At 67.1% G+C, this 56446-nt stretch carries 54 protein-coding genes (2 of these 54 running past the window's edge); 26 read left to right on the plus strand and 28 right to left on the minus strand.

The features are described from left to right. A protein-coding gene (locus RDCOP1_RS09030; protein WP_072699801.1) for a serine/threonine-protein kinase crosses the window boundary here: on the minus strand, positions 1–1991 show its 5' portion. The gene continues 1492 nt to the left of window position 1, outside the view; the window shows 1991 of its 3483 coding nt (coding positions 1–1991); its start codon is at positions 1989–1991; its stop codon lies off the left edge, out of view. A gap of 161 nt (positions 1992–2152) precedes the next feature. On the opposite strand from RDCOP1_RS09030, the gene RDCOP1_RS21755 reads away from it, so the two are divergent. The 7 genes from RDCOP1_RS21755 (at position 2153) to RDCOP1_RS09065 (ending at position 10794) form a co-directional block, all read left to right on the plus strand. Next, positions 2153–2509: a hypothetical protein gene (locus RDCOP1_RS21755; protein ID WP_072699802.1), complete on the plus strand. Its 357-nt coding sequence runs from the start codon at positions 2153–2155 to the stop codon at positions 2507–2509. Then, positions 2503–3630 (plus strand): class I SAM-dependent methyltransferase, encoded by a 1128-nt coding sequence (locus RDCOP1_RS09040; protein ID WP_072699803.1) that lies wholly within the window; start codon positions 2503–2505, stop codon positions 3628–3630. The genes RDCOP1_RS21755 and RDCOP1_RS09040 overlap by 7 nt, the downstream gene beginning before the upstream one ends. 117 nt (positions 3631–3747) lie before the next feature. Beyond that, complete coding sequence (locus RDCOP1_RS09045; RefSeq protein ID WP_072699804.1) at positions 3748–4599, plus strand: Bax inhibitor-1/YccA family protein; 852 nt, start codon at positions 3748–3750, stop codon at positions 4597–4599. A gap of 109 nt (positions 4600–4708) precedes the next feature. After that, positions 4709–6094: a cystathionine beta-synthase gene (locus tag RDCOP1_RS09050; RefSeq protein WP_072699805.1), complete on the plus strand. Its 1386-nt coding sequence runs from the start codon at positions 4709–4711 to the stop codon at positions 6092–6094. Positions 6095–6108: 14 nt separating this feature from the next. Next, positions 6109–7260, plus strand: a complete 1152-nt coding sequence (locus RDCOP1_RS09055; protein WP_072699806.1) for a cystathionine gamma-synthase — start codon at positions 6109–6111, stop codon at positions 7258–7260. Positions 7261–7368: 108 nt separating this feature from the next. Then, positions 7369–9279, plus strand: coding sequence for a YecA family protein (locus RDCOP1_RS09060; RefSeq protein WP_231922985.1), 1911 nt, complete (start codon positions 7369–7371; stop codon positions 9277–9279). A gap of 150 nt (positions 9280–9429) precedes the next feature. Next, on the plus strand, positions 9430–10794 hold the full coding sequence (locus tag RDCOP1_RS09065; protein WP_072700353.1) for a C40 family peptidase: 1365 nt from the start codon (positions 9430–9432) through the stop codon (positions 10792–10794). A gap of 70 nt (positions 10795–10864) precedes the next feature. Here the strand turns inward: RDCOP1_RS09065 and greA are convergent, their stop codons facing one another. After that, entirely contained in the window at positions 10865–11359 is a 495-nt protein-coding gene (gene greA / locus RDCOP1_RS09070) for a transcription elongation factor GreA (protein ID WP_072700355.1), read from the minus strand. 225 nt (positions 11360–11584) lie between these two features. Beyond that, positions 11585–12013 carry a DUF4307 domain-containing protein gene (locus RDCOP1_RS09075; RefSeq protein WP_072699807.1) on the minus strand — a complete coding sequence of 143 codons (429 nt, stop codon included), beginning with the start codon at positions 12011–12013 and terminating at the stop codon, positions 11585–11587. Between the two features lie 181 nt (positions 12014–12194). On the opposite strand from RDCOP1_RS09075, the gene mca reads away from it, so the two are divergent. From mca to RDCOP1_RS09090, 3 genes are read left to right on the plus strand one after another with little or no spacing between them, the layout of a single operon-like run. Beyond that, positions 12195–13055 (plus strand): mycothiol conjugate amidase Mca, encoded by an 861-nt coding sequence (gene mca / locus RDCOP1_RS09080; RefSeq protein ID WP_072699808.1) that lies wholly within the window; start codon positions 12195–12197, stop codon positions 13053–13055. Continuing rightward, complete coding sequence (locus tag RDCOP1_RS21170) at positions 13052–13417, plus strand: hypothetical protein (RefSeq protein ID WP_084722523.1); 366 nt, start codon at positions 13052–13054, stop codon at positions 13415–13417. The genes mca and RDCOP1_RS21170 overlap by 4 nt, the downstream gene beginning before the upstream one ends. Before the next feature lie 34 nt (positions 13418–13451). Next, positions 13452–15446 carry a thioredoxin domain-containing protein gene (locus RDCOP1_RS09090; protein WP_072699809.1) on the plus strand — a complete coding sequence of 665 codons (1995 nt, stop codon included), beginning with the start codon at positions 13452–13454 and terminating at the stop codon, positions 15444–15446. Positions 15447–15456: 10 nt separating this feature from the next. Here RDCOP1_RS09090 and RDCOP1_RS09095 read toward each other — a convergent pair whose 3' ends face one another. Next, on the minus strand, positions 15457–16152 hold the full coding sequence (locus RDCOP1_RS09095; RefSeq protein ID WP_231922984.1) for a TetR/AcrR family transcriptional regulator: 696 nt from the start codon (positions 16150–16152) through the stop codon (positions 15457–15459). 141 nt (positions 16153–16293) lie between these two features. On the opposite strand from RDCOP1_RS09095, the gene RDCOP1_RS09100 reads away from it, so the two are divergent. After that, entirely contained in the window at positions 16294–18378 is a 2085-nt protein-coding gene (locus RDCOP1_RS09100) for a hypothetical protein (protein WP_072699811.1), read from the plus strand. Between the two features lie 48 nt (positions 18379–18426). Here the strand turns inward: RDCOP1_RS09100 and RDCOP1_RS09105 are convergent, their stop codons facing one another. Both RDCOP1_RS09105 and trhA read right to left on the minus strand, forming a co-directional pair. Continuing rightward, complete coding sequence (locus RDCOP1_RS09105) at positions 18427–19356, minus strand: mechanosensitive ion channel family protein (protein ID WP_371836813.1); 930 nt, start codon at positions 19354–19356, stop codon at positions 18427–18429. A 74-nt stretch (positions 19357–19430) separates the two neighbouring features. Further along, positions 19431–20102 carry a PAQR family membrane homeostasis protein TrhA gene (gene trhA, locus RDCOP1_RS09110; protein WP_072700357.1) on the minus strand — a complete coding sequence of 224 codons (672 nt, stop codon included), beginning with the start codon at positions 20100–20102 and terminating at the stop codon, positions 19431–19433. A gap of 160 nt (positions 20103–20262) precedes the next feature. Between trhA and RDCOP1_RS09115 the strand changes: the two genes are divergently transcribed. After that, positions 20263–21030, plus strand: a complete 768-nt coding sequence (locus RDCOP1_RS09115; protein ID WP_072699813.1) for an isoprenyl transferase — start codon at positions 20263–20265, stop codon at positions 21028–21030. Between the two features lie 18 nt (positions 21031–21048). On the opposite strand, the gene coaA is transcribed toward RDCOP1_RS09115, so the two are convergent. Then, positions 21049–21981, minus strand: coding sequence for a type I pantothenate kinase (gene coaA, locus RDCOP1_RS09120; RefSeq protein WP_072699814.1), 933 nt, complete (start codon positions 21979–21981; stop codon positions 21049–21051). A 175-nt stretch (positions 21982–22156) separates the two neighbouring features. Here coaA and RDCOP1_RS09125 point away from each other — a divergent pair, with 175 nt between their 5' ends. From RDCOP1_RS09125 to phoH2, 3 genes are all read left to right on the plus strand, one after another. After that, positions 22157–23347, plus strand: a complete 1191-nt coding sequence (locus RDCOP1_RS09125) for a DUF885 domain-containing protein (protein ID WP_072699815.1) — start codon at positions 22157–22159, stop codon at positions 23345–23347. Positions 23348–23441: 94 nt separating this feature from the next. Continuing rightward, complete coding sequence (glyA, locus tag RDCOP1_RS09130) at positions 23442–24737, plus strand: serine hydroxymethyltransferase (protein WP_072699816.1); 1296 nt, start codon at positions 23442–23444, stop codon at positions 24735–24737. Between the two features lie 249 nt (positions 24738–24986). Then, on the plus strand, positions 24987–26348 hold the full coding sequence (gene phoH2 / locus RDCOP1_RS09135; protein WP_174555791.1) for an RNA 5'-3' helicase PhoH2: 1362 nt from the start codon (positions 24987–24989) through the stop codon (positions 26346–26348). A 78-nt stretch (positions 26349–26426) separates the two neighbouring features. On the opposite strand, the gene RDCOP1_RS09140 is transcribed toward phoH2, so the two are convergent. From RDCOP1_RS09140 to RDCOP1_RS09150, 3 genes are read right to left on the minus strand one after another with little or no spacing between them, the layout of a single operon-like run. Then, on the minus strand, positions 26427–26837 hold the full coding sequence (locus RDCOP1_RS09140) for a carboxymuconolactone decarboxylase family protein (protein WP_072699817.1): 411 nt from the start codon (positions 26835–26837) through the stop codon (positions 26427–26429). Between the two features lie 51 nt (positions 26838–26888). Further along, a complete protein-coding gene (locus RDCOP1_RS09145; protein WP_072699818.1) occupies positions 26889–27332 on the minus strand; it encodes a limonene-1,2-epoxide hydrolase family protein in 444 nt (147 codons plus the stop codon). Next, positions 27329–28960, minus strand: coding sequence for a serine hydrolase (locus RDCOP1_RS09150; protein ID WP_072699819.1), 1632 nt, complete (start codon positions 28958–28960; stop codon positions 27329–27331). Before RDCOP1_RS09150 ends, RDCOP1_RS09145 begins: the two co-directional genes overlap by 4 nt. Positions 28961–29148: 188 nt before the next feature. On the opposite strand from RDCOP1_RS09150, the gene RDCOP1_RS09155 reads away from it, so the two are divergent. Then, a complete protein-coding gene (locus RDCOP1_RS09155) occupies positions 29149–29748 on the plus strand; it encodes an LGFP repeat-containing protein (RefSeq protein ID WP_072699820.1) in 600 nt (199 codons plus the stop codon). 21 nt (positions 29749–29769) lie between these two features. Here the strand turns inward: RDCOP1_RS09155 and RDCOP1_RS09160 are convergent, their stop codons facing one another. Both RDCOP1_RS09160 and glpX read right to left on the minus strand, forming a co-directional pair. Next, a complete protein-coding gene (locus tag RDCOP1_RS09160) occupies positions 29770–31188 on the minus strand; it encodes a class II fumarate hydratase (RefSeq protein WP_072699821.1) in 1419 nt (472 codons plus the stop codon). Positions 31189–31272: 84 nt separating this feature from the next. Continuing rightward, the gene (gene glpX, locus RDCOP1_RS09165) at positions 31273–32310 is read right to left on the minus strand and encodes a class II fructose-bisphosphatase (protein WP_072699822.1); all 1038 of its coding nucleotides are present in this window, start codon (positions 32308–32310) and stop codon (positions 31273–31275) included. A 183-nt stretch (positions 32311–32493) separates the two neighbouring features. Between glpX and RDCOP1_RS09170 the strand changes: the two genes are divergently transcribed. Next, a complete protein-coding gene (locus RDCOP1_RS09170) occupies positions 32494–33063 on the plus strand; it encodes a DUF4245 domain-containing protein (RefSeq protein ID WP_072699823.1) in 570 nt (189 codons plus the stop codon). 14 nt (positions 33064–33077) lie between these two features. Here the strand turns inward: RDCOP1_RS09170 and RDCOP1_RS09175 are convergent, their stop codons facing one another. From RDCOP1_RS09175 to RDCOP1_RS09185, 3 genes are read right to left on the minus strand one after another with little or no spacing between them, the layout of a single operon-like run. Then, a complete protein-coding gene (locus RDCOP1_RS09175; protein ID WP_072699824.1) occupies positions 33078–33365 on the minus strand; it encodes an exodeoxyribonuclease VII small subunit in 288 nt (95 codons plus the stop codon). Beyond that, complete coding sequence (gene xseA / locus RDCOP1_RS09180) at positions 33362–34609, minus strand: exodeoxyribonuclease VII large subunit (protein WP_072699825.1); 1248 nt, start codon at positions 34607–34609, stop codon at positions 33362–33364. Before xseA ends, RDCOP1_RS09175 begins: the two co-directional genes overlap by 4 nt. Beyond that, entirely contained in the window at positions 34606–35328 is a 723-nt protein-coding gene (locus RDCOP1_RS09185) for a lipid droplet-associated protein (protein ID WP_072699826.1), read from the minus strand. Before RDCOP1_RS09185 ends, xseA begins: the two co-directional genes overlap by 4 nt. A gap of 78 nt (positions 35329–35406) precedes the next feature. Between RDCOP1_RS09185 and RDCOP1_RS09190 the strand changes: the two genes are divergently transcribed. Beyond that, positions 35407–36405, plus strand: coding sequence for a 4-hydroxy-3-methylbut-2-enyl diphosphate reductase (locus RDCOP1_RS09190; RefSeq protein WP_072699827.1), 999 nt, complete (start codon positions 35407–35409; stop codon positions 36403–36405). A gap of 7 nt (positions 36406–36412) precedes the next feature. Here the strand turns inward: RDCOP1_RS09190 and RDCOP1_RS09195 are convergent, their stop codons facing one another. Together RDCOP1_RS09195 and RDCOP1_RS09200 are read right to left on the minus strand one after the other, a co-directional pair. Further along, positions 36413–37324 (minus strand): DUF6542 domain-containing protein, encoded by a 912-nt coding sequence (locus tag RDCOP1_RS09195; RefSeq protein ID WP_072699828.1) that lies wholly within the window; start codon positions 37322–37324, stop codon positions 36413–36415. A 24-nt stretch (positions 37325–37348) separates the two neighbouring features. Further along, complete coding sequence (locus RDCOP1_RS09200) at positions 37349–38512, minus strand: DNA recombination protein RmuC (protein ID WP_072700361.1); 1164 nt, start codon at positions 38510–38512, stop codon at positions 37349–37351. 78 nt (positions 38513–38590) lie between these two features. Here RDCOP1_RS09200 and RDCOP1_RS09205 point away from each other — a divergent pair, with 78 nt between their 5' ends. Continuing rightward, positions 38591–39775, plus strand: coding sequence for an exonuclease SbcCD subunit D (locus RDCOP1_RS09205; RefSeq protein WP_072699829.1), 1185 nt, complete (start codon positions 38591–38593; stop codon positions 39773–39775). Further along, positions 39772–42750 (plus strand): AAA family ATPase, encoded by a 2979-nt coding sequence (locus tag RDCOP1_RS09210; RefSeq protein WP_072699830.1) that lies wholly within the window; start codon positions 39772–39774, stop codon positions 42748–42750. The genes RDCOP1_RS09205 and RDCOP1_RS09210 overlap by 4 nt, the downstream gene beginning before the upstream one ends. A 21-nt stretch (positions 42751–42771) precedes the next feature. Here RDCOP1_RS09210 and RDCOP1_RS09215 read toward each other — a convergent pair whose 3' ends face one another. Further along, positions 42772–43905, minus strand: a complete 1134-nt coding sequence (locus tag RDCOP1_RS09215) for an AI-2E family transporter (RefSeq protein ID WP_231923042.1) — start codon at positions 43903–43905, stop codon at positions 42772–42774. Positions 43906–44136: 231 nt separating this feature from the next. Here RDCOP1_RS09215 and RDCOP1_RS09220 point away from each other — a divergent pair, with 231 nt between their 5' ends. Beyond that, positions 44137–44607 carry a hypothetical protein gene (locus RDCOP1_RS09220; RefSeq protein ID WP_307718192.1) on the plus strand — a complete coding sequence of 157 codons (471 nt, stop codon included), beginning with the start codon at positions 44137–44139 and terminating at the stop codon, positions 44605–44607. A 36-nt stretch (positions 44608–44643) separates the two neighbouring features. Continuing rightward, entirely contained in the window at positions 44644–45723 is a 1080-nt protein-coding gene (gene ychF / locus RDCOP1_RS09225; protein ID WP_072699833.1) for a redox-regulated ATPase YchF, read from the plus strand. 111 nt (positions 45724–45834) lie between these two features. Here the strand turns inward: ychF and RDCOP1_RS09230 are convergent, their stop codons facing one another. The 3 genes from RDCOP1_RS09230 to RDCOP1_RS22040 all read right to left on the minus strand — a co-directional run bounded on the left by RDCOP1_RS09230 (position 45835) and on the right by RDCOP1_RS22040 (position 48044). Next, a complete protein-coding gene (locus tag RDCOP1_RS09230; RefSeq protein ID WP_169848865.1) occupies positions 45835–46095 on the minus strand; it encodes a hypothetical protein in 261 nt (86 codons plus the stop codon). A gap of 117 nt (positions 46096–46212) precedes the next feature. Further along, positions 46213–46482 carry a hypothetical protein gene (locus tag RDCOP1_RS09235; protein ID WP_072699835.1) on the minus strand — a complete coding sequence of 90 codons (270 nt, stop codon included), beginning with the start codon at positions 46480–46482 and terminating at the stop codon, positions 46213–46215. Continuing rightward, the gene (locus tag RDCOP1_RS22040) at positions 46476–48044 is read right to left on the minus strand and encodes an alpha/beta fold hydrolase (protein WP_084722525.1); all 1569 of its coding nucleotides are present in this window, start codon (positions 48042–48044) and stop codon (positions 46476–46478) included. The genes RDCOP1_RS09235 and RDCOP1_RS22040 overlap by 7 nt, the downstream gene beginning before the upstream one ends. A 455-nt stretch (positions 48045–48499) precedes the next feature. Between RDCOP1_RS22040 and RDCOP1_RS09245 the strand changes: the two genes are divergently transcribed. Further along, complete coding sequence (locus RDCOP1_RS09245; RefSeq protein WP_072699837.1) at positions 48500–48853, plus strand: DUF1801 domain-containing protein; 354 nt, start codon at positions 48500–48502, stop codon at positions 48851–48853. A gap of 383 nt (positions 48854–49236) precedes the next feature. Here RDCOP1_RS09245 and RDCOP1_RS09250 read toward each other — a convergent pair whose 3' ends face one another. The 3 genes from RDCOP1_RS09250 to RDCOP1_RS09260 all read right to left on the minus strand — a co-directional run bounded on the left by RDCOP1_RS09250 (position 49237) and on the right by RDCOP1_RS09260 (position 52067). Beyond that, complete coding sequence (locus tag RDCOP1_RS09250) at positions 49237–49833, minus strand: YdhK family protein (protein WP_072699838.1); 597 nt, start codon at positions 49831–49833, stop codon at positions 49237–49239. Between the two features lie 429 nt (positions 49834–50262). After that, entirely contained in the window at positions 50263–51216 is a 954-nt protein-coding gene (locus tag RDCOP1_RS09255) for a pseudouridine synthase (RefSeq protein WP_072700363.1), read from the minus strand. A 62-nt stretch (positions 51217–51278) separates the two neighbouring features. Then, a complete protein-coding gene (locus RDCOP1_RS09260) occupies positions 51279–52067 on the minus strand; it encodes an alpha/beta fold hydrolase (protein WP_072699839.1) in 789 nt (262 codons plus the stop codon). A 205-nt stretch (positions 52068–52272) separates the two neighbouring features. On the opposite strand from RDCOP1_RS09260, the gene RDCOP1_RS09265 reads away from it, so the two are divergent. Further along, positions 52273–53538 (plus strand): alpha/beta hydrolase, encoded by a 1266-nt coding sequence (locus RDCOP1_RS09265; RefSeq protein ID WP_072699840.1) that lies wholly within the window; start codon positions 52273–52275, stop codon positions 53536–53538. Positions 53539–53671: 133 nt separating this feature from the next. Here the strand turns inward: RDCOP1_RS09265 and RDCOP1_RS09270 are convergent, their stop codons facing one another. Both RDCOP1_RS09270 and RDCOP1_RS09275 read right to left on the minus strand, forming a co-directional pair. After that, positions 53672–53944, minus strand: coding sequence for a hypothetical protein (locus RDCOP1_RS09270; RefSeq protein ID WP_072699841.1), 273 nt, complete (start codon positions 53942–53944; stop codon positions 53672–53674). A gap of 49 nt (positions 53945–53993) precedes the next feature. Next, the gene (locus RDCOP1_RS09275) at positions 53994–54890 is read right to left on the minus strand and encodes an Rv1352/Rv1906c domain-containing protein (RefSeq protein WP_143152188.1); all 897 of its coding nucleotides are present in this window, start codon (positions 54888–54890) and stop codon (positions 53994–53996) included. 88 nt (positions 54891–54978) lie between these two features. On the opposite strand from RDCOP1_RS09275, the gene RDCOP1_RS22005 reads away from it, so the two are divergent. Continuing rightward, positions 54979–55182, plus strand: coding sequence for a malate:quinone oxidoreductase (locus RDCOP1_RS22005; protein ID WP_363742071.1), 204 nt, complete (start codon positions 54979–54981; stop codon positions 55180–55182). A gap of 34 nt (positions 55183–55216) precedes the next feature. After that, positions 55217–55471 carry a malate:quinone oxidoreductase gene (locus RDCOP1_RS21305; RefSeq protein WP_371836814.1) on the plus strand — a complete coding sequence of 85 codons (255 nt, stop codon included), beginning with the start codon at positions 55217–55219 and terminating at the stop codon, positions 55469–55471. Between the two features lie 12 nt (positions 55472–55483). Here the strand turns inward: RDCOP1_RS21305 and RDCOP1_RS09290 are convergent, their stop codons facing one another. Continuing rightward, positions 55484–56008, minus strand: coding sequence for a CarD family transcriptional regulator (locus tag RDCOP1_RS09290; RefSeq protein WP_072700365.1), 525 nt, complete (start codon positions 56006–56008; stop codon positions 55484–55486). Between the two features lie 221 nt (positions 56009–56229). Further along, a protein-coding gene (locus tag RDCOP1_RS09295; RefSeq protein WP_072700367.1) for a TetR/AcrR family transcriptional regulator crosses the window boundary here: on the minus strand, positions 56230–56446 show its end. The gene runs 338 nt beyond the window's last position; 217 of the gene's 555 nt are visible here — the last part of the coding sequence; its start codon lies off the right edge, out of view; the stop codon is at positions 56230–56232.

Consider the following 56446-nt stretch of genomic DNA (forward strand, 5'->3'; position numbering starts at 1 on the left):
TGCAAGAACTCGCGGAACATGTGGTGGAATCGGAACCAGATGCGTTCGTCGTCCACGTGCCGCAGGAACAGGTCGCGCTGCTCGGCCTCCTCGAGCATCGCCTGGCTCCGTGGCTCGCCGGTCAGCGCGGTTGCGAGACCGGCGCAAACGGATTGCGCGACGGAGATCGCGGTGAGGAACTCGTACATCTCCGGCTCGAGGGTGGAGAGGACGTTGTCCGCGAGGTATTCCCCGATCGCGTGGTGGCGACCGGTCAGATTCTCGATGAGAGCCGAAGGATCGTCGCTGTCCCGCAACGACAACGACGCGAGTTGGAGGGCGGCGGCCCAGCCCTCGGTGGTGTTGTTCAATTCCCGCACATCGTCTGCGGTGAGGTTCAACCCTCCCACGTCGCGGAGAAATTTCTCTGATTCCTCCTCATCGAAACGCAGTGCTGCCGAATCTATTTCGAGAAGTTCGTCGCGCACCCGCAAACGGCTTAGCGGTAGGCCCGACCGGCGCCGGCTGGTGACGACCACCTGGAGGTTTTGTGGTCCCTGCTCGAGCAGGAAGTCCAGAGCAGCAGCAGTTTCCCGCGAGGTGACCCGATGCCAGTCGTCCACCACGAGCGTCATCGGCTCACCGGTCCGGTATATCTCGTCGATCAGGCTGCTCAGGACGTAACGGGTCGCGTCGTCACCGTGCGACTGCAGAATCTGCTCGAGGTCGCGGGCGAGCGCCGGGCGGACCTGCTTGACCGCTTCGATGAGGTGCGCCAGAAACCACAGGACCTTGTTGTCGTCACTGTCCACCGTCAGCCAGGCAACCGGAATGCCCTCGGCGGTGAGTACATCCCGCCACTGGGCCGCGAGGGTCGACTTCCCGAAACCGGTGGGGGCGTGGATTGCGGTGAGCCGCCGCCGCTGTCCTGTGCGCAGCAGACGGAGCAAGCGGGTGCGAGCGACCAGCGGTCGGGTGGCCGCCGGAGGACGGAAGCGGGTTGTCGGGGCAGCGGACGGTGACGTCACACCCGTAGCGGAGGGGGTCGGCTTCCGTGAATCCGTGCCCGGCGTATCGGTGGGTTCGGGAGGTGGCGCCCCGGGAAGCGCCATGTCGGCCACTTTCAAGCCGTGGCTCCACTCGATCCGGCGGAGCATCTCCCCGAAGTCCGCCGCCGTCGCCGGCCGATCCCCGGGATCCGGTGCCATGCCCAGTTCGAGGGCGGTGCAGACGTCGTCGGGAATCCCGGAGCCGCGCAGGTCCGGGACGGGCTCGGACGTGATGCGCACGAACTGTGCGACAACCCGCTCGCCCTCCTTGCGCTCGAACGCTGCGTGCCCGGTGATCGCGCAGAACAAAGTGGCGGCGAGCCCGTACACATCGGAGGCAGGTGTCGGCTGCTCCCCACGCAGGATCTCCGGTGCGGTGAATGCAGGCGATCCGGTGATCATGCCGGACGACGTGCAGAAGCCGTCGCCGACACGTGCGATTCCGAAATCGGTGAGCTGCGGTTCGCCGTACTCGGTGACGAGAATGTTGCCCGGCTTGATGTCGCGGTGCAGGACGTCGGCACGATGTGCCGTCTCGAGTGCCCCGGCGACCTTGACGCCGATCCGTATCGCCTCCGGCCACGGCAGAGCACCGTGTCGACGGATCCGCGTCTCCAGCGAATCGTGGGGGTGATAGTGCATCACCAGGTACGGCTGACTCTCGTCGATCGTTCCGGCCTGCAACACGTTGACGATGTTGGGATGCCCCGAAAGCCGTCCCATCGCGCGCTGCTCCCGCAGGAATCGCTCGAGGTTGTCGGGATCGAGGGTCGTACGCAGGACCTTCACCGCGACCGTCCGGTCCAGTGATTCCTGACGGCAGCGGTACACGATCCCGAAACCGCCCCGGCCGATCTCCCGGGCGTCGGTGAATCCTGCCTCGGCAAGAGCCTGCACGACAGCTGCGTCGTCGACCCTCGGCGCCGGAGCGCGCTGGGTCGAGATCGCTTCGTTCTCGTGCATCGTTTCGATCACCTCGCACGGCCGTTTTCTCAGGGTAGTCCCGGAATGTGCAGTCCCGGCGCGGATCGTCTGCGAGCCCTCGTCTACCGTGATCCGACCGGACGCTGGCAACGGCGCCAACGGCCCGGCTCAACGACACTGCTATCAGAAGTGGGACATACATGAAGAAGACTGTCGCGGCGCTGTTCGGCGCTGGTGTGGTCCTGTTCGCGGGGGCGTGCGGATCCTCGGATGGAACCGCCTCGGCCGACGAGACCACCACGACCACGACCACCACGAGTGCGTCGTCTTCCGCACAGGGCGGGGCAGGGGTCCAGCTCGGCAACAGCTACGAGGACAACTGCGAGGCTCTCCTGCCGTACCTGGACGAGCTCGAAGGATGGGGCCAGGACCGCGTGCAGGCTGCGCAGGCTGTCGCGGATGCACAGCAGCAGCTTCCGCAGTGGCAGGAACTGGACGCAGGGCAGCAGGCAGACACGCTCCGCGCCATCGAGAACGCCGGCAAGGGCGAGTGCTGACAGACCCGCTGTTCGACAGGTTGCGGCGCTTCCCGGATGTGGAAGCGCCCAATCTGTTCGCTGTCGATGCCGCGGACCGGCTGATCCTCGACGAGGCCCACACCGCCCTCGAGACGGCTCCGCGTGGCACCGTCGTCGTCATCGACGACCAGTACGGTGCGTTGACCCTCGGCACGGCGGTTCGATACGACGCCTCAGGCCTGCGTGTCCACCAGGACTCGATCGTGGCCGAGCGCGCACTCGCCGCCAACGCCTCCCGCGAGAACCTCGCGGACAGATTCACCACGCACGCGCTCGACGACCGGTTGCTCCGAGGTGCTCGCGTCGTGCTCCTGCGACTGCCACGCTCGCTCAGCGCCCTCACCGAGATCACCGAGACTATCGCCGCCCACGCCGATCCCGACGTCGCAGTCTTCGCCGGCGGCAGGGACAAGCACATCACCGTGGCCATGAACGACGTGCTGGCGCGGTCTTTCGCCGACGTCCGGGCATCGCGGGGGAGACAGAAGTCGCGCGTGGTGATCGCACGCGACCCGAAACCGGGCCCGAGCACCTATCCGGTCCGGGAAACGCTCGCCGAACTGGATCTCGTCGTCGTCGCGCACGGCGCCGCGTTCGCAGGCCCCAAGCTCGACATCGGCACCCGCTTCCTGCTCGAGTTCCTGCCGCGGGTCGCACCTGCCGCGTCGGTCGCCGTGGACCTCGGATGCGGCACCGGAATCCTCTCGGCAATGCTCGCCCGTAAGCATCCCGGACTGCAAGTGATCGCCACCGACCAGTCGTCCGCCGCGGTGGCGTCGGCCGCGGCGACAGCCTCCGCGAACGGTCTCGCCGATCGCGTCGAGGTGCTGCGCGACGACGTCGCCGGGTCGCTGCCCGATGCCTCCGTCGATCTCGTCGTGTGCAATCCGCCGTTCCACATCGGCGCGGCCGTCCATACGGGTGCCGCCGAGAAGATGTTCGCGTCCGCCGGCCGCATCCTCCGTCCCGGAGGAGAGATGTGGACGGTCTACAACTCGCATCTCCGCTACCGTCCGATCTTGAATCGCGTGGTCGGCGCCACGACCGTCGAGGGTCGCAACCCGAAGTTCACGGTGACTCGGTCCGTACGAAACCGGTAGAGTCCACTTTGTCCGGGGCCCGCTCCGAGCAGACCCCGACGGTCATCCGGAGGTGGGAACTTTCGCCCCGGCCGACGCGTTGAGCGGACAGAAGCGACCACCAGAAGGGAGTGCCCGGTGCGCACCACCAGTAACCCGGTGTTCCGCAACCTGCCCAAGCAAGAGGGCGGCGGATACGCCAGTTTCGGCTCTGCGACGGCAGGTGCCACGCAAGCCACCCAGCAATTCGGCCAGCCGCAGTACTCACCTACGGATCCGTGGGCACGCCCCACCACCGAGCGGTCGATGACCATCGACGACGTCGTCACGAAGACCGGCATCACGCTCGGCGTGCTCGCCGTGTCGGCGCTGATCTCCTACGTCCTGGTCACCATGAACACCGGCCTGGCCGCTCCCTTCGTCATCGGCGGCGGTCTCATCGGGCTCGTCCTGGTTCTCGTGGCCACCTTCGGTCGCAAGATGGACAACCCGGCGATCGTGCTCGGGTACGCGATCGCGGAGGGCTTCTTCCTCGGTGCGCTGTCGTTCATGTTCACCGATATCACCTTCGGCGGTACCGGCGGTTCGACACTGATCGCGCAGGCCGTCCTCGGCACCTTCGGTGTCTTCTTCGGCATGCTCGTCGTCTACCGCACCGGTGCGATCCGCGTCACCCCGCGGCTGACCAGGATGATCGTCGGTGCGCTCGTCGGTGTGCTGATCCTCGCGCTCGGCAATATCATCGCCGGCTTCTTCATCGACGGTGGCCTCGGCCTGCGCGACGGTGGCCCGCTCGCCATCATCTTCAGCCTCGTGTGCATCGGCATCGCCGCGTTCAGCTTCCTGCTGGACTTCGACTCCGCCGACCAGTTGATCCGCGCCCAGGCGCCGGAGAAGGCCGCGTGGGGAGTCGCCCTCGGCCTCACCGTCACCCTGGTCTGGCTCTACGTCGAGATCCTGCGTCTGCTGAGCTACTTCCAGAACGACTAGGTGTAACCACGCACGAAGGCCCCGGGCGAATCCGCCTGGGGCCTTCGTCGTCGCCAGGGCATCCCGACCGTCTCCGCGGTACCGGACCGGCACGTGGGACCATGGGTGTATGCGCATTGCGGATTCGGTCGTCGACCTCATCGGAAACACCCCACTCGTCAAAATCAACTCCGTGGTGAAACCGGGGTCCGGACTGGTGGCTGCGAAAGTCGAGTACCTCAACCCGGGCGGTAGCTCCAAGGACCGCATCGCGGTGAAGATGATCGACGCTGCCGAAGCCTCCGGCGAGTTGAAGCCCGGCGGCACCATCGTCGAACCCACCTCCGGTAACACCGGTATCGGTCTTGCACTCGTCGCCCAGCAGCGCGGATACAAGTGCGTGTTCGTGTGCCCCGACAAGGTCGGTGAAGAGAAGCGCAACGTGCTCCGTGCCTACGGCGCCGAAGTTGTCGTGTGCCCGACCGCCGTACCGCCGGAGCACCCCGACAGCTACTACAACGTCTCCGATCGGCTCGCTGCCGAACTTCCCGGAGGCTGGAAGCCCAATCAGTACTCCAACCCCGCCGGCCCCGAAAGCCACTACGAGAGCACCGGCCCCGAGATCTGGGCCGACACCGACGGAAAGATCACGCACTTCGTCGCAGGCGTCGGCACCGGCGGCACCATTTCCGGTACCGGGCGCTACCTCAAAGAGGTCTCCGGCGGCAAGGTCAAGGTCGTCGGTGTCGACCCCGAGGGTTCGGTGTACTCGGGTGGAACCGGGCGCCCCTACCTCGTCGAAGGCGTGGGCGAGGACTTCTGGCCCAGCGCGTACGACGCATCCATCCCCGACGAGATCATTGCCGTCTCCGACGCCGACGCGTTCGAGATGACCCGTCGGCTCGCCCGGGAAGAGGGGCTGCTCGTCGGCGGTTCGTGCGGCATGGCGATGGTGGCCGCGCTGCAGGTCGCAGAGCGTGAAGGCCCCGACGCCGTAGTGGTCGTGCTGCTGCCCGACGGCGGCCGCGGCTACCTGGCGAAGGTCTTCAACGACAAGTGGATGGCCAGCTACGGATTCCTGCGCGCGCCGCTCGACGGCAAGCCCGACGACTCCACCGTCGGCGACGTGTTGCGGGGCAAGTCCGGTGACCTGCCCGACCTCGTGCACACCCACCCGTCCGAGACGGTGCGCGACGCGATCGAGATCCTCCGCGAGTACGGCGTCTCCCAGATGCCGGTCGTCGGTGCGGAGCCGCCCGTCACCGCCGGTGAGGTCGCCGGGTCGGTCAGCGAGCGGGAACTGCTCAGCGCCGTCTTCGAAGGTCGCGCGAACCTTGCCGATCCGGTCGAGAAGCACATGAGCGCCCCGCTGCCCAACATCGGCGTCGGTGAGTCCGTTGCGGACGCGACGAAGGCGTTCGGCGACACCGACGCGCTCATGGTCATCGACGACGGTAAGCCCGTCGGCGTGATCACGCGGCACGACCTCCTCGGATTCATCTCCCAAGGCCGATAGGACACAGATACTTCATGACCGATCAGAATCAGCACGGTTTCGCCACCCGCGCCATCCACGCCGGTTTCGAACCCGACCCGCAGACCGGTGCCGTCAACGTCCCGATCTACGCGTCGTCCACGTTCGCGCAGGACGGCGTCGGCGAGATGCGCAGCGGTTTCGAGTACGCGCGCACCGGCAACCCCACCCGCCGCCCTCTCGAAGCGAATCTTGCGGCGCTCGAAAGTGGTACGTACGGCCGGGCTTTCGGTTCGGGTATGGCGGCCACCGACTGCCTCCTCCGTTCGGTGCTGCGCCCCGGCGACCATCTCGTGATCCCGAACGACGCATACGGCGGCACGTTCCGTCTGATCGACAAGGTGTTCACGCAGTGGGGCATCGAATACACCCCGGTCTCGGTCAACGACGCCGACGGCGTCCGTGCGGCGCTGCGGCCCGAGACCAAGCTCGTGTGGCTCGAGACCCCGACCAACCCGCTGCTCAACATCGGTGACATCGCGGCGCTGGCCGACGTCGCGCACGAAGGCGGCGCCAAGCTCGTCGTCGACAACACGTTCGCGTCGCCGTATCTGCAGCAGCCGCTCACGCTCGGCGCCGACGTGGTGCTGCACTCGACGACCAAGTACATCGGTGGTCACTCGGATGTGGTCGGCGGCGCACTGGTCACCGACGACGAGGAACTCGACGCCGCCTTCGCATTCCTGCAGAACGGTGCGGGCGCGGTGCCGGGCCCCTTCGACGCCTTCCTTACGTTGCGGGGCATCAAGACGCTCGCGGTCCGCATGGAGCGGCACTGCGACAACGCCGAGAAGATCGTCGAACTGCTGTCGGGACACAAGGCCGTCACCAAGGTGCTCTACCCGGGTCTGGACGACCACCCGGGCCACGAGTACGCGGCGAAGCAGATGCGCCGGTTCGGCGGCATGATCTCCGTACGCCTCGCCGGCGGCCGCGAGGCAGCGCTCGACTTCTGCAAGCGCACCGAGATCTTCACGCTCGCCGAGTCCCTCGGTGGTGTGGAGTCGCTCATCGAGCATCCGGGCGCGATGACGCACGCGTCGACCGCCGGTTCGGCGCTCGAGGTCCCCGACGATCTGGTCCGCCTGTCGGTCGGTATCGAAGACGCCGCAGACCTGCTCGCCGACGTCGAACAAGCCCTGGGCTGACCATCGCCCACGGGTAGTCACCACCACGAAAGGCGTCCCTCGGGGCGCCTTTCGTCGTCGGTGACGAGGTGGTGCCGAGCTGCTCGGGAACCCCGTACGATCACGAACGTGACCGACAGCGCAGCCCCCGAAGACGCCCTGATGGAAGCCGCTCTCGAGGTACTGAGGATGAACGGTCCCCTAGCCACCGAGGAGCTCGCCGACCACTTGGAAGAGGAGGGCCTGGGCTCGGCCGACACCCTCGTCCGGGATCTCGAGGACCTGCCTCCGCACCCACTGGTGCTGTCGTTGCCGGACGGCCGGTTCGCGGCACTCGACGCTCTCTTCGAGGGCCGGATCTTCACTCACCGGCTTTCCGCCGACGAGATCGCCCGTGACCTGATCGCCGTCGACGACGTCGAACCACTCTTGCTGCTCATCTCCGACGAGGACGACTTCGAACTGGTGGCGGTCGACGAACAACACGACCGTCTCGCCGAGCGCGGCGTGACCGACGACGATCCGCTGCCGCCGGAAGTGCTGCTGTTTCCCCGCGGCACGTTCGCCGGCCGGACCCCGGGCGACCTGGTGGCGCTCACCGCCGGAAGCGGAAGGCTCTCGCTCGTCAGGGTCGACGACGACCCGACGCCCGTCCCGCTCTTGCTCGACGTGCTCGGACGCCGCAGCGCCGAGGGCGACGCCGCGAGTCTCGACGACGAACTTCTCCAACTGCTGGCCGACACCCCGTCGGCTTTCACCGAACCCGCTCCGCCGCTGACCGAGGCGATCGCGGCCGCCGGACTCGAGCGATCGGGCGATCTCGTCGCTCCCGAGGGGTTCGACTTCGAGGGGTACATCAGCAGGACCATGTTCGACGATTACGCCGACCAACTCGGTATCCCCGTCGACGCGGTTCCAGGTGTCGCGCTGTTCGCCTCGTTGGTCGATGCGATCGACTCCGGCGACGACGAAGACCTCGAAGAGCGCTTCGCGCAAGGCAAATCGGGATTGTTCGCCGTTCTCTCCGACCCGGAGATCGCCGAGATCGTCCTGGACGAGCTGATCGGCGAGGATTTCGCGCCCACGTCCATCGAGGAAGCGGCGCTGTGGTTGCTCGACCACGCGCCCCGGCGGACAGTTGCAGCGGCGTACTGGTTCGCGGCGCGCGGGGCCGAGGCGGACGGGCGCATCGAGGAGGCGGAGCGACTCTACGAGAGGTCCGCGGACGAGGGCGGAGCGTTCGACCTCGCGCTGTTCGACCTGGCGCGCTACGCCTCCGATCGCGGCGACGCGGTCCGCGGGATGTCGCTGCTCGGCCGGATCCCGGGTGGGGACGAGCACCCGCTCTACGACGTGTTGCAGCGCTTTCAGCCCGTCGAGCGGCCGGGTCTGGGGCGAAACGATCGCTGCTGGTGCGGGTCGGGCCGAAAGTACAAGGTGTGCCACCTCGGTAAGGCAGACCACCCGATCGAAGAACGCGCGGAGTGGCTGTACCTCAAGGCGACGATGCACGCGCTCGACCCGGCGTGGGCCGACGAGCGGGTCGCGCTGGCGGAGGCGCGTTCCGGTTACGGCGACGACGACGCGGTGGCCGACGCTGTGAACGACCCGTTGGTCGACGACGTGCTGCTGCACGAGGCGGGTGCTTTCGCCGATTTTCTCGAGCGGAGGGGCGTGCTCCTACCCGAGGACGAGGCGGAGCTGGCGCGACTGTGGAGTGGTGTCGCCAGGTCGGTGTTCGAGGTGCGGGACGTCCGGGCGGGGGAGGGCCTGACGCTGCGAGATGTCCGGAGCGACACCGTGTCCGACGTCGGTTCGCCGACGATCACCGGCGACCTTCCGGTCGGAACGTTGCTGTGTGCGCGCGTGCTGCCCGCGGGAGATCTCAACCTGATGCCGGGTGGCGCGGAGGTCGTCACGGCAGAACAACGAGAGGTGCTGCTCGAGTTGCTCGGCGGCGAACAAGTCGACCCGGTGGATCTCGTGGAGGCCCTCACGAGTGCTGATGCCGCCGACTTCTTCGCTTCGATCGACGAGTAGCTGTCTCCCCATAGGTCACAGCCATCTCACCAGCCCCAAAACTGAAACCTGTTCTCGAATATATGTGATATGAAGTAGCAGTATTCGTACCGGTGACCGGGGTCACAAGTACGGTGAATGTGTTCGGTCATCGGGATGTGGGGGTTGTGGATGTCAGTCGACCCGTCTGCGGTCATCGTGGCGGTGGCCACGGCAGCGAGCGCCATCGTCCAGGGAGCCGACGTGCCGGTGGAGGTAAAGGACCAGGCCACCCAGGTGATCGAGTCCTTCCAGGCGACGGCCCCGGCGACCGATACGGGTGTGCAGGACCTCGTGGCAGCTCTGCCCGAGTCCATGCAGCAAAGCGCGGAACAAGCCGTCGCCGACGCCACGCAGTCGGTCGCGGAGATGATCGAGCCGCATATCCCGGCCGAGGCCGCCGCGTTACTCGAACCCGCACCGCCGGAACTCGCGCCGCAACCGCCGGCCGCGCGCCCGACACCTTTCGGAATCGTTCCGCCGGTACCGCCCGTCGCACCGACACCTGCACCGGGTCCGGGCACGGGGTCCGCTGTCCCCGGCGGCACAGGTGGAGGCGGAGGGGTCGCGCTGCCGCCGATGCCCGCAATCCTCCCCGGCACGACCCTTGCTCCGATCGGGGCGATCGCAGTGTTCGCACCGTGGCTGAAGAAGGCCGGAGCGCTCTGCGACGGCGTGACCGCACCCGTGCTCGCCGCCCTGTACTCGGCCGAGAACGGCTTCCGTTACGGGCCCACCGCGCCCGTCTCGCCGGTCGGCGCCAAAGGGCCAGGTCAGTTCATGCCCGGCACCTGGGACGAGTACGGCAAGGACGTCGACGGCGACGGCAGGGCCGACGTTCTCGGCATCGCCGATCCCGTGATGGCGTCGGGCAACCTGCTCTGCGACAACTACAAGCTCATCGACGACTGGAAACGCCGCGGCCTCGTCGAAGGCGACACCCTCGATCTCACCCTCGCCGCGTACAACGCGGGCGTCGGAGCCGTGCGCCGATCCGGCGGAATGCCTTCCGGCCACCCTGATTACGAGAATCAGACCAAGCCGTACGTCGCCAAGATCCGCGCGTCCGAACCGGTGTTCGCGCGCATGCTCTCGCCGTTCCTGGGGCTCGGGCTCGGCGGCGCCGGCGATGTCGGTAATCGCATCGTCGACCTCGCCTTCAAGTTCCTCGGCCTTCCGTACGTGTGGGGCGGCGGCAACATCAACGGCCCCTCCGGCGGCGGATTCGACTGCTCGGGTCTGACCTCACATGCGGTGTTCGCGGCGACGGGCATCACGCTCCCACGCACCTCCGAGACCCAGTGGCGGGTCGGCACCGAGATTCCGCTCCAGCTCGCACGGCCGGGCGACCTGCTGTTCGGGAACTGGCAGGCCGGCGGACCGGGGCACGTCGCGATCTACATCGGCGGAGGACAGATGGTGCACGCCCCCACGACAGGTGACGTCGTCCGGGTCGGAGCGGTGTTCCCCGACATGAAGGCACGTCGCATCATCTGATAGTCCGCCCGAACGAGAAGAAGGGCCACGCCGGATGTCCGGCGTGGCCCTTCTTTCTGCGATTCGGAGATCAGCCCTGGTACGGCTCCGCGCTGACGAGCGTCACCTTCATGGTGTTGCCGTTGGGCAGCGTGTACTCGCGGGTCTCGCCGACCTTCGCCGAGATCAGTGCGCCACCGATGGGCGAGCCGGGGGAGTAGGTCTCGAGGTCGCCGTTGCGGGCGCCTTCTTCACGCGTCGCGATCAGGAACGTTTCCGTGTCGGTCTCGTCACCGTCGTAGTAGACGGTGACGACCGAACCGGGGAGTGCGACACCGGACTGGGTCGGTGCCACCCCCACCTTGGCGGCGCTGAGCAACTCCTGGAGCTGACGAATGCGGGCCTCTTGCTGGCCTTGCTCTTCGCGCGCCGCGTGGTACCCGCCGTTCTCCTTGAGGTCACCTTCTTCGCGACGCTCGTTGATCTCGGCCGCGATGACGGGACGATTGGCGATGAGCTGGTCAAGTTCGGCCTTGAGTCGGTCGTACGACTCCTGGGTCAGCCAGGTCACCTGGGTCTCGGTCATCTCGATCACTTCCTTCAGGTTGGAGCCCCCGGCTCCGTGGACAAGTCGTGCACGTGCAACGACTACGAGCACGACCCCCGCAATCCCCCCTGGTATGCAGGTGAGCAGGGCCGCACTGTGCTTCTATGCAGCAATACACGGCCCCAATGGGTGGAACCGTGTATCCGGCTATTCTAGCACCATCGCGCTCGGGTGCCGGGAAAACCGCTGCTTAGAGTATGAAACTCAGGGCGCGCGGAGATAGTCCGGAGCGTCCGTGCTGCACCCGTATTCGTCGGCCATTCCCGGTCGCTGTGTGGTGGTGATCCGCGACGTGAGGACTACGGAGGCCGAATCGGACGCGGGGATCAGCACCTCGCGCCGGCCGGTTTCGCTGCCGTCCTTCGAGCGGGCGCGGATCACACAGACCGCGTCCTGCGCAGGATCCTCGCGGGTGACTTTGAGCTGAACCTCGATCGTGTGGTCGTCGACGACATCGAATGCCACGATCTCCGACTCGATCGGCGGCGTGTTGTTCTGGAACAACACGAACGCGAGGAACAGGCCGGCTACGAGACCGGCCGCGGTGTACCCCCAGCGTCTGCCGCGCATCGACCCCTTCTTCGAGGGGTAACGATCGGAGGGGTAGCGGTCGGTCGTGGTGGTGTTGCTCATCACTTTGCCTTCGAGCCCGTGCAGGCGGGCGGGCGGTGCCGCGGGGTCACGGCTGACGGAGGGATTATCAGGTGGAACTATAGGGGAAGGACCCGAACGGCCCGCGAGGCGGGCACCGATGAGGTCACGACCATGCACACGAACGTGAGGTGGAGGAAAATACGTGAGCGGACTACGGCTCATGGCCGTGCATGCCCATCCCGATGACGAGTCGAGCAAGGGTGCGGCCACGATGGCGCGTTACGCGGCCGAAGGGAACGAGGTCCTCGTCGTCACGCTCACAGGCGGCGAACGCGGCGACATCCTCAACCCGGCGATGGACGTGGCAGGCGTCCGCGACCGCATGAGCGAGGTGCGGCGCGAGGAAATGGCCGAGGCGGCCCGCATTCTCGGGGTGAAGCAACTCTGGCTCGGTTTCGTCGACTCCGGGTTGCCGGAGGGCGATCCCAAGCCGCCCGTACCCGAAGGGAGCTTCGCTGCCATCCCGCTCGACGAGCCGGTGCGCAGGCTCGTCCGGGTGATCCGGGAGTTCCGGCCCCACGTCATGACCACCTACGACGAGAACGGTGGTTACCCCCATCCGGATCACATCCGGTGCCACGAAGTGTCGGTGGCCGCATTCGACGCGGCAGCCGACCCGGAGTTCCACCCCGAACTCGGCGCGCCGTGGGAAGTGTCCAAGCTGTACTACTCGCACGGCTTCATCCGTAAGCGCATCGAGTTGTTCCGCGACGAGTACGTACGCCGGGGCGAGAAGTTCCCGATGGACGAGTGGCTGAACCGGTGGAGGACCGAGCAGGGCGACCTGATGGCCCGGGTGACCACCCAGATAACCTGTGGTGACTACTTCCCGCAGCGTGACGATGCGCTGCGGGCGCACGCCACGCAGATCGATCCCAATGGATCGTTCTTCGCGGTGCCGTTGGATATTCAGCAGAAGGTGTGGCCGACGGAGGAGTTCGAATTGGCCAAGACCCGCGTATCCACGCAGATTCCCGAGACGGATCTGTTCGCGGGCATCGAGGACGGACAGGTGAAATGACGGTAGGCACGCTGGCGGTCGAGGTCCTTGCACAGGACCCCACCGGACCCGAGTTCGGTAAGGCGTCGCCGTTCGGTCTCGCTCTGGTGATCGTGCTGCTGGTTGCGACGGCTCTGCTGATCTGGAACATGAACAAGCGTCTGGGCAATCTGCCCGAGACCTTCGAACCGGAACATCCAGAGCCGGACCAGTTGGCGGACGACGGAACGCTGCCGGGCGTGGTGGTGCCCGCAAGCGACGGCGACGGGTCGCCCGCGGCGACCGCAACCGGGGCATCCACGACGGGCGCCGACACCGTGAAGCCCGGTGCGGCAGAGTCGCCGGCGGACCCGGAGCGCACGCCGCCAGCCACGTCGAACTGACGTCGCGGCCCGCGCTTCGACGTAACGTGGGGGAATGGCGAATCTCCTTGCGGATTCACTGAGCCCCTACCTCCGGCAGCACGCCGGCAATCCGGTCCACTGGCACGAGTGGGGCGACGCGGCGCTGGCTGAAGCGCGCGAGCGTGATGTGCCGATACTGCTGTCCATCGGCTATGCCGCGTGCCACTGGTGTCACGTCATGGCGCACGAGTCGTTCGAGGACGATGCCACCGCGGCCGTCATGAACGAGAATTTCGTGTGCATCAAGGTCGATCGGGAGGAACGTCCCGATCTCGACGCGATCTACATGAACGCGACCGTCGCGACGACCGGTCAGGGCGGGTGGCCGATGACGTGCTTTCTCACTCCCGACGGTGCGCCGTTCTACTGCGGCACCTACTACCCGAACACGCCGCGCGGCGGGGTGCCGTCGTTCCAGCAGTTGCTTCACGCGATCGCCGAGACCTGGGACCGCCGTCGCGACGACGTGGGCGAGGCCGCGGCCGCCATCGTCGCAGAACTGCAGCGCAGCAGCGGTGGCCTTCCTGCCGGTACGAACAAGGTCGACGCCGCGTTGCTCGACGCGGCCGTGACGGCCGTCGCCCGTGACGAAGACCGTGAACACGGGGGATTCGGCGGGGCACCGAAGTTTCCGCCGTCGAATCTGCTCGAAGGCCTCCTGCGCGGATACGAGCGCATCCGCCGGGAGGACGTGCTGGGTCTCGTATCCCGCACCGCGGAAGCGATGGCACGCGGCGGAATCTACGACCAGCTCGGCGGCGGTTTCGCCCGCTACAGCGTCGATGCGGGCTGGGTGATTCCGCATTTCGAGAAGATGCTCTACGACAATGCCTTGCTGCTGCGGGCATACGCCCATCTCGCGCGGATCACCGGTACACCGTTCTTCCGGCGCGTGGCGGAAGAGACCGCCGGCTTCCTCCTGCGCGACCTGCGGACTGCGGAGGGATGCTTCGCGTCGGCACTCGACGCCGATACCGATGGCGTGGAGGGTCTTACCTACGCGTGGGCACCCGCGCAGCTGACGGAGATCCTCGGTCCCGACGACGGGGCGTGGGCTGCGCGGGTCTTTTCCATGACCGGCGAAGGAACCTTCGAATCCGGTACGTCCGTGCTGCAACTGCGGGAAGATCCCGACGACCCCGAGCGATTCGCGCGCGTGCGAGAACGACTGTTCCTGTCGAGGCAGAGTCGGCCGCAACCCGACCGGGACGACAAGGTGGTCACCGCGTGGAACGGCTTCGCCGTCACTGCGCTAGCGGAGGCAGGGGTGGCGTTCGACGTCCCCGAGTGGATCGACGTCGCCGCGACGTGCGCCCGGGCGTTGCTCGACCGGCACCTCGTGGGCGACCGTCTGCGACGGGCTTCGCTCGGCGGGGTGGTGGGTGAACCGGCGGGAGTGCTCGAGGACTACGGAGCATTGGTCACCGCCCTGGTGGCTGTGCACCAGGCGACCGGCGACGCGGCCTGGCTCGCCCCGGCGGTCCGCCTCGCCGACACTGCGCTCGGCGCGTTCGCCGACCCCGACAGCCCCGGAAGCTGGTTCGACACCGCGGACGACGCGACGAAACTCGTTGCACGACCGCGTGATCCGTTGGACGGCGCCACGCCGTCGGGTGCCTCGCTGATTGCGGAGGCTCTGCTGTCGCTCGCGGCGCTCGACGAGGGTGACGGGCGGTATGCCACTGCGGCGCATGCGTCTCTCGCTGCCGCGTCGATCCTGCTGGAGCGGGCGCCGCGGTCGGCCGGCCACTGGCTGGCCGTGGCCGAGGCCGCCGTTCGGGGTCCGGTTCAGATTGCGGTCGCCGGTGGCGGTGACCTTCTGCGGGCCGCGCGCCATATCGCTCCCGGCGGATCGATCGTCGTGGGTGGCGACCCCGGATCGTCGCCGCTGCTGGTGGACCGGCCGCTCGTCGACGGAATACCGACCGCCTACGTGTGCCGTGGTTTCGTGTGCGATCGTCCGGTCACCTCGGTGCCCGATCTGCTCGAGGTGCTGGCGGGGTCGTGAACGGGGTACGTCACGCCCAGGTCGACTCGGCGCGCGAGCTGAGGAAGTCGCCCGCGCTGGTGACGGGTGCCGCGAGCATGCCCGCGCACGCGTCGACGAGGAAATAGGCGAAGCCCGTCCAGTCCGGTTCGACGTGCTCGCGGTCGACGCGTTCTTCGTATTCGGCGCACGCGTCGATCACCATGTGTCCCAGCAGCCACGACCGGCCGCTGATGACCGTTTCGGGGAGATCCGCCACGCTGGCGCGTGCCCGCTCGATGAGCTCGGCAATGTCACGGTCCGTGGTGGTGCTCGCGGCGACGGTCTCGATCATCGAGGGCACCGTGCGCAGCTGGCGCAGAAAACGTGCGCGCCAGCTCGGGACGGGCAGCGACGCCAACTGGTCGGTGAGGGGAACGACGAGGCAGCTCAGCAGGTCTCGTAGATCCGGCTCGGGCCCGAGCATCTCGATCAACTCCCGGCGGCGGCGGTGCGCGTCGTCGGAATAGCGCATCATTGTCGCGCGTACGAGGGCGTCGCGGCTGCCGAAGTGATAGTTGACGGCGGAATGGTTGGCGTTGCCGGCGTGCTCGGCGATCCGCCGGTTCGACACCGCGTCCACGCCGAACGTGGCGAAGAGTTCTTCGGCCGAATCGAGCAGTGCTCGTCTTGCCTGGTCGCCGTATGTGCCCACGGTCGGGTCTGCCGCCTCTCTGTCTCGGGTCACCCGGTGTGACCGTCGCCGAGGGGACGAATATCACCACCGCTCGGTTTGATGACTTTAAGACATGCAGCGTAACTTATTGAGTCAGTCGGCGTATTTCTGGTTTCGGGAATCTCGCCGAGCCGGATACCGAGGAGATTCCACTTGACCGACACAATCGCGTCCGACACGAGCAGCTCACCGGGAAGTGACGCCGCCGAGGCCGACCTCGCGCGCGCCCGCAAGGAACACATCGGGCGCTACGTCGCGATGATCCTGCTGCCCTTCGTGATGGTCGCCATGATGATCACGGGTTACCTCGCGGCCATGCACTCACCGGCCCCCAACAACATGCCGATCGCGGTGGCCGGAGCGTCGCAACAGGCCGGGGAGTTCGCCCGGGCTCTCGAGGCGGCCGATCCCGACGCCGTGGACGTCCGGGTCGTCTCGGACGACGCCGCTGCGCGTGACCTCGTGCTCGCCCGCGAGGTCTCCGGTGCGGTGTCGCTGGGAGCCGACGGCACGGCGACCGTGTACACGGCAGGCGCAGCCGGTGCCTCGCAGTCGTCCATGGTCGGCGGTCTGCTCGCACCACCGGTGCTGGGACAGGGCCTCGATCTGGTGGTCGAGGATCTCGCTCCGCTGCCTGCACACGACACCGCCGGACTGGCGGCGATGTTCATGGCCACCGCACTGATGCTCGCGGGCTACATGCCGCTCAGCGTCATGCTGTCGAACTCTCCGGAACTCCTGCGGATCCGGCGTGTGGTCCCGTTACTGGCGGGATGGTCCGCCCTCATCGCCTTCCTGGTGTGGCTCGTGGCCGGCCCGGTTCTCGGTGCGGTCGAGGGCCACACTGCCGCGGTCCTGGGCATTTCCTGGCTGTCGGTCTTCGCGGTCGGCGCGGTGCAGTTGTTCCTCACCCGAATCCTCGGGCCGATGGCGGTGATCGTCGGCATGTTGTTCCTGATGGTCCTCGGCGTTCCGGCGTCCAACATGGGTATGTCCGTACATGCGCTGCCGGGGCTGTATGCGACTCTGCACGGTTTCCTGCCGACCGCGGCCACCGGTGAAGCGCTGCGTTCGGTCCTGTACTTCGGCGGCGACGGCCTCGGCGGTCACTTGCTGGTACTCGCGGTCGGAGCGGTGCTCGCGCTTGCCGCGACCGTGGGTGTCGACGCCCTGAAGCGTCGCCGCAATCCCGACGCCGGTGACCCCGAGATCACGTTGCCGTCGCTGACGGCGGGACCGCGTCCCGCGAGCAACCGCGTCCGGTACGTGACGCTGGCGTTCTTCCCGCTGGGCATGGTCGTGATGATGCTCTCGTTCATGCTCGGTGCGATGTATCAGCCGGCTCCGCGCGACATGCCCGTCACCGTGGTGGCCGCGACCACCGAGCAGGCGGAGCAGGTGATCGCCGGGCTGGAAGAGAACATGACCGGTCTCTTCGCCCTGGAGGCATCCGACTCCCTGGACGAGGCACGCGCCGCCGTCCAGGACCGGACGGCTGTCGCCGCGTACGTCCTGCCGTCCGCGACGTCACCCACCGCGACCCTCGTCACCAACGAAGCCGCGGGTGTGAGCCAGCAGCAGGTCGTGTCGACGGTCTTCGGTCAGGTGGCTGCCGGTTCGCAGATGCCGCTCACCGTCGAGAACCTCACGCCGCTGCCGGGCGCCGACTCCATGGGAACGGTCACGCTCTACGTCGCGATGGGCTGGATCATGTCCGGGTTCATGCTCGTCGTGGTTGCGGGCAGCGCACAGCCCGCCGCGATGCGGCTGCGTCGGTTCCTGCCCATCGCCGCCGGATGGTCGGTATTCATGTCGGCTGTCATCTGGGTCATCGCCGATCCGATCGTGGGGGCCGTCGACGGCCACTTCTGGCCGCTGTTCGGCACGGGAATCGTCGCGATCTTCTCGACTGCGCTGTTCACCGCCGTTCCGGCGCGACTGTTCGGGTTGCTGGCGGTGCTCCCGGCGGTAGCCATCCTCATGTTCCTGGGTGTCCCCGCGTCCAACGGTGCGCTGTCGGTGTACATGACTCCGGAGATCTTCACGACGCTGCACGCCGTACTGCCGATGCCGGCCGCCGTGGAGTCCGTCCGGTCGATTCTCTACTTCGGCGGCGACGCGGTCGGAAGCCACCTCGTGACCTTCGCGATCTGGGGGGCGGCTTCGCTCGCGTGCGTCGTCGTGATCGACGCCGTGCGGGCGCGGTCGGCAGCCCGGAAGCAGGCTGTCGAGGCCTGAACACCGGTTCTTCCACCCGGCCGGCGATGCGCACCCGCGCGTCGCCGGTCAGGGGGTTGCGGGGGCCAGTAACACTGTCGGCGAACCGATTTCGTCCTGCTCGAACGCCTCGAGTACGGCACGGGTGAGCGAGCGACGCACACCCCACTGCTTGCCGGCCCGCACGCGCACCGTCAGACGCAGGGTCACTGCGCCGGCGATCACGGAATTGACGCCGAGCAACTCGGGCTTGTCGAGCACGTCGGGTGCGATGTCGTCGCCTTCCACGCGGTCGAGCACCGCACGCAACGCCACCTGGCAGGCTCGGTGCACGTTGGCGGTCGGAGCGATCGGAATGTCGACGACGGCGACCGCGTGCCCCTGGCTCATGTTGCCGACCCTGAGGATTTCGCCGTTGCGGCAGAACCACAGGGTCCCGTCGATGTCGCGGATGGTCGTCACCCGAAGTCCCACCGATTCGACCGTGCCCACGGCGTCGCCGACGTCCACCACGTCACCCACGCCGTACTGGTCTTCGAGAAGCATGAACATTCCCGAGATGAAGTCGCGGACGAGATTCTGGGCGCCGAAACCGAGCGCTACACCGGCGATCCCGGCCGACGCGATGAACGGCGCGACATTGAATCCCAGGCTGTCGAGGGTCTGCAACACGGCCCAGACCAGCACGATGATCGACACGCCCGATTTGAAGACCGATCCGATCGTCTGTGCGCGCTGCGCGCGACGTTCGCGTGCGGTCGGGTCGCCGGGGGGCTTGCCGGCCCGTTGCTGAAGCGGCTTGAGGATGGAGCGCCGGGGTCCCTTGGAAGGATCGCGGGGCTTGGTCATCCGGTCTATGAGGCGGTGCAGCACGAACCGCAGCACGATCGCCGCGAGGATGTAGCCGGCGATCGCAAGTGGACGCTCGATGAGCCACTCACGGTTGGTCTCGGTCAGTTCGAAGGCCAGGTTCTGGGTCGGCAGATTCGACATAGACATCGTTGGCGAGTGTACAAATCTGTGACCAGTGGGGCAGATGGTGTGAGATGTGACACTCGAGCGTTTCGGGGGGCTCAGCCGAACACGACGAGCCAGACCGCGACCGCATGGCACAGCGCGGCGAGCACTGTGGCGGCATGGAAGAACTCGTGATAACCGAACGTCGAGGGCCATGGGTCCGGCCACTTGGTGGCATACAGGATGGCACCGGCGCTGTAGAGCAGCCCACCCGCCAGCAGGAGCAGCATCGGTGCCATGCCCGCTTCGGCGACGAGATCGCCCGCGACGGGCACGATGGCCCATCCGAGAAGTAGGTAGAGGGGAACGCCGACCCATCGGGGCGCGGTCGGCCAGAGCATCTTCAGTGCCACTCCCGCGACGGCCCCTGCCCACACCACGATGAGGAGTGTTCTGCCGGTGGCGGGCGGAAGTGCCAGCATGGCGAAGGGTGTGTAGCTCCCTGCGATGAAGACGAAGATCATGGAGTGGTCGGCGCGCTTCATCCACATGCGGGCGTGGGGATTCCTCCAGTGAACCCGGTGGTAGAGCGCGCTCACCCCGAAGACGCCGCAGACCGTCAGGCTGTAGATCGCGGTGGGTAGGCCTGCGCCGGGACGATCGGCGAAGAACACAGCTCCGAGCACAAGCGCTACGCCCGCGACGGCGGAGACGCCGAACGCCCAGAGGTGGATCCACCCGCGCATACGGGGTTTGACCGGCAGTTCCTCGATCCCGAAAGCCGTCATGAACACGCCCCACCTTCTGTACTCGTTGGTAACCTACGGACCCGTAGGTCGAGTTTCGACGACACGATACCCCGGCCGGGCGTCCATGGAACGGCAGTGTGACCACCGCCGCGAGCTGCCCTGTGGGTGGGCGTAATGTGACCCACGTGGTGATGACGGGGTGAGCGCTCGAGGCGTGTTGTACCGACTCTACGAGCGCCGGTTGCTCAGGCAACTCGAAGGCGCCCAGCGTCCGTGCCATGTCGCGGTGATGTGCGACGGCAACCGTCGCTGGGCCCGGGAGAACGGGTTCACCGACGTCAGTCACGGGCACCGCGAGGGCGCGAAGAAGATCGCCGAACTGCTCGGCTGGTGCGACGCCGCCGGGATCGACACCGCGACGATCTACCTGCTCTCGACCGAGAATCTGCGCCGCGACCCGGAGGAACTCGACGTCCTGCTCGAGATCATCGCCGACGTCGTCGAGGAGATCTCGGCGCCGGGCCAGAACTGGAGCGTGAAGATCGTCGGCGCACCCGATCTGCTGCCCGAGGATCATGCGAAGCGGTTGCGCGACGCGGCCGCGAGCACCGCCGGACGCACCGGGACGCACGTCAACGTGGCCGTCGGGTACGGCGGCCGGCAGGAGATCGTCGACGCGGTCCAGTCCTTGCTCCGCGACAAGAACGCCGAGGGCCTCACCGGTACCGACCTCATCGAATCGGTGACCGTCGATGCCGTCGACGATCACCTCTATACCTCCGGGCAGCCCGATCCCGATCTCGTCATCCGGACCTCGGGGGAGCAGAGGTTGTCGGGCTTCCTCTTGTGGCAGAGCGCGTACTCCGAGATCTGGTTCACCGAGGCGTACTGGCCGGAGTTCCGGCGCGTCGACTTCCTCCGTGCGCTGCGTGACTACGCGGCACGGCACCGGCGCTTCGGGATCTGAGTCTGCGCGAGCAGAGGCTCACAGCTTCCGGAGTCGAAGCCGGTTGATCGAGTGATCGGAGTCCTTGCGCAGCACGAGGGTCGCGCGCGGGCGGGTGGGCAGAATGTTCTCCACCAGATTCGGCAGGTTGATCGAGTGCCAGATCTCCTTCGCGGCGCTGATCGCGTCGCGGTCGTTGAAGTTCGAGTAGTGGTGGAAGTGCGCTTTCGGATCGGCGAACGACGTCTTCCGGAGCGCGAGAAAGCGCTCCACGTACCACTGTTCGATGTCCTCGATACGGGCGTCGACGTAGATCGAGAAATCGAAGAGGTCCGAAACCATCAGTCGCGGACCGGTCTGCAGCACGTTGAGGCCCTCGATGATGAGGATGTCCGGTTGCCGCACGATGTGGTATCGGCCCGGGATGATGTCGTACGAGGTGTGTGAATAGATCGGCGCCGTGACTTCTTCGGCGCCCGATTTGACCTCTGTGACGAAGCGGAGGAGCTTCCGTCTGTCGTAACTTTCGGGGAACCCCTTGCGATGCATGATGTTTCGTCGCATGAGTTCCCTCGACGGGTACAGGAACCCGTCGGTGGTCACCAGATCCACCCGCGGATGGTGTTCCCACCGCGCGAGGAGGGCCTGCAGCACACGAGCCGTGGTGGACTTGCCGACCGCGACCGATCCTGCGACACCGATCACGAACGGCACCTGCTGGTCCGGGTGCTTCTCCCCGAGGAACGTGGCGGTCGCGGCGAACAGTCGCTGCCGCGCGGCGACCTGCAGGTGGATCAGTCGCGCAAGCGGCAGATACACCTCTGCGACCTCGGCGAGGTCGATCTGCTCGCCGAGCCCCCGGAGACCGATCAGTTCGTCCTCGGTGAGGACGAGCGGCGTCGACTTCCGCAGGGTGCGCCACTGCTTCCGGTCGAACTCGATGTAGGGGCTGGGTTCGCTCAGACGAGCCATCGGCACTGTCCCTCGACCCCGGGCGATTCGTCAGCACATCCCACGGTGAGGGGGCGGCGATGCATGTCCATGGAACGAATTGTGCTCGCAGACACAGCGCGATGCCTCGTCGGGGTCCCCGTGGTGCGGTGCAGGGCGGACCCAGGGGCGCGGCGAAGGGCTAAGGTGGCACGTTATGCGAGCGGACGACTTCGTCACCGAATACCTGCTTCTCGGGTTGTCTTTCGACCGCCTCGAGGAGGGCTTCGTCGATGCGTACACCGGAGATCCGGAATTGCGCCGGCGGATCGAGAACGCACCCAGACCTGAACCCCGTGACCTATCGCACACGGCACGTCGTCTGCGGGAGGAACTTCCGTCGGCGTCGTTGTCCGACGAACGCACGCGCTTCCTCGACGTGCATCTGCGCGCGATGGAGTGCTCCGCGCGCAAGTTCGCAGGTGAGGAGATCGGATTCGTCGACGAAGTCGAGGCCTACTTCGACGTGCGCATCGCGCCCGGAAGCGAGGACGACTATCTCGACGCGCACCGGCGTCTCGACGCGCTGCTGCCCGGGGCGGGGCCGCTGGCCGAACGAATGCAGGCGCACCGCAAGTCCGAAGTGATCCCGGCAGACCGGCTCGCAGAGTGTGTCGAGGCATTCTCGGGCGCGCTGCGCGAGAAGGTGCGCGCGGTATATCCGCTTCCGGACACCGAACGAGTCGAGTACGAGGTCGTGGGCGACAAGCCGTGGTCGGGATTCAACTACTACCTCGGCGACTACCGGTCGAGAGTTGCGATCAACTCCGACCTCGAGCAGCACATGGCGCACCTGCCGCACTTGATCGCCCACGAGTCGTACCCGGGGCACCACACCGAGCACTGCCGCAAGGAGGCCGGACTCGTCGCAGCCGGCCAGGCCGAGCAGACGCTCTTCCTTGTCAACACGCCTCAGTGCCTGATGGCGGAAGGCCTCGCCGACCTCGCGCTCGACGCCATCGTCGGACCGGGCTGGGGCAAGTGGGCGCAGGACATCTACGCCGATCTCGGACTGCGGTTCGACGGGGAACTCGCGGAACAACTGAGCGAAGCGTCGGCCGGTCTGCTGTCGGTGCGGCAGGACGCGGCGCTTCTCCTGCACGACCGTGGCCGCGACGCCGACGAGGTCGCCGGGTTCCTCGAGCGCTGGTCGCTGTCCAGTCCGGAGCGTGCCCGGCAGGCCCTGCGATTCCTGTCCTCTCCGCTGTGGCGTGCGTACATCAGCACCTATGTCGAGGGATACCGCTTGCTCGGCGGGTGGCTCGACCGGGCACCTGACGGAGCGGACCGTGCCGAGCGGTTCCGGCGGCTCCTCGACGAACCTCTCGTGCCCAGCAGCCTGCGGTGACCTGCGTCTCGACCGGGGTCCGCCGTCCGGCGCGGTCGACGGGGTTCGTAGACTGGAGTACGTATCCTGCCGCCCTTCGCTTGGAGAATTCTCGATGACCGCTGTGCCCGGCAACGACATGAACACCGCCGCACTCGCCGACCTCGACCCCGAGGTCGCCGAGGCCATGGCAGGGGAGTTGTCGCGTCAGCGCGACACCCTCGAGATGATCGCGTCGGAGAACTTCGTGCCGCGCGCCGTACTGCAGGCTCAGGGCAGCGTCCTGACCAACAAGTACGCCGAGGGCTACCCGGGCCGCCGCTACTACGGCGGCTGCGAGAACGTCGACATCATCGAAGATCTCGCCCGTAACCGCGCGAAGGAACTCTTCGGTGCGGAATTCGCCAACGTGCAGCCCCACTCCGGTGCCCAGGCCAACGCCGCGGTGCTCATGGCGCTGATGACGCCGGGCGAGAAGCTTCTCGGACTCGACCTCGCGCACGGCGGGCACCTGACGCACGGCATGAAGCTCAACTTCTCCGGCAAGCTGTACGACGTCGCGTCCTACGGGGTCAGCAAGGAAGACCACCGCATCGACATGGACGAAGTGCGGGAGATCGCGGTCCGCGAGAAGCCGAAGGTCATCGTCGCCGGCTGGTCCGCCTACCCGCGGCACGAGGACTTCGCCGCGTTCCGCGCCATCGCCGACGAGGTCGGTGCCTACCTGTGGGTCGACATGGCGCACTTCGCGGGCCTGGTCGCGGCGGGACTGCACCCGTCGCCCGTGCCGTACGCGGATGTCGTGTCCACGACCGTTCACAAGACCCTCGGCGGTCCGCGCTCGGGTCTGATCCTGGCCAAGAAGGAATGGGCCAAGAAGCTCAACTCCGCAGTCTTCCCCGGTCAGCAGGGCGGGCCGCTCATGCACGCGATCGCCGCGAAGGCCGTGTCGCTGAAGATCGCCGCGAGCGACGAGTTCAAGGACCGCCAGCAGCGCACCCTGTCCGGCGCCCGGATCCTCGCCGACCGCCTCTCGCAGCCCGACGTCGCGGACAAGGGCATCTCCGTGCTCACCGGCGGCACCGATGTGCACCTGGTGCTCGTGGACCTGCGGAACTCCCAGATCGACGGTCAGCAGGGCGAAGACCTGCTGCACGAGGTCGGCATCACCGTCAACCGGAACGCTGTGCCGTTCGACCCGCGGCCCCCGATGGTGACGTCCGGCTTGCGCATCGGCACTCCTGCCCTCGCGACGCGCGGATTCGGTGATACGCAGTTCACCGAGGTCGCCGACATCATCGCGCAGACGCTCGTCGGCGGCGCCGACAAGGACGCTCTCCGCAGGCGCGTGAGCGCGCTCGCGCAGGAACTGCCGCTGTACGAGGGCCTCGAGGACTGGAAGATCGTCTGATCGGTAACTGCGTTTACGCAGATTTCATCGACACGCCCCCTCCGCTACCCGGCGGAGGGGGCGTGTCGGGTTTAGCGTCGGGGGTGTAGTCGGCGCAGGTGCCGGGTACGCGGGAGGTCCCTGAATCGTGTGGCTTGCACATTCCGAGCGAGGGGGCCGGCACCAGGCTCTCGTGGTCGTGACGACACCAGGGACTACCGGCCCACCGAACGACGTCTGTGCGGTGCCGCGCAGACCGAGGAGCCTCACGTGAACGCAACACGGTCCGTCTCCCCCCGTTCCGCGCGCCCGAGTGTGTCCGCAGCGAACGAACCCCTCGTGCGTACCTACGTTCTCGACACCTCGGTGTTGCTCTCCGATCCGTGGGCGGTGGCGCGATTCGCCGAACACGAAGTGGTACTGCCGCTCGTGGTGATCGGCGAACTCGAGGGCAAACGTCACCATCACGAACTGGGATGGTTCGCCCGCGAAGCGCTCCGACTGCTCGACGACCTGCGTCAGCGGTACGGCCGCCTCGATCAGCCCATCCCCATCGGGGACGCCGGTGGCACCCTGCACGTGGAGCTCAACCACACCGACCAGGCGGTCCTGCCCGCGGGTTTCCGCACCGACACCAACGATGCGCGGATCCTGGCGTGTGCGCTCAACCTCGCGGGCGACGGGCGCGAGGTGACCCTCGTCAGCAAGGACATCCCCCTGCGCGTCAAGGCGGGTGCGGTGGGGCTGACCGCGGACGAGTACCGGGCGCAGGACGTCGTCACGTCCGGGTGGACGGGAATGACCGAACTCGATGTCGACCGGACGGTGATCGACGAGTTGTTCGCCGACGGTGTCGTCGATCTCGACGAAGCTCGGGACATACCGTGCCACACAGGTATTCGGCTCCTCGGTGGGTCGTCGAGCGCTCTGGGCAGGATCACCCCGGACAAGCGGGTCCAGTTGGTGCGCGGTGACCGGGAGGCGTTCGGGTTGCACGGACGTTCCGCCGAACAGCGCATCGCACTCGAACTGCTCCTCGACGAGTCGATCGGTATCGTCTCGCTCGGAGGCAAGGCGGGCACCGGCAAATCCGCGCTCGCGCTGACGGCAGGCCTCGACGCGGTGCTCGAACGCCGGTCGCATCGCAAGGTCGTGGTGTTCCGGCCCCTGTATGCGGTGGGCGGTCAGGAACTCGGATACCTGCCGGGCACCGAAGCCGAGAAGATGAATCCGTGGGGCCAGGCAGTGTTCGACACCCTCGAGGGTCTCGCGAGCCCTGCGGTGATGGACGAGGTCATCAGCCGCGGCATGCTGGAAGTGCTTCCCCTGACCCACATCCGGGGCAGGTCGCTGCACGATTCGTTCGTCATCGTCGACGAGGCCCAGTCCCTCGAACGCAATGTTCTGCTCACCGTGCTGTCGCGGCTCGGCGCGGGGTCGCGGGTGGTACTCACCCACGATGTCGCACAGCGCGACAACCTGCGCGTGGGACGGCACGACGGGGTGGCAGCGGTCATCGAGAAGCTCAAGGGACACCCGCTTTTCGCGCACGTCACCTTGACGCGCAGCGAACGGTCGCCGATCGCGGCACTGGTGACGGACATGCTCGAGGAATTCGCGCCGGAGGTGTGATCGCCGGGCGGCGCTGCCGGGGGCACTGCGCACTTCGTCTGCCCCGTCCGGTCTTCGAAGACCGGACGGGGCAGACCGCTATTCGGTGCCGGTCAGCGGACCGAGCTCGGCCTCGAGGACTTCCTGCACCACGCGCATCGCAGCCAGCCCGGCCGGTGCGCCGCAGTACGCGCTGCAGTGGATGACCGATTCGACGATCTCGGTGCGGGTCACACCGTTGCGGAGTGCCCCGCGGACGTGCCCGCGAAGTTCGTTCTCGGCCCGCAGTGCGATGAGCATGCCGAGGTTGAGCAGGCTGCGGCTGCGTCGATCCAGGCCGGGTCGCGACCACACCGCACCCCAGGCGTGTTCGGTGACGAACTCCTGCATCTGTTCCGAATCGGTGCCGCGGGCGCGTTCGAAGGCACGCTCGACGAAGTCGTCCCCCATGACTTCGCGCCGGATCTCGAGTCCCGCTGCGAACCCCGGGCTGTGCTCGGCGTCGGTCATGCCACTGCTCCTTGTCGGCCTGTCACCGACCGTTTCGATGACCGCAGAATTCTATGCCGCGACCGCCCGGCGCCCGGTCACAGCGTGCAGGAGCCCGCGGAGTGCTCCCAGCGCCATGTTGCCGGGGGAGAAGTGGTCGTCCCATACGGCGATCCGCCCGTCGCGCAGATGGAAGGTGCCGCACACCCAGAAGCCGATCTCGACCGGCCCCAATCGGAAGATGTCGGTCCGTTCGGTGAGGACGACGTCCCCGTCCGTCGCGATGTGGTGGGTCACGACCTCGAACCCGACCCACGGACGTGCCATTCCGTGGAGCATGCCGCGTACCCGGCTGCGGCCGCGCACGGTCGGGAGGGACGTGTTGTGCCATGCGATGTCGTCGGTGAGCAGATCCGTCGCGGCGTCGAGTTCCCCCGACGTCAGTGCGTCGAGGAAACTCTGAACCGTGACGATGGAGCTACCCGAGGCCGGGATGGTGGTGCTGTCCTCGCTCATGCGTCTCCTTTGCGGAATGTGCCCAGGCCGTTGGTGTCCCAGTACTCGAATGTGACGTCGTCCGGTGTGAACACAGCTTTCGAAATCGTGCCGTCGGGAGCGTTCTCGTTGCTGAGCGGGAAAGTGAACACGTCGCCGTCCCAGTGCGTCAGCGGGTACGTCCGGTCGTCGGGGCCGATCACCAAGGCCAGCTCGCCGTCGTCTTCCTCGATCCGGGCCGGGCCGAAGTACTCGTTGTCGTAGACGCCGGTGTAGTCGGCGAGGGGCTTGGGCGGCTCCGGATCGGCCGGTGGTGACTGACCGACGAGTGACCCGACCGGATCCGCGAAGGACGAAAACGCGCCGGTGTACAGGTCGGACCAGTCCTCGCGGACCTCCCCGAACTGCACCAGGTCCGCGAACTCCGCCGCGAGAGTCTCCGGCACCCCGATGGGTGCGGCGTTGGTCAGGACGACGATCGCGACGTCGGCGGACGGAATCGCGGTGAACGCGGTCGCGGCACCGGACGCGAATGCTCCCGAATGGCTCAGCGTCACGCGACCGGCGGGACTCGTGCCGACATTGAATCCGTAACCGTAGGAGCCTGCCCGGCTGTCCGGCGTCTCGGGCGGCGACGACGTCGACTGGGGTGTGAACGCTGCTTGCAGCGCCGCGGACGATGCGATGCGTCCGCCCTCGTACTCGCCGTCCGCGAGAAGCATGGTCAGCCACTTCGCGACGTCCTCGACCGACGAGCTGATTCCGCCGGCGGGGGACTGCTCGTCGGGCATCCGCACGTCGCGTGCCACATATTCCCCGTCGACGAGGATGTGCCCGGGGGCGCGATTCTCCTGCGCCGCGAAGTCGGCGAACCGGGAACTCGTCGACGTCATGCCGAGCGGTTCGTAGAGAACTTGCTCCGACAGATCGGCCCAGTCCTCCCCGGAGGCCACCGCGACGGATTCGGCAGCGGCGGTGAGACCGAAGTTGGTGTAGTCGTAGGTGATTCGATACGGCCCCAGCGGAAGATAGCGAAGACGTTCGATCACTTCGGCGCGGTCGTAGCCGATGTCTTCGAGGTCGTCACCCGCGTGCTCGGGAAGGCCGGAGCGGTGCGAATACAGGTCCCCGACGGTGACATGGGAACCGACGTACGGGTCGGCGAGGGTGAACGACGGGAGATGCTCGACGACGGGCGTGTCCCACGAGACCACGCCCTCGTCGACCTGGTGGGCCACGACCGTCGATCCGATGGGCTTGGACATCGACGCGAGCTGGAAGACCGTTTGCGGGTCGATCGGTTCGTCGCTTCCTTCGCGGCGCACCCCGAAACCCTCGGCGAAGACGGTCTCACCGCCGTGCACCACCGCGACGGCCATACCCGGAATGCCGGAACTGTCCATCAGCCCTCGGGCGAGATCTCCGACCTGGGCAACCGCGTCGTCGATCTGCCCGTCGGGGATCGCGACCCCGGCCACCTGGGGTGGCGACAGGGCACCAACGGTTTCCGAGGGCTCCGCGGTCGCCGTGTTCGGTGACGGTGATCCGCTGCTTCCGGTGTTCTCGGTGCTCGTGGATGCGCATCCCGCGGCGACGAGTGCCACGACGGTGACGGCCATGGTCGAACGGTGACGGCGTAAAAGTCGCATGTCGGCCTCTTTCGCTGCGTCGAATCCTAACGGCAGCAGAGGCACTGTGCCGCCCGATCAGCGACCGCGCGCGGATACCGCGGAAACGCCGAATTCGGTGTCGAGATCGGGCACCCTGGAAATCGGTGTGAGTCCGAACGTCCGGCAGCGCCGCGCGACGGGGCTGCAAGCCATCGAGGAGCGACGCCATGAGAGTTTCACGACGAAGTGCGTCCATCGCTGCGGCCGTCGCCGCCGTAGGACTGGTAGCTGTCGGTTGCGGGGACGACAACTCCGCATCGGACGTGGTGGGGAGCGCGACGAGTGCCGTCGGATCCGCAGCCGAGAGCGTCGGGTCGCAGGCGCAGAGCGCGGTCGAGTCGATCACCGCCGGCGAGGATGCCGACAGCACCGCTTCCGGCGAACCGTCCGAGCCGGCCGCCGACCAGTCGAGCGCCGTGCCCGGACCGAACGGCGAGGAGGTCGAACTCAGCGGGCCGATCCTCGCCAAGTACATGGAGTCCGGCGGCGCGGAGAGTCCGCTCGGCAATGCGACCGGCAACCAGGAAGAGGTCGGTGACGGCTACGTCGCCGAGTTCCAGGGCGGTGTCATCGCCTGGAGCCCGGACACCGATGCCCACATCGTGTGGGGCGAGATCCGGGTCGCGTGGGAGGCGGACGGCGGCGCGGGCGGCGAACTCGGTTTCCCCATCAGCGACGAGGAAGTGGTTCCCGGAGGGTTCCGGAGCAACTTCCAGTCGGGTTACATCACCTACATCGACGGTGCCACCGAGGTCGTCCAGGAGTGACGCGCGCCCGCGCCGGCCGGGTCAGCTGTCGCGGTCGACGCGCGTCATCGCGAGCACGTCGAGCCGGCGGTCGAGTTCTTCCTCGCTGAGACTCTCGCCGATCAGTCCGCGGTCCAGCACGGTCTGCCGGATGGTCTTGCCTTCCCTCAGCGCCTCTTTCGCTACGGCCGCCGCTTCCTCGTAGCCGATCGCAGAGTTGAGCGGCGTGACGATCGACGGCGAGGATTCCGCGAGGGTGCGCAGACGCTCGACGTCGGCGGTGAGTCCTTCGATGCAGCGATCGGCGAACAGGCGGGAGACGTTGGCGAGCAACCGGATCGACTCGAGCAGGTTGCGGGCCATCATCGGGATGTAGACGTTGAGTTCGAACGCTCCGCCCGCGCCACCCCACGCGATGGCGGCGTCGTTGCCGACCACCTGCGCTGCGACCTGCGTAACCGCTTCGGGGAGAACGGGGTTCACCTTTCCTGGCATGATCGAGCTGCCCGGCTGGAGGTCCGGGAGACGGATCTCCGCGAGACCGGTGAGCGGACCCGAGCCCATCCACCGCACGTCGTTGGCGATCTTGGTGAGCGACACCGCGACGGTCCGGAGCGCGCCGGACGCCTCCACCAGCCCGTCACGTGCAGCCTGCGCCTCGAAGCTGTCGAGCGCGGGACGGAGGTGTTCGACGCCCGTCGCCTTCACGAGTTCCGCGACCACGCGGACACCGAAGTCGTCGGGCGCATTGAGGCCGGTGCCGACCGCGGTCCCGCCGATGGGGAGTTCTCCGAGCCTCGGCAACGTCGCGCCGAGTCGCTCGATGCCCGCTTCGATCTGCCGGGCGTAACCCCCGAACTCCTGTCCCAGCGTCACCGGGACGGCGTCCATCAGATGTGTACGGCCCGACTTGACGACGGTTCGCCATTCCTCGGACTTCGCAGCAAGTGTCGCGCGGAGGTGTTCGAGCGCCGGGATCAGGTCCTTCACGACCGCTTCCGTCGCCGCGACATGCGTCGCGGTGGGGAAGGTGTCGTTCGAGGACTGCGACATGTTGACGTCGTCGTTGGCGTGGACCTCGACGCCCGACCGGCTCGCGAGGGAGGCGATGACCTCGTTGGCGTTCATGTTCGAACTGGTGCCGGATCCCGTCTGGAAGACGTCGATCGGGAACTGGTCGTTGTGCTTGCCCGCGGCGATCTCGTTCGCCGCCGCGATGATCGCGTCGGCCTTCGCGGCGTCGAGCAATCCGAGGTCCTTGTTGACCTGTGCGCATGCGCCTTTGAGCAGGCCGAGGGCGTGGATCTGCGCCGGCTCGAGCGGGCGACCCGAAATGGGGAAGTTCTCCACGGCACGTTGTGTCTGGGCTCGCCACAGGGCATCTACCGGAACCCGGACTTCACCCATCGTGTCGTGCTCGATGCGGAACTGCTGGGAAGACTGTTCGGATGTGTCGGTCATGAATCCACCGTATGCCCGGCACAGTCGCGATGCGGGGCGGCACGACGACACAATCCGTCGAACCGCCCCGCGCCACAGACGAGATCAGGGCATCGGAGGCGCAGCGCCCTCGACTCCCTGGAAGTCGATGGACGAGAATTCCCCGAGCTTTTCGAGACGGTGGTACGCCTCGACCATCCGGACCGTGCCGGACTTGCTTCGCATGACGATCGACTGTGTGGTCGCGCCGCCGCCGTAGTAGCGCACGCCCTTGAGCAGGTCGCCGTCGGTCACGCCGGTCGCGCAGAAGAAGATGTTCTCGCCCGTGACGAGCTCGCGGGTCGTGAGGATGCGGTCGAGATCGTGGCCGGCGTCGAGGGCCTTCTGGCGCTCGTCGTCGTCGGTCGGAGCGAGCTGCCCGTGCAGTTCGCCGCCCATGCAGCGGAGCGCTGCCGCGGCGATGATGCCTTCGGGGGTACCGCCGATACCGAGCAGCATGTCGACGCCGGAGTCCGGGCGTGCCGTCGCGATCGCGCCGGCGACGTCACCGTCGGAGATGAGGCGGATGCGGGCACCGGTTTCACGGATCTGGCGGATGATCTCGGCGTGCCGCGGGCGGTCGAGGATGATGACGGTGGTGTCGGAGACCGCGCGGTTCTTCGCCTTCGCGACTCGGCGGATGTTCTCGGCGACACCTGCGGACAGGTCGATCACGTCGGCAGCCTCGGGACCCACGGCGATCTTGTTCATGTAGAACACCGCGGACGGATCGAACATCGAGCCGCGCTCGGCGACCGCGAGCACCGCGATCGACCCCGGCGCGCCCTTCGCCATCAGCGTGGTGCCGTCGATCGGGTCGACCGCGACATCGCAATCCGGGCCGTCGCCGTTGCCGACCTCTTCGCCGTTGTAGAGCATGGGCGCTTCGTCCTTCTCGCCCTCGCCGATCACGACGACGCCCTGCATGGACACCGAGCTCACCATGTGACGCATCGCGTCGACGGCGGCTCCGTCGCCGCCTTCCTTGTCGCCACGTCCCACCCAGCGACCCGCAGCCATCGCCGCGGCTTCTGTCACACGCACCAGCTCGAGTGCGAGGTTGCGGTCCGGAGCTTCGCGACGAGATGGGGTGCTGGCCGTCATGGGCTACTGCCTCCTGAAGATTTTCGGTCGACGCGGAGCGCCGGCACGTGGGCGGCCGCCGTTCGACGCCCGCACGATCCGATACGTGTATCGCGTCCTGATTGTGTCACCATCGCCACTAGCGCAGCGTGCCGGACCCGGGCGGCCTCGGCGCACGCGAGATCGGGCTGTCAGACTGGATGCGTGGCATCCGACAAACCCCGCATCCTCAACGACTCCCGCGACATGGCCTGGTCGCTGATTCCGTTGGTCGCGCTGTGTCTCCTGATCGCGGCGATCGCAAGTCAGTGCTCGTTCAGCCCGGGAGGGCCGACCGCCGGTCCGGTGCCGTCGTTCGACGTCGATGCAGGTCTGCAGTACGACGCGCGAGAACTCGGCTTCCCGATCCGTCAGCCCGAGGTGCCCGACGAGTGGCAGGCCAACTCGGGTAGCCGCAGCATCATCGCCGGTGCCCAGGGTGGCGACTCGAGCACCGTCGGCTACATCACGGAGGCGGGCCGGTACGTCCGGTTCACCCAGTCCGACGCCGGCCCGACCGAACTCGTCTCCTTCGTCGCGGGCGGCTCGCGTGCCGTCACCGATTTCCGCGAGATCGACGGACGCGAATGGGTGGTCTACGGCGGCGAGGGCGTCGAACCGCTCTGGGTGTCCGACTTCGGTGACGTCCGGATCCTGATCGGCGGATCCGGCGACGAGGCCGAGTTCACCACCTTGGCGACCGCCGCGGGTCAGGCCGAGCCGCTCGAACCCTGACCTGACCGGCGGCGTCATTCGTCGTCGTACTCGGTGTCCTCGTCTTCGTCGGTGTCGAGGTCGTCCGCGTGGGCGAGTGCGCTCTCGACCCGCTCGCGGGCACCCGCGAGGTGTTCCTCGCAGCGCTTGGCGAGTGCTTCGCCGCGCTCCCACAGTTCGAGCGACTCGTCCAGGTCGAGTCCGCCCTGTTCGAGCATCTTCACGACGTTGACCAGTTCGTCGCGTGCCCGCTCGTAGCCGAATTCCCGCACGTCGGCGTTGGCCTCGTCCACAGTTGTCGCCTCGGTTCTCGTGTTCGTCATTTCTCGTGTCCCATCACTGCTGCCCGTGCCGCGCCGTCGGCCACCCGTACCCGGAGCTGGGTGCCGATGGGCATTTCGCCCAGCGACCGGATCACCTCCGGGTTGCCACCCGGGACGACCCGCTGGACTACGGCGTAGCCGCGCGCCAGGGTCGCTGCGGGTCCGAGCGTGCTCAGCCGCGCGCACATGTGCTCGAGCGTCGACGACGCCATCGCGATCGTCCGTGCGATGTCGCGGCGACCCGCCGTCCGCAGCCTGTCGATCTCCTCGTGTCTGCGGTCCAGCGCACGGAACGGGTCGGCGAGCACCGGCCGGTCGCGTAGCTGCGCGATCACGTGTTCCTCCCGACGCACCCAGCTCCGCAGAGCCGAGGCGGACCGGGCACGCAGTTCGTCGACCAGGTACTGCTCGGCGACCGCATCCGGGACGACGCGCTTGGCAGCGTCGGTGGGGGTCGCCGCTCTGAGGTCGGCGACATGATCGGACAACGGGCTGTCGGGCTCGTGTCCGATGGCGCTGACCACGGGTGTGGTGCATGCGACGATGGCCCGGCACAGCGCCTCGTCGGAGAAGGGCAGCAGATCTTCGACGCTGCCGCCGCCGCGGGCGAGGATGATCACGTCCACTGCCGGGTCGGCGTCGAGCGCTTCGAGCGCGTCCAAAATCTGCGGCACCGCGGTCGGGCCCTGCACGGTCGCGTGCCGCACATCGATCTGCACGGCGGGCCACCGCCGCTGAGCGACCGACACCACGTCCCGTTCGGCTGCGCTGGCGCGGCCGGTGATCAGGCCGATGCGACGGGGAAGGAACGGCAAGGGCCGCTTGAGCCGCGGATCGAACAGGCCCTCGGCCGCGAGCAGACTCCGCAACCGTTCGATACGGGCGAGCAACTCACCGATGCCGACGGCCCGGATCTCCGTCACGCGCAGTGACAGCGTGCCGCGTCCCGCCCAGTAGGTGAGCTTGCCGAACATGATGACGCGGCTGCCCTCGGTGATCGGGACCGGCGAGTTCTGCAGCAACTGCGGCGAGCATGTCACCGGCAACGACATGTCCACGGACGCGTCGCGCAGGGTCAGGAACGCCGTCCGGGTGCCCGGGCGCGCGTTGATCTGCGTGACCTGACCTTCCACCCAGATGGTGCCGAGGCGGTCGATCCACCCGGCGACCTTCTGCGAGACGGTGCGGACGGGCCACGGATTCTCCGGGGAGTTCGGCCGCGCCGCGGGCTGTGCCGCCGTCACTTGTTACGCACGCTCGTGACCCGGTTCGACAACATCGTCAGGAACGGGGCGCGAGCCGCATGTGCGGTTTCGTAGTCGAGCAGGGCCGTCAGGTCCTCGATCGAGAGCGTGCGAAGACGCGCACGCAACTGCGCGAGGGTGAGCGCGTCGTAGTCGAGGTACTCGACGATCTCCGGGACGTCGGCGGTCTTCGTGGACCCCGATTTCGCAGCCGCAGATTTCGCAGCTCCGGCTTTCGCGGCGGCCTTCTTGGCGGGCCGCTTCTTCGCGGGAGAAGCCTTCTCGGCGGGATTCGAGGTCGTGACGCCGGGTTCGGGGGTATCGAGTTCGGGGACATCCGGTCGGGGGGAGTCTTCCGTGCCGCGATCCGTCTCGTCGGCCGCCACTGGCGGGGGCGTCGAATACAGCGCGAAGCGCCCGGGCGTAGCCGGCTTCTCACCGTTCGTGCCGGTGCCTTTCCCGGTGGTCGACGGAACAGCCTCGTCGAACACGGCCCACTCCGGGTTCTCCTCGGGCTGCGCGCCGAGGGACTCGAAAAGATGATCGCCCTTGATGGCCAGCGACGTCAGTACCTGTTGGAACCGCATCGTCGTCTGGAGGATCTGGCTGACCGTCGTCATCGGTAGCGACACAGCGGTACTCGGGAGCTTGAGGGTCTCTTCGTAGGCGGTGACGGCCATGCCGGCGGCCACCCGTGCCATGAACGGTGGACGGATCATGCCTCAAGCGTGCCCGATGAACCGCATGATTGGTAGCCGAGCCGGGCCCGGGCGCGATGCGGCCCGTACTCTGGTGGTATGTCTGCGTCTGTTCCACTCGAAGTCGGGATCACTCGGTCGGCCCGTAGCGCCACCTCGGGTAAACGAGTGCTGCTTGCCGAACCTCGCGGTTACTGCGCAGGTGTCGACAGGGCTGTCGAAACGGTCGAGAAGGCTCTCGACAAGTACGGTGCGCCCCTCTACGTCCGCAAGGAGATCGTGCACAATCGGCACGTCGTCGAGACCCTCGCCGAGCGAGGAGTCGTCTTCGTCGAGGAGACCGACGAAGTTCCCGCCGGATCGGTGCTGGTTTTTTCGGCACACGGCGTGTCGCCGGCCGTGCACGAGGCTGCCGCCGAGCGTGAGCTTCGCACCATCGACGCCACCTGCCCGCTGGTCACCAAGGTTCACCAGGAAGCCAAGCGTTTCGCCCGGGACGACTACGACATCCTGCTGATCGGTCATGAGGGCCACGAAGAGGTCGAGGGCACCGCCGGAGAGGCACCCGAGCACGTCCAACTCGTCGACGGTCCCGATGCGGTCGACGCGGTCACCATCCGCGACCCCGAGAAGGTCATCTGGCTCTCCCAGACCACGCTCAGCGTCGACGAGACGATGCAGACGGTGCAGCGTCTCCGCGAGAAGTTCCCGCAGTTGCAGGACCCGCCGAGCGACGACATCTGCTACGCCACCCAGAACCGGCAGGTCGCGGTCAAGGCGATGGCACCCGAATGCGACCTCGTCATCGTCGTCGGATCGCGCAACTCGTCGAACTCGGTTCGGCTCGTCGAGGTCGCGCTCAACGCCGGTGCGCGTGCCGCATACCTGGTGGACTACGCCCGCGAGGTGGACCCGGCCTGGCTCGAGGGAGTCGAAACCGTCGGTATCACCTCGGGTGCCTCGGTCCCCGAGATCCTCGTACAGGGTGTGGTCGATCTCCTCGACGAGCACGGCTTCCACGACGTGCGGTCGGTGACCACGGCCAACGAGACCCTGGTATTCGCACTGCCCCGCGAACTGCGCGCGGCGCGGAACTGACCGCGGGTCAGTCCTCGTAGCGGTCGCGGTACCGCACCTGCGGCGGCTGATGGGTCGGCGCCGGGTGCGGTGCCGTGACCGGCCGCTGCGCGGGACGGACCGCCTCGGAGGCCGGCGGACGCCGGCGCGGGGCGCGTTCTTCGACCGGCGGCACGAAATCGGTGCGAGGCACGCGGGGACGCCGTGCTGTGCGTTCCACGCGCGATGCCGGATCGACGGTGCGCGCCACCTCGCTTGCGGGCGCAGCACGGCGACGGGGGGTGGCACCGGTGCGGGTATCGGAAACATCGCGCACCGATGCTGTCGGCGGCACAGGCTTGCGGACGGGCACCTTTCCGGCGGCGGACGACGACGGTGCCGACCGGGGATTCGCCCGGGCGGCCCGTGCCCGCCTCGGCTCGGTGTCCCGCTCCGCGGACCGTGGACGTGCCGACCGGGTCCGCGACGCCGCGCGCGTACGCGGTGAACGCGAACGTGCTCCCGCGCTCTGCTTCGCGGCGTAGATCCGGAAACCGCCGATCAGGAGCACCCCGACGGTCGCAAGCAACATCGCGGGAAAGCGATTGACCAGCGGATACGCCACATTGAGCACGAGGTCCCTCAGACCGGACGAGCTACCCGTGGAAATGACCTCCTGGCCCAGAGGCACGGCCACCATGAGGAGCAACGGCGGTTGCGCCATCGCGGTGAAGAGCCCCGTGTGCCGAACCGCGACGACAGCCGCGATGCAGCCGAGCACGTAGAAGGCGGTGAACGCGGCCGTGAGTTCGTTGCCGCGCGCGGCGTCGATCAGAATTCCGACGGCGGTGGCTCCGGCTGCGATGGCGAGCGCACCCCACCACGGCACACCCGGAACCGTCGAAATCAACGACCGCGTGTCGAGCGGCACCGCCGAGCGAGCACGTTGGGTTGGAGACACGAGCTAAACACTAGCGCGCAGGCGTCAGCTTGCTTCGTCGACAGGACCGTCGGATTCCGTTCTGCCCGGTTGCGTGCTCCGCCGAGGCCATGCCTCGACGCGTCGCACCTCGGGGACCTCGCCGTCGAAAAGCTCCAGGTCGTGCAGTTTGCGGGCCGTCACGCCCACCCTCGTCTCCATCGACGACACGGTGACGTTGAACGTCTCGACCGCCTTACCCAGCTGCGAGCCGAGGCGGTCGAGATGCGAACCGACCGCGCCGAGCCGCTGATACAGCTCGCGGCCGAGCCGGTGGATCGTCGCAGCGTCGCGGGAGAGCGCTTCCTGCCTCCAGGTGTGCGCGATGGTGCGCAGGAGCGCCACGAGCGTCGTGGGGGTCGCGAGGATGACATTCCTCGCGAAGGCGTACTCGAGCAGATCCGCGTCTGCGCCCAGCGCGGCGTCGAGGAACGGGTCGCCGGGGACGAACAGCACCACGAACTCCGGGGTCGGGTCGAACGACTCCCAGTACGCCTTGGCGGACAGCTGGTCGATGTGGGTGCGTAGCTGCCGTGCGTGACGGGTCAGATATCCGGTGCGCTCGGCAGGATCATCGGCTTCGGCGGCATCGAGGTAGGCGGCGAACGGCACCTTCGCGTCGACGACGATCTGCTTGCCGCCCGCCAGGTAGACGACGAGGTCGGGGCGGACCCCGTCCTTGCCGACCTGGGTGTCGAAGTCGCAGTGCCGGACCATTCCGGCGAGCTCCACGACGCGCTCGAGCTGGATCTCACCCCACCGTCCGCGGACCTGCGGTGCACGCAGTGCCGTGACGAGCTGCTGCGTCCGGGTGGAGAGCAACTGCGACACCCGGTGCATCCCTTCCACCTGTTCGCTGAGTCCCGCATACGCGTGCACCCGGCTGCGCTCGACCTGCTCGACCTGCCTGGCCAGGGCACCGACCGCGTCCTGCAGCGGATCGACCAACCGCGAGACCTGATCGCCGATCGCACCCGACTGGCGGCGGGCAGCGTCCTCGCTCACCGCTGCGAGCGACTGCCGCAGCTGCGCTTCGTTGCCGCGCAACGCGGCCAGTTCGGCCTCGGCCCGGGCCGCACGGTCACCGTCGCGCGACGCGCGGGCGAGCCACCCGACGACCGCACCGAGAACGAGGGCGACGAGCAGTCCGAGCGCCGTGAGTGCAGTCATGTGGCGCATGATGCCCGACTCGTCCGACACCCGCCCGCAACCCGGCCGTGTCGGAACGCTCCTCTACCGTCGGTGTCCATGCGGATCCTGCACACCTCCGACTGGCACATCGGGCGCACCTTCCACGGTGTCGACCTTCTCGCCGACCAGCGTCGTGCACTCGACGAGATCGCCGGGCTTGTCGCCGCGCAGGACATCGACGTGGTCGTCGTTCCCGGCGACGTCTACGACAGGTCCATTCCGAGTTCCGACGCCGTCGCAGTGTGCAATGCGGGCTTCGAGGCGATCCGCGCGGCGGGCGCGGTCATCGTCGCGACCTCGGGCAACCACGATTCGCCCGTTCGACTCGGAGCCGGAGCAGCGTTCGCCGCACACGGCGGTCTGCATCTGATCACCCGGGTATCGCAGATCGAGCACCCCGTCGTCCTGCACGACGAGCACGGGCCCGTCGCGTTCTACGGCATTCCGTACCTCGAGCCCGAAATCACCCGCGCCGAACTCGGTGTTCCGAAGGCACGTTCACACCAGGAGATCCTGGATGCCGCGATGCATCGGGTGCGGGAAGACGCCGCGCAGAGAGCGGTCCGCACTGTCGTGCTCGCGCACGCGTTCGTCGTCGGTGCCGAGCCCACCGGGTCGGAACGATCCATCTCCGTCGGTGGCGTCGAAACGGTCTCGGCGGCTTCCTTCGCCGGTGCCGACTATGTGGCACTCGGGCATCTGCATTCGCCGCAGACGGTCGCCGAACACGTGCGGTACTCCGGATCGCCGCTGCCGTATTCATTCGGCGAGCGCACCCACGGCAAAGCGGTGTGGGTCGTCGATCTGGGCGAAGCCGGTCTCCGTTCCGTCGACCGGATCGATCTTCCGGTGGTCCGGCCGCTGACCCAGCTCACCGGCACGCTCGACACCCTGCTCGGTGATCCCGCCCACGCCGAGGCGGCCGACCACTATGTATCCGCCACGCTCACCGACCCGGTTCGTCCGCTCGACGCGATGCGCAGGCTCCAGGAACGCTTCCCGTACGCCGTCCACGTCGAGTGGCAGCGACCCGCTACCGCCTCCGAAGGCAGCTACCGAGACAAGGTGCGTGGACGCAGCGACGTACAGATCGCCGAGGCCTTCCTCGCCGACGTACGGTCCGCGCCGTCGCCTCGCGAACTCGGGTGGATCGGCGAGGCTCTGCGCGACGCCGACCGCAAGCAGGGCGTCGGCGAGGCGCTTCCCTCCGCCTTGCACGCATGCACGGATGTGCCCGCATGAGGCTGCACACCCTCGAGGTCACCGCGTTCGGCCCGTTCGCGAACACCGTCGAGATCGACTTCGACGAACTCGGCGCCGACGGGTTGTTCCTGCTCCACGGACAGACGGGGGCGGGCAAGACGTCGATCCTCGACGCGGTGGCCTTCGCCTTGTACGGCACGGTGCCCGGCGCGCGGGCCGACGGCCGCCGCCTGCTCTCCGACCACGCTCCGGCGGGCCTGGCTCCCCGAGTCCGGCTCGAAGCCACCATCTCCGGCCGGCGAATTCTCCTCGAACGCAGCCCCGAATACGAGCGCCCCAAGATGCGGGGCACCGGCACCGTCAAACAGCAGGCCAAAGCCACACTGACCTGGCTCGACGGGGACGGGGTCGACCTGTCCCGGATCCCCGACATCGGCGACGCCGTCAAAGGGCTGCTCGGCATGAGCGCCGAACAGTTCTTCCAGGTGGTGCTTCTGCCCCAGGGCGATTTCGCGAAGTTCCTGCGCGCAGGCAGCGACGAACGCGGCAAGTTGCTCGAGCGTCTGTTCGACACCACCCGCTTCGGAGACGTGGAGCAGTGGTTCCGCGAACGCCGCGGTACCGGCGGCAAACTCCTTGCCGAGCAACAGAAAACCGTCGACCTGCTCGCGGCCAAGGTGGCCGCGGCCGCCGGCATCGAGGCGGGTGCCGACGCTGACCCGGTGGAATGGGCACACCGATTGTCGGCCGACGCCGCGGACACCCGCGATGCCGCCGCCTCGGTCCTCGAACGCGCCCGCGAGGTCGACCGTACGAACCGGCAGGCGCTCGACACCGCCGTGGCGCTGGAACAGAGCCTGCGTCGTCGCACCGACGCTCTGGCAGCACTCGAATCGCTCGACGCGACCGAACCCGTCCGGCAGGAGTTGCGCAGCGAACGTGACGCGGCACAGCGCGCGACATCGGTGTCGATCCTCGATCGTGACGCGGGGAGGGCCGGCACGGACGCAGAGAAGGCGGCCCGTGCCGCGGAAGTCGCCGCGGAACCCCTACGGGCAGACGACGAAGGCCGCAGGCTGCTGGCCGAGATCGGCGACGTCCCCGCCGACACCGACCGCGCGCTGATCCGTTCCCGGTCCGAGCAGTGGTCGGCAGAGGCTGCCCGACTCGACGACCTGCTGCAACAACACCGGCGCCTGACGACCGTCGAGGAAGACCTGGCGCGGGTAGCCGGACGTCGTGGCACCCTCGGCGAAGAGCGTGGGCGTCTGGTTACCGAGCGAACGGCCCTACCCGACCGGCTGACTGCCGCGGTGGCGTCGGTGAGTGCGTCGGAGCAGGCCGCCGCGGCCCTCCCGGGGCTCGTCGCCGCGCGCGATCTCGCTGCGGATTCTTTGGGGGCCGCGACCGAACTCGCTTCGCGCAGCGCCGAACTCGAACGGGCGCAGCAGCAGGTTCTGGAACTGCACTCGGCCTTCAACGACGCCCGCGACACCCATCTCGACATCCGCCGTCGCCGTATCGAGGGGATGGCGGCCGAACTGGCCGCTCGGCTCACCGCCGGCGAACCCTGCGAAGTCTGCGGCGCCACCGAACATCCCGCTCCCGCCGTCCCGGCTCCGGACACCGTCACCAAGGACGACGAGAGCGCCGCACAGTCCGCGGAACAGCGGGCGGAGACAGCCCTCGCCGAGGCACGTACCGTCGCCACCGAGACGACCGGTGCCGTCGCGATGCTGCGCCAGCGCTGCGGCGATATCCCCGTCGACGAACTCGCCCTGCGCCACGCAGAGGCGGTGCGCGCCCACGACGAGGCGAAGAACGAAGCCGCACGACTTGCTCGACGACGCGCCGAAGTCGACGAACTGCACCGTCACGCCACCGATCTCGACGAACGGATTCAGCGGGTGGAATCGGAACTCGCCGACCTGGATCGCCGCCACGCAGTGCTGTCGGCCGAGGCCGCCGAGATCCGGACCCGTATCACCGAGGCCGCCGGCGACGCCGAGTCCCTTGCACCGCGACGGCGCCGTGTCGCGGGGCTCGCCGCAGCGGCGACCGCGCTGCTCGACGCGCGTTCGGCGGCTGCCCATGCCCGGACCGTCGCCGAGCAACGATCCGCCGAGACCGTTGCCGCCGCGGAAGGTGCCGGCTTCGCCGATCTGGTGGCTGCGCGCGCTGCGCTCCGTTCGGCCGAGCGGCTCGACGAGATCGATCGTGTCCTCCGCGCCGCCGACAACGAACGCGCAGTCGCGACGGCCACTCTCGCCGAACCTGCGATAGCCGTGCTCACCGGAGACGAACAGCCCGACGTGCCCGGCGCCAGGGCGACGGTTGCCGCGGGCGCTGCCGCGCTCGACCAGGCACACGCGGCCGCGACCGAGTCGGCGCGGCGGGCGCTCGACATCGACGCGTTCACGTCCCGGCTCGAGCAGGCGTACGCGAAGCTCGTCCCTCTGCGCGACGAGCAGGCCGAACTCGCCGACCTCGCGGATGTCGTCGCGGGCGGCGGGTCCAACGCCAAGAAGATGTCGCTGCGGTCGTATGTTCTCGCCGCCCGGCTCGAGGAGGTCGCCGAAGCGGCGTCCGAGCGGCTGCGCCGGATGTCCGGTGGCCGATACGAGTTCGTGCACTCCGACGCGGCGGAGACCCGGGGCCGGCGGGGTGGCCTGGGACTCGACATCCACGACGAATACACCGGCGTCGTTCGTTCGACGAAGACCCTCTCCGGGGGCGAGTCCTTCCAAGCATCACTGGCGCTGGCGTTGGGCCTGGCCGACGTCGTGGCGGCGGAAGCCGGGGGCCTGGTGCTCGACACGATGTTCATCGACGAGGGTTTCGGCACCCTCGACGCGGACTCTCTCGACGCGGTGATGGGAGTGCTCGACGAGTTGCGCGCAGGCGGCCGTGTGGTCGGGGTGGTCAGCCACGTGGACGAGATGCGGCAGCGGATCCCGAGCCGGCTCCACGTCATCCGTGGCCGGTCGGGATCCACTGTTCAGGTCGCTAGCTGACCCCCACGAGTTCCGCGGGTTTCAGTCCTGGTCCGGGTCGGGCGTCTTGTCGGTGGATGCATTCGGATCGGGGAACGCCGTGTCGCCGGGGGCCGGCAGCGCCATCGTCACGTCGTCCTGCTCCCCGTCGACTGCCCGCTTGTCGATCTGTTCGCCGATGTAGCGGATCACGACGGCCGAGACGGCAGCCACCGGCACCGCCAGGAACGCTCCGACGATGCCGAACAGCGACGATCCGGCGGTGACCGCGAGCAGCACCACAGCCGCGTGCAGGTTCATGCTCCGCGACTGGAGCACGGGCTGCAGGACGTTGCCCTCTATCTGCTGCACGGCGATGATCAGCGCCAGCACGATGAGGGCAGTGGTGAACCCGTTGGCGACGAGCGCAACCAGCACCGCAAGCGCGCCGGCGACGAACGCGCCGACGATGGGGACGAATCCGCCGATGAAGGTGAGGATCGCCAGCACCGGCGCGAGCGGTACTCCGAGGATCACCAGGCCGATGCCGATGAAGACCGCGTCTATGAGGCTCACAACAGCCTGCGTGCGAATGAATCCTCCGAGGGTGACCCACATCCGTGTGAACACCTCTTCGAGGTGCGCGCCGGCGTTGGTGCCGCTCACCCGATGCAGCCAGGGAAGGAAACGCGGTCCGTCCTTGATGAAGAAGAACGAGAGCACGAGCACGAGTCCGAGTGTCACGAGAAGCGACCCGGCGGTCGTCACACCGGAGAACACACCGCCCGCGATGGATGCGGCACTGCCCTGCACGCGTTCGACGACAGCGTCCACCGCGTTGTCGAGCTGCTCGTCCTGCAGGTTGATCGGCGGACCCTTGACCCAGTCCTGAACCGTGTTGATGCCTTCGGTGGCCTTGTTGGCGAGGTCGGGCACCTGGTTGACGACCGAGGGCACGATGCCGGCGATGATCCCGCCCACGATCGCGAAGAACAGAACGAGGGTGATCGACGCGGCGGGTGCGGGTGGAAGCCCACGTTTCGTCATCGCCCGGGTCGGCGGCCAGAGGATGGTCGAGACGACGATCGCCAAGGCGACCGGCAGAACGATCACCCACATCTTCTGGATGATCCAGCCCAGCACAAGGGCGCCCGCGGCTATCACGACCAGGATTGCGGACCACTTTGCGAGCCACATTCCGCCGACACCGATGAGCGTGCCGCGGTCGGGTTTCTTCGACGACGCCGGGGAGGGGTTCGTCCCCCAAGGGCTGGATTTCGATTCGGTCAACGCTGGTCCTTCCGACATGTCAGTACGAGTCGACGTGCCCGACGTCCGTAATCTACGGCGACCATGCCCGGAAGCGGAGGATGAACGGGTTGTCGGATTTGCCCGTCCCGGAGTCCCCTTTCGTGGCACGCTCGAAACGTGACGTATGGAACGGGCATGTCCCGGAGAACGCGGGTCGCGATAATGCTGGTCGCCGTGGGTGCCGGCGTCCTCACCGCGTGCAGCGCGGAGGACGCACCGACGGAAGACGGGGTGCGCTCGTCCGTGAGCGAAGCGGCGACGAACGTGCAGGACCAGGCTGGTGGCGTCGCGTCGTCCGTACGGGACGCCGCGTCCGACGCCGCCGGCAAAGCGGGTGAAGTGTTCGACGACGCCAAGATGAGTGCGTTCGTGGGAGCCTTCCGCGCCGGGTATCCGCAGCTTGCCGAAGATCGGGAGACCTCGTCGATCGAGACCATCGTCACCGAGACGTGCCCCTTGATCGACGGAGATGCGAGCGACCAGGAAATCAACGAGAAGGTCGGCGAACTCGCGGCGAACGGGTCGTCCGTTCCCGACGACGAGCAGGCCGCACGGATCGCGCAACTGGTGCGGATAGCGTGCGGATGAGGGGCCCGCGCGGGGTCTGCGTAGAATATTGAACCCGTGAGCCTTACCCTCGGAATCGTCGGTCTTCCCAACGTCGGCAAGTCGACGCTTTTCAACGCGCTGACCAAGAACGACGTGCTGGCCGCGAACTATCCGTTCGCCACCATCGAGCCGAATGTCGGTGTGGTCGAACTGCCCGATCCGCGACTCCACCGCCTGGCAGAGATCTTCGGATCTCAGCGGATCCTGCCCGCGACCGTGTCCTTCGTCGACATCGCCGGCATCGTCAAGGGTGCTTCCGAGGGCGCAGGCCTGGGCAACAAGTTCCTCGCCAACATCCGTGAGGCCGACGCCATCTGCCAGGTCGTCCGCGTGTTCGCCGACGACGACGTGATCCACGTCGACGGCCGCGTCGACCCGCTCGCCGACATCGAGATCATCGAGACCGAACTGATCCTCGCCGACATCCAGACTCTCGAAAAGGCGCTCCCGCGTCTCGAGAAGGAGGCGAAGAAGAACAAGGATCTCAAGCCGCAGTACGAGGAAGCCGTCAAGGCGCAGGCCGTCCTCAACGAGGGCGCGACGCTGTTCTCGAAGAAGGACACCCTCGACTACACGCTGCTGCGTGAGCTCAACCTCATGACCACCAAGCCATTCCTGTACGTCTTCAATGCCGACGAGACGGTGCTCACCGACGACGCGAAGAAGCAGGAACTGCGCGAGGCGGTCGCGCCCGCCGACTGCGTGTTCCTCGACGCCAAGGTCGAGTCCGAGTTGATCGAACTCGAGCCGGAAGAAGCTCAGGAACTGCTCGACTCGATCGGTCAGGACGAGCCGGGCCTCGCATCCCTCGCGCGGGTCGGCTTCCACACCCTCGGCCTCCAGACCTACCTCACGGCAGGTCCGAAGGAAGCGCGTGCGTGGACCATCCACCAGGGCGACACCGCGCCGCAGGCCGCCGGTGTCATCCACTCCGACTTCGAGCGCGGATTCATCAAGGCCGAGATCGTCTCGTTCGACGACCTCGACGCCGCCGGTTCCATGGCCGAAGCCAAAGCCCGGGGCAAAGTCCGGATGGAAGGCAAGGACTACGTCATGGCCGACGGCGATGTCGTGGAGTTCCGCTTCAACGTCTAGATAATGCGGTGTCTGCTCAGCCGAACCGCCACCGCTTCGTCGTAGAGGTCCGTGAGGTCGTCTGCGTGCGAGAAGTGATCGACCGAGTCTGTAAAGACGGTGAAGGCGCACTCAGGTTGCGGTCTTTTCGGTTGCCGGGAAGACCTTGGCGATCATCACGTTTCCGACGACGCCGACCGCAATCATGGCGATGCCGACGGAGTCCGGCAGAGTCGGTGACTCAGCCGAAGATTCTGGCGACCAGAACGAACGTCGGGATCCAGCGTGGATTGCGATTCCTCGCCGCGTGCCCAGCCGCAGGGTCAACAGGGTCAGACCGAGCGCGAAACAGACAGCTTCCTCGAATCGGCCCGGTGACGACAGCACCGACATGAGAATCCACGGCGCGATACCGGGCAATGGTGATGCGAGGTATCCGTCGAGGAACTTCGTCGTGGGAGTGAGCCTATTTCGCCGCCGATCGGTGTGCGTCCCGGATTCGGTCGGGACTCACCCGACGGACGAGTCGGCGCGCCTCTTCCACCACAACCAGACGGCGGTCACGATGATCGCGCCGGCCAACGAGCCGATGATGCCGCTGGGGCGAAGGTCGAGGCCGTCCCCGGCGAGCAGGCTGATCAGCAGGCCGCCGACGAACGAGCCGCCGACTCCGGCGACGAAAGCCAGGGTCCAGTCGATTCCGGACTTCGATTTGCCCATGACGAGCTGGGCGACGGCGCCGACGATCAATCCGAACAGGATAATCCCGATGATCAGCATGTCGGGAGTATAGGCAGCAGCTCTCGCGAGGATCCCTGATTGCGGAGACCTGTTTGCCCAAGCCCTGTTGTGCCGACGCGGCGGGTACGCGGTGGTACCCGCCCCGGGGGGATCGTTCTCAGCTCGCGGGCCGACGCAGCGCCGCCCAGGTCGATGAAGCAGCGCATCTGGGTCCGGCTGCTGGTCGACCAGAGACCAACGCCGCAGGGCTGCCGAAGAACTCGGCAATACGCGTCAGACGCTGTACCGCCGCGTATCACCCACGGGCGAGTCGAGGCCAGACGGAAGAAGCTGTTGAAGGACGCACGAGCGAGGTGACTTCTGCGGCAACGGGACGTCAGCGCGACGGTCTCGTCGTCGCCCGGACAGCAACGGTCAGCACTGTCCCGACGAGCCTCGAGGCCCCCTTGCGAGGCAACGCTGCAATTCGGTTCGCCATCATGGGCAGCCGAGTCGACCCCCCCGCGAAGTGTCGCGTGGATGACGTCCAGCAAGGCGAGCTGATGAGTGTCGAGCGCACTGTGCCCGGAGTTCGCGAGAGGAACCAGCACACCCTGCGGTGCCAACTCGACGATCCGTTCGGCGACCGGTCGAGGCGTACGGAGGTCCCGATCGCCCGAGACCACGACAGTGGGCCACCGATAGTTGGGCAGCTCTGCGGGCAGGTCGAGTGGTTCCCCGGTGTAGTCAGGCTGTCGGACCGCTGCTTCGGCAAACGTCAGTTGCGGGTCGAGAGGTCCGCCGTCCGGGGGTAGCCCGTAGCCGAGCTGGCCGTAAGCGATCCCTGCGACGGGGGCCGGTTCCATATAGAACGGGGTGCCCGCGCCCTCCAACTCGCCGGTGCTCAGGTGGGTGAGACTGCTCCAGAGCCGTCCCAGTCGGCCACGCAGTCGCGCTCGGAGAAGCCGTTCGAGGATTTCAGGACCGGCGAACTCGTATACCACCTGCACGACTTGACCAAGAGCGCGCATCGGCTCACCTGCGTCGGCCAGGTGTCGCACGAGTTCGGCGACGCGGCCGTGTGCGGGCGAGTCGCCCTCCCAAAGGACACTGCGTCGATGTGCGCGCACTGCCGCCAGGTCTCCCGTCACGGAGAGCATCGGGGAATCCAGAACGAGAGATTCCACTCGGTCCGGATGGCGTACCGCTACGGCCTGGGCCAGATAGGAACCATAGGAGGATCCGACGATGACGGCTTTCTTTGCTCCCACGTCATCGAGAACTGCGACAACATCGTCCGCCGCTGATTCGATGGTGACCGATTCGCGCGGAAGGGCGGCGCCGTCTTGGGTGCGACCGGACAAGCCGACACCGCGGTGCTCGACCATGAGCAGATCGAGGTTTCGGCGGGCGGCGAGTTTCCGGAAGGACCGGTACGGCACGACTGAGGCAAGACCGGGACCACCCGGCAGGACAAGAGTCGGCAACTGCGTACGCGGACCGGTGCGGACATACGCCAGATTGAAGCGTTCTGAGCTTTCTGGATGGAGTGGCCTCGAGATCGTGCCGCCTTGTCGGCCCACGATTCTGCGGGCCTGCTTCTCCATGCCGGTACGCTCCATAACCCCAGCCTAGGTGCGCGAACAGAGCGGAGGAGCCTCGGAGAGCAAGCGATGCGTTATGACACTGGGGCTGAACGGCTTCGAACGGGCGTGACACCAGCGAATCGTCGTCGAGCAGCTTCTGGAATCAGTGCTGTGACCTTCTGAATCCGACACCTAAGGAATCGGATTCGCTACTGGGCGAAAAGCGGCGTGGTGAAGTGATGTGCGTACTGCTACGCAGTGGTGCCATGCTCCGTGCGTGTGACGGAATCCGTCGTATCGGGGGTATTCGGCAGCATGATCGGTATCCTGATTCCGGTGGCACGCGCCACCGACTGCGCTTCCACGTGACGACCACGTGAATCATCGCGGAGAGGCCTGAGCAGTCAGGACATGTCCGGATGGAGTGCGGCGTATCGATACGCCACCTTCATTTCGCCGATGCCCGGCATCGGCTGACGAGAGGACGTGACATGTTGTCGAAGGACGAGAAAAACCTGACGCAGGTGCTCGACAAGATCTCGAAGATGGAAGAGCCGCGGCGGGCGGTCGTGCAGCGTGTGCACGACATCATCGTGGCCACGGCCCCGACCTTGAAGCCGCGGATCTGGTACGGAATGCCTGCCTACGCGAAAACGGCAGGCACCCCCGCGCTCGTGACGCTGCGCAACGACGAACGCTTGAACCTCGCGATCACGGAGAAGGCTGCGTTCCGACCTGCAGGCGGGGTGGACGGGGCGCTGATGCCCGCCGCGTGGTATTTCGAGACCGTCGACGAGGACACCGAGAAACGCATCGCCGAGATCGTTCGTTCGGTGGTCGAGTGAGCCAGGGTGTGAAGTCTGCTTCCAAACCGAATGTTGCTGGTTGGCATGGCTTCACACGCTGTTCGGGATTCGAGATGCGGTGAGGTTTCCGCTACGGGCCGATATTCAGCTGCGGTTGCAGGTAGATCGAGAGCTGCCTCGTGCAGATGGTAGTTAGCCCACTAGCCGGCGAGGGGACTTGGGTTCTGCACGGCCGGCACTCGTACGCCGACTGGTCTACGTCGACGTTCTGTCGGGCGTTTTGCGGGCACGCCACCGGACGCTTTCGGTCGGGCACAGGTCCGTTGTCCGGAGGCGCGAGCAGGCTCCACCGGCGGGCGGAAGGCGCCCCGGGGCAGTGAGTCTCGGGGCGCTGGAGAAGCTCTTCGGACACTGACGGCCCATCAGCGTACAGGGGTGATCTCGCTTTCGACGACCCACTTGTGGTCTCTCATCTCGATGCCGTCGGCTTGAAGATCGACCATGTAGACGGTTTCGTCGGTGGAACTGTCGATCGTCGCCCGGGCGCCGTCCATGCCGGGCATGTGATCGGCCCGCAGCACCACCTGGGTTCCGTCTGCCAGCGGCGCCGGCCCGGGGTTCTCGAGTTCTTCCTGGACCACCCACCGGTGGTCGACCACGGGACTGCCGCCGGTTGTGGGGGTGTAGCTGACCGAGTAGGTGGTGGTGTCGAACGCTCCGGATATCGTGGCCAGCGCGCCGTCCATGCCGGGCATGTGGTCGGCGGTCAGCACCACCGTCGTGCCCACCGGATACGTCGGGTCGGTCGCGACCCGGAGGCCCTCCGGCAGTGCGCCACCGTCGGATGCGTGGTGGTGGCCGGCAGTGCCACCCGACTCGTGCGAGTTATCGTGGTGTGAACTCCCCGTCCGAGACTCCACGGCACTGTCGCTACCGGTGACGCCTGCAAGACCGACTGCCCCACCGACGACAACTACCAGTCCGACCGCACAGAGCGCGAGCTTGGATTCCGTCTTCATCGGTGCCTCCCTGGTGTTTAGCGGGCTTCCTCGAGGGCGGCGAGAACGTCCGTGTCGGCGACCTCTTCGCGAACCGGTGTATCGCAATGTCTGCAGGTCATTTCGGTCACCCGGTATCGCGGACTGTCATTGCCCCTTCCGTCCATTGTTATACCCACAGTTTTGTACCCACAGTGGGTATCACTGCAATGGTTCGCCGGCGGCCTTGCGTGCGGCGCCCTCGTTTGACACGTGAGGAGGTGCTGTCGAGCCAAAGCCGTATGTCGCGGGGAAGGATCTCGGCCTGAGTGGCCATCGTGTTATGTCTGCCCGGACACAATGAGTATCCCGCGCGATCGCACCAGTGCGAGGAGAAAGGTGCCACGCTCGGGTCCGACCCGAGGAGGTAACGACCAACGGCATTGTTTCCAATCGATCCCGTCGGAGTGCCTACGAAATCGGTGCTTCATCCAAGGTACGTCGCGTGACGAATCGACGCGGTACACCGGTCAGGGGATCTGCGAATTCCACTTCCCGTGCGAGCAATTGGAGCGGCTGCGAATAGTCGTCGGGCGATTCGGGCAACAGCTCGGGATACCAGCGATCGCCCAGAATTCCTGCCCCGAGCGCCGCGAGGTGCACTCGTAACTGGTGCATCCGCCCTGTGAGTGGACGCAGAATCGTGTGCAGCACAGCATGTCCCGAGGCACTTACGCCGGTCCCGCACACATCGATCAGCGTCTCGGCGTTAGGCTCACGAACGTCGTCGACGACGGCTCGAAGCTCTCCACGATGAACCGCGATGTGGTTGCGGTAGAGGACGGGAAGCGAGCGACCTCCGAGAGCCGGTGCGCCGGGTTCCCATTCCGGTGGCTGGGCCGAGACCGCTTCGTAGACCTTCGTGACTTGCCGCTTCTCGAACAACGTTTGGTACGCACCGCGCGTTTCGGGTCGCGCGGAGAACATCACCACACCGGCGGTAGCGCGGTCGAGACGATGGATGGGCGTCAGGTCCGGGATGTCGAGGCGGAGGCGTAGCCGGACGAGTGCGGACTCACGCAGGTACCGGCCACCCGGGGTGGTCGGAAGAAAGTGCGGCTTGTCGATCACGACGAGGTCGTCGTCTATGTGCAGGATCTCCTCGCGAAAGGGAATCGGCTCCTCGGCCGGCAGGTCGCGGTAGTACCAGACGAAAGGATGCGCACCCAGCGCCGTGTGACGGCTGATCGGTTGGCCGTCGCGGTCCACGATTTCACCGGCGTCGAACCGTCGGTGCATCTCGTCGGGGTCGAGGTGATCGAATCTCGCGAGGGTGTACTCGGCGATCGTTTTCCACGGCCCTGAAGTCGGTACTTGCAGCCGCGTCGGTCCCACGCCGTCTCTGACGGGAAGCGGTGAGGGCATCGGCACCTGATAATCATCCCACCGTCGTCCATGTTCACGGCGATGCGGGTCGAGACCCGCCGTCAGGGATTCGGGCGGGTGGCCTCGCCTGAAGCTTCCCTTTCCCCGGTGTCGGCGAATGTGCGGAGGACCTCGGTGAACAAGTCCGGATCCTCGATGTTCCACGGATGGTGCATCCCCGGCGCCACCCACGTCTGCAGTTGCGGGAGCGCTTGCCCGAGGGCAGGGAAGGCGTCGCGCACGGAGCGCTGTTCCTTCTCGCCCGCGACGGCCAATATCGGGCCGGAGTACGCGAAAGGCTCCGCGGGGACGGTGCTTTCGGCGAGCTCGCGGAATATGGTCCGGTTGGTGTCGGGGGAGACGCGGACTGCTGATTCGACGTAAAGGTCCCTCCCGTCGGCCGGAACGCCGAACGCCGCGGCCTGTGCTCGCCAGTACCAACGTTTGCGCCACAACGGGATCTGGGGCGGGATGAGGAAGCGTTCGAGTGACGTCAGCCCGGTGAGCGCAACGCCTGTGATCATGCAACTGCGAACGAGCTGGGGGTGACGATGCACGAGATGAACGGCGACGAACCCGCCGAGTGACAGCCCGACGACGTGCGCGGTTCCGCCGATTGCATGTTCGCGGATGATCTCGGCGATGTCGTCGGCGGCAGCGCGCATCCCCGGCCACCGCAGCCCATAGCGCTCGCCGAGCGCCGGCAGGTCCGGCGTCAGCAGATGACGCTCGGGGAGGCGTTCGATCTGCGGACCCCACATCCAGCCCCCGGCATTGTTGCCGTGGAGCATGACGATGGTTTCCCCGTTTCGTGGGCCGTGTTCCAGGCACCAGTGCACGGATTCGGTCATCGGCGGGGTCCCGTCTCGATTCGCGCGAATACTTCGTCCCTGGGGATCCCGGCTGGTAGGTCCGGGCGCGCTGAGCGCCACTCGCATGGAGGAAGGCTCAGGCGCAGCTTCACGGCGTCACTGTATGGGTCGCACAACGGGCATGTCGAGTGTTGATTCGGAGCACTTCTGTTCGCGCGGCAGTCCGTCGTGGTTGAGTGGGCACATGGCTTCACTCCAGGCGACCGTGCTGAAGAGGGCGGCCCACAAGATCGCCGGTAGCCACGGGCACGAAGTGATGCGACCGGTCGGAGACGGCACCGAGACACAGTTTCCGCTGACCTACGTCCGGACCGGGCCCCGCGGGAAAGTTCCTGTGCTCATGGTGCCCGGCGGACCGGGACTTGCTTCCGTCCTGCCCTATCGCAGTTTGCGCCGTCGAGCAGAGCATGCAGGACTCGACGTCCTGATGATGGAGCATCGCGGCATCGGATTGTCGCGCCGCGATGTGCACGGCAACGAGCTGCCGAGCGAAGCGGTCACGGTCGACCACGTGGTCGAGGATCTCGCCGCGGTCCTCGACGATGCGGGGGTCGAGCGTGTGATCGTCTACGGCTCGTCCTACGGCACGTACCTTGCACAGGGCTTCGGGGTCCGGTATCCGGATCGGGTCGCGGGAATGATCCTCGATTCGCCGATGCTGTCGGTTGCGGATGACATCGAGGGTGCACGCTCGTATCGGCGCGGACTGTTTCTCGAAACGACCGACCCGGATCTGGCGCCGGTGGTCGAAGCCTTGCGTACCGCGCTCGCGTGTGGGGTGCCGGAGCCGGAGATCAACGTGGTCGTGCAGATCGCATACGAGTACGGAGGTCCGGACCTTCTCCGGGAATTTCTCGTCCAGCGGAGCAACGGACGATTGCGGCGCATCTGGAATCGGGTGGCAAACGCCGGCTCGGCCGAGATAGACGGCGGGGGAGCACCGTTCTTCTTCGAACCCGATCTTGTTTCGCGGATTGCCTTCCGGGAGCTCGGATACGGGCTACCGCCCGACGGTGAACTGCTCGACCCGCAAGAGATTTTCGCGGCCGCGGCGACGCGGCACCCGGACTTCGTGGGGGAGCCTTTCGACCTTCCCTCGCAGATCCCGGCATTCTCGTGGCCGACCGCGGTGATCTCCGGTGGCCGCGACCTGCGGACGCCACCTCCGATCGCAGAAAAGATCGTAGATTTGGTACCCGGCGCGGTGCTGGTGTCGATACCCATCATGGGTCACAGTGCCATGGATTCCCACCAGCTCGCGGCGGTGTATGTGACGAAGATGCTGGCGGACAACAGGTCCGAGTCTCCGGCGACGATGGAGCATCACATCGCCGGGTTGCCCCAGCGTGGGGCGGCGAATCTGATGCGGCGAGCGATCACAGGCGCGGTCGTCGTCGGTCGGTGGACGGCCGCGGTGGCGTCCCGGCTTCCGTTTCGCGCTGGGTCCTAGCGGCGTCTGGAGGCTTCGGAGAGAACGCGGTAGCGGCGACGAACCATCGGGCTCACGGTGTCCGGTTCCGGTGGCGGCACGGCCCCGGGTCGGCTGTTCATGGACCTTCCGGGGACCGTGCGCTCGGCCGGGCTCAGGTGTTGCCGAACAACTCTTTCAGAGTGTCCGCGATCCGGACAGGGCAGTCGTCGCGCAACACGAAGTCCACATCGGTACCTGCGAGTTCGACGGAGATCCGCGTGACGGGCGCGGAGTCGTCGCCGATATCGAGGTGGTGAGTGATGCGCGTGAGAACACCGGCCGCGAGGGTCTCGTGGTCCGTGACCGTGTTCTTCAGGTCGACGCGCACGTACTTGCCGATGTGGGAAAGGTTGAGATCTTCGTGCGGGATTTCGTTCTTCGCCATAGGTGAAATCTACGTTACCGGGTAGGGCAACGGGAGGTGGCCGGGAAATCTAGCGCGACCAGTACTGGACCATCGGCTCCTCACCGAGGAGTGCGGAGCCTTCGGTGATGACAAGAGATTCAGGCGAAATGCTGTACTGCACAGCACCGTTGGATACGGTGAAACCGTTTCCGGAGGCGACGGGGTCGTCGATTTCGATCGACGTCCCGTCCGCGACACGCATCCCCTTGTAGTACAGGCGTCCCACCCCCGTTTCGCACACGACGACGAGTGACTCGGCGGTCCGGCCGGCGGCGATCGCGGGGTTGGTGTGGTTGCAGCGCGCCTGGGGGACGCCGACGAAGCCCTGGGCGTCGGTGTCGGCGAGTGTGGGAGCGGACGAGGGAGATTGCGCCGGGGCTGATGCCGTGCCGGGAGCGGGATTGCCGGTCGGAGTCAGCTCGAGTCCCTCGACGCGCAGCGCGACATCGCCGGGCAGGACGGTCAGGTAACTGTTGCCCTGCACGTTGTCGTTGGCGAGCAAGCAGGAGAAATCGCCCGTCAGGCAGGACAGGCGCTCCCAGTAACCGCCGTACGGGCGGGTGGGGCTCACTGCGTATTCGCCGGGCGCGATGTCCACACCGACCTTCAAGATCCCGTCGGTGGGGAGACCCTCTGGTGGGGATGCGGTGGGCTCGGTCGCCGTCGCCGACGCAGACGGGGTGGGAGAGTCTGCGGTGACGGTGACCGTCTGTGCAGGTGAAGCGGGGGCGGCGGCCTCCTCCGGCGCGGAGTCCGAGTTGCGCACGAGCACGACGGCGAGACCGGCCAGTGCCGCGATGATCGCGGCGACGATGACTCCACCCACAACCCAGGGCCACTTCGGGCGCCCGGGCGGACGCTGGGCCGGCTGATCGAACGGGGGAGGTCCGTATCCGTACCCGTCTGGGGGAGGTTGCGTCGACATCCGGATTCCTTCGGTGGGGTGATCTCCTTTCCTGGGTATCGGTGCCTGCGCGGGGTCGTTACGCCCGTGCGCGACGCGACGTGTTCCGATCGATCCTGGGTTCCAGCGGCCACCCGAAAGCAGTTCCTCGTGGAACGACGCCGGAGCCGGCCACGCGGGGTTCTGCGAATTGAATTACATGCCCGATCCCGCTGATGCGTGGCCCGCGCCGTGGGAAGGTGACAGACTGCGTCGCGATCAGGACGGTCGCTGGACGGTGTCGGGGCGTCCATCCTGCCGCCGAGGCTGCTGATTGGTACCCGATCGAGGCCGGTCAGCGTGCACAGTTGATCAAACCGGATCGGCGCAAGGTCGGCGTGCTGACGTTCGGAACCGAAATCGTCACCGGTGCAGACGGATCCATTGCGGGTCTGCTGGGTGCATCACCGGGTGCGTCCGTTGCACCGTCCCTCATGGTCGAGGTCTTGAAAATCTGTTTCCCCGATCGTGTAGATCGCTGGGAGGCGCCGCTTCAGTGGATGATGCCGGGACTGGCGCGCTCCGGAGACACCGACGAGGCACCGTCGGAGAGCCGGGCGTGAAGACTGGTCGGCTCAACCGGCTTCTGCGAGGACCTGTTGTTCGAGAGCCGGTGCGGGTTCCAGAATCGCCGAGTCGAGGAGAGTCTCTGCCTGGTCGTCCGGAATCGACAGGGCCAGGCAGAGTTCGGTGAGAACGGGGCCGCGCGCGGATCGGAGCATCTTCTTTTCGCCGAGAGAGAGGCCGCACCGGTGCTCGCGGCGAGTCAGATCCCGGACGACGCCGGCTGTGACGAGCAGATCACCGAGCCGCAACTTGTCCTGGTGATCCTTGAATCGACGCGACCATCCGTTGTCTTCGACGGGCGTGGGGGCGTGCAGGACGTCGAAAAGTTCCTTCAGTTCTGTGGTGTGGCAGATCTCCCTGAGCCCCAATTCGTCGGCTTTGCCGACCGGCACGTCGATTGTGAGGTCGGACCGGTGTACTGCAAGCCGGAGATAGGACACTTCGGTGTTCCTGATCGTCCGGTCGAAAATCTCGAGGATTGTTGCCGGGCCGTGGTGGGGGTGGACGACGATCTGACCGGTCGAGAACTGCATGGAGACTGCTTTCTTGTGCACGCGGGTGTCGGAATCGACCGTCCGGTGGGTGATTTCTCGACACCGAGACGATTGCCGTGCCACCTGAGGAGAGGTGTAGTGGCGCAGACACGGGGCGCCGCACCCATACGGATGGACGTGCCGGAGCCCGCGAGCCGACACTTCTATTGTCACACCGGTTCGGAGCCTTCCGGCGGGTGAGATCCCTCACCTGTTCGGCGTCAGGGGCGCATACCCGCCAGGAAGATCGAAACCAGTTGTGGCACAAGGTTCGGCGTCGCGGCGCGAATGACTTCGGGTTGCGGGCGAGTGATCATCCCGATTGCGAGGACGAGTTCCAATGCGCCGAGGTCCGATCGGACGAGGCCTTCCGCACGCGCGGCGGCGAGCAGGCGCTCGACACCGTCGAGCGTCCGGATCTGCGAATCCCTGACCGCC

This window comes from Rhodococcus coprophilus NBRC 100603 (assembly GCF_001895045.1).
Classification (GTDB): domain Bacteria; phylum Actinomycetota; class Actinomycetes; order Mycobacteriales; family Mycobacteriaceae; genus Rhodococcus; species Rhodococcus coprophilus.

Coding starts and splice junctions, on each gene's coding strand:
- greA (WP_072700355.1), bottom strand. CDS start 11,359: ATGACCGAGACCCAGGTGACCTGGCTGACCCAGGAGTCGTACGACCGA.
- RDCOP1_RS09185 (WP_072699826.1), bottom strand. CDS start 35,328: ATGATCCGTCCACCGTTCATGGCACGGGTGGCCGCCGGCATGGCCGTC.
- RDCOP1_RS21170 (WP_084722523.1), top strand. CDS start 13,052: ATGACGGTAGGCACGCTGGCGGTCGAGGTCCTTGCACAGGACCCCACC.
- RDCOP1_RS09190 (WP_072699827.1), top strand. CDS start 35,407: ATGTCTGCGTCTGTTCCACTCGAAGTCGGGATCACTCGGTCGGCCCGT.
- RDCOP1_RS22040 (WP_084722525.1), bottom strand. CDS start 48,044: ATGGAGCGTACCGGCATGGAGAAGCAGGCCCGCAGAATCGTGGGCCGA.
- RDCOP1_RS09250 (WP_072699838.1), bottom strand. CDS start 49,833: ATGAAGACGGAATCCAAGCTCGCGCTCTGTGCGGTCGGACTGGTAGTT.
- RDCOP1_RS09105 (WP_371836813.1), bottom strand. CDS start 19,356: ATGTCTATGTCGAATCTGCCGACCCAGAACCTGGCCTTCGAACTGACC.
- RDCOP1_RS09075 (WP_072699807.1), bottom strand. CDS start 12,013: ATGAGCAACACCACCACGACCGACCGCTACCCCTCCGATCGTTACCCC.
- RDCOP1_RS09275 (WP_143152188.1), bottom strand. CDS start 54,890: ATGTCGACGCAACCTCCCCCAGACGGGTACGGATACGGACCTCCCCCG.
- RDCOP1_RS09160 (WP_072699821.1), bottom strand. CDS start 31,188: ATGACCGACACATCCGAACAGTCTTCCCAGCAGTTCCGCATCGAGCAC.
- RDCOP1_RS09055 (WP_072699806.1), top strand. CDS start 6,109: ATGACCGATCAGAATCAGCACGGTTTCGCCACCCGCGCCATCCACGCC.
- RDCOP1_RS09150 (WP_072699819.1), bottom strand. CDS start 28,960: ATGCGACTTTTACGCCGTCACCGTTCGACCATGGCCGTCACCGTCGTG.
- RDCOP1_RS09230 (WP_169848865.1), bottom strand. CDS start 46,095: ATGTCGGTGCTGTCGTCACCGGGCCGATTCGAGGAAGCTGTCTGTTTC.
- RDCOP1_RS09245 (WP_072699837.1), top strand. CDS start 48,500: ATGTTGTCGAAGGACGAGAAAAACCTGACGCAGGTGCTCGACAAGATC.
- RDCOP1_RS09155 (WP_072699820.1), top strand. CDS start 29,149: ATGAGAGTTTCACGACGAAGTGCGTCCATCGCTGCGGCCGTCGCCGCC.
- RDCOP1_RS09235 (WP_072699835.1), bottom strand. CDS start 46,482: ATGCTGATCATCGGGATTATCCTGTTCGGATTGATCGTCGGCGCCGTC.
- RDCOP1_RS09260 (WP_072699839.1), bottom strand. CDS start 52,067: ATGACCGAATCCGTGCACTGGTGCCTGGAACACGGCCCACGAAACGGG.
- RDCOP1_RS09140 (WP_072699817.1), bottom strand. CDS start 26,837: ATGACCGACGCCGAGCACAGCCCGGGGTTCGCAGCGGGACTCGAGATC.
- RDCOP1_RS09255 (WP_072700363.1), bottom strand. CDS start 51,216: ATGCCCTCACCGCTTCCCGTCAGAGACGGCGTGGGACCGACGCGGCTG.
- glyA (WP_072699816.1), top strand. CDS start 23,442: ATGACCGCTGTGCCCGGCAACGACATGAACACCGCCGCACTCGCCGAC.
- RDCOP1_RS09265 (WP_072699840.1), top strand. CDS start 52,273: ATGGCTTCACTCCAGGCGACCGTGCTGAAGAGGGCGGCCCACAAGATC.
- RDCOP1_RS09210 (WP_072699830.1), top strand. CDS start 39,772: ATGAGGCTGCACACCCTCGAGGTCACCGCGTTCGGCCCGTTCGCGAAC.
- RDCOP1_RS09090 (WP_072699809.1), top strand. CDS start 13,452: ATGGCGAATCTCCTTGCGGATTCACTGAGCCCCTACCTCCGGCAGCAC.
- RDCOP1_RS09200 (WP_072700361.1), bottom strand. CDS start 38,512: ATGACTGCACTCACGGCGCTCGGACTGCTCGTCGCCCTCGTTCTCGGT.
- RDCOP1_RS09145 (WP_072699818.1), bottom strand. CDS start 27,332: ATGAGCGAGGACAGCACCACCATCCCGGCCTCGGGTAGCTCCATCGTC.
- RDCOP1_RS09270 (WP_072699841.1), bottom strand. CDS start 53,944: ATGGCGAAGAACGAAATCCCGCACGAAGATCTCAACCTTTCCCACATC.
- RDCOP1_RS09205 (WP_072699829.1), top strand. CDS start 38,591: ATGCGGATCCTGCACACCTCCGACTGGCACATCGGGCGCACCTTCCAC.
- coaA (WP_072699814.1), bottom strand. CDS start 21,981: ATGGCTCGTCTGAGCGAACCCAGCCCCTACATCGAGTTCGACCGGAAG.
- trhA (WP_072700357.1), bottom strand. CDS start 20,102: ATGACGGCTTTCGGGATCGAGGAACTGCCGGTCAAACCCCGTATGCGC.
- RDCOP1_RS09290 (WP_072700365.1), bottom strand. CDS start 56,008: ATGCAGTTCTCGACCGGTCAGATCGTCGTCCACCCCCACCACGGCCCG.
- mca (WP_072699808.1), top strand. CDS start 12,195: ATGGCCGTGCATGCCCATCCCGATGACGAGTCGAGCAAGGGTGCGGCC.
- RDCOP1_RS09125 (WP_072699815.1), top strand. CDS start 22,157: ATGCGAGCGGACGACTTCGTCACCGAATACCTGCTTCTCGGGTTGTCT.
- RDCOP1_RS09065 (WP_072700353.1), top strand. CDS start 9,430: ATGTCAGTCGACCCGTCTGCGGTCATCGTGGCGGTGGCCACGGCAGCG.
- RDCOP1_RS09215 (WP_231923042.1), bottom strand. CDS start 43,905: ATGTGGCTCGCAAAGTGGTCCGCAATCCTGGTCGTGATAGCCGCGGGC.
- RDCOP1_RS09175 (WP_072699824.1), bottom strand. CDS start 33,365: ATGACGAACACGAGAACCGAGGCGACAACTGTGGACGAGGCCAACGCC.
- RDCOP1_RS09050 (WP_072699805.1), top strand. CDS start 4,709: ATGCGCATTGCGGATTCGGTCGTCGACCTCATCGGAAACACCCCACTC.
- glpX (WP_072699822.1), bottom strand. CDS start 32,310: ATGACGGCCAGCACCCCATCTCGTCGCGAAGCTCCGGACCGCAACCTC.
- RDCOP1_RS21755 (WP_072699802.1), top strand. CDS start 2,153: ATGAAGAAGACTGTCGCGGCGCTGTTCGGCGCTGGTGTGGTCCTGTTC.